We start from the raw sequence: 50,368 nt of genomic DNA, 5'->3' as shown, positions 1-50,368 counted from the left end.
ATTTCCCCCCCCCCCCCGCCTTTTTTAAAACACTTCGATGACCGAAACAGGGCAGTTTTCCTGTGCGTCCATAGCGCCGGATTCACAGTCTTTGGGCACTTCGCCGACATGCACCTCAGCCAGACCGTCGTCCGCCATGCGAAAAACCTCCGGGCAGGTTTCGGCACAGAGCCCGCAGGAGATGCAGCCTTCGCGGTTGATTTTTGCTTTCATCATGAAAACCTCTTTTCTGAAAAATGGGATAGTGATAGTATGGGGAAGATGTGCTATGATATATACCGTGACGGATAAAATTTTTCGCGGGAGGGAGCCGGATGAACCGGAACGGATGTTATGCGTATCTGCTTGCCTGCGCGGACGGGACCCTTTACGCGGGCTGGACCAACGACCTTCCGGCGCGTCTGAAAGCGCATAACGCCGGAAAAGGCGCAAAATACACAAAGCCGCGGCTGCCGGTACGGCTTGTTTACAGCGAGCGTTTCCCGGACAAATCCGCCGCGATGAAACGGGAATGCGAACTCAAAAAATTGACCCGTGCCGAAAAGCTCGCACTGGTCGCGGCTTATCAAACGAAGGAGGATGAATAGATGGATGGAAGAATCCGAGCGGAAATAAAAATCGGGGCGCTGGTGGACATTGTGCTCAAGAAAGACCAGCCGACCGGCAAACTGACCCGTGGACATGTCAAACGCATCCTGACCAATTCACCGACCCACCCGCACGGCATCAAGGTGATGCTCGCGGAGAAGGATCAGGTAGGACGGGTGCAGGTGATTTTGGAGGAAGAACCATGAACATTCAGATTTTTGGCAAACAGAAATGTTTCGATACCAGAAAGGCCGAACGGTATTTCAAGGAACGCAAGATCAAGTACCAGCTGATCGACCTGCCGCGCTACGGGATGAGCAAGGGCGAGTTTCAAAGTGTGAAGGCGGCGGTTGGCGGGGTAAAGGCGATGATCGATGAAAAATCGAAGGACTACGAAAGCTCGTACATCGCTTACGTTTCGACCGAGCAGAACATCACCGATAAGCTTATGGAAAATCCGTCGCTGCTCAAAACGCCGATCGTGCGCAATGGCAAACAGGCCACCATCGGCTTTTGCCCGGAGATTTGGAAAACCTGGGAATAGCGGGATTCTACCTTTTTCACAAATATACGCGGCATAGATCCGGATAAACTTGTGCGGAATTTTTGCAGAAGCTCCACCCGGGCGAAGCGGTGGCGTGGGTACAGTGATTTTTTTGCAATTTTTTTGTTTTGATAGAGGGGAATTTGAGCATTCCGCACAGAACCGGTGGGTGGCGGGCTTTTGCGCGGCGTTTTGCGGGGACCGGCCCTGCGGGGGTATACTATCTTCAGAAACTTCTGAGAGAGGGTATCGCTATGCAAACCAGGAAATTCTCAACCTATGACCTTGTGGTGGTCGGCGTGATGGCAGCGGTGATCTTTGCGGCGACCATGTTTTTAAAGATCGGCCCGATCCCAACTCCCGCAGGCCCCACCCAGTTTAAAGTCGCAAACGCGCTCTGCCTATTGGGCGGGATGCTGTTCGGCGGCGTGCGCGGCGGGCTTGCCGCGGGCATCGGCTCGATGTTCTTTGACCTGTGTGACCCGGCGTTTGCCGCGAGCGCGCCGTTTACGCTGGTGTTTTTCTTTGCGATGGCATTTGTCTGCGGCGCGATTGCCAATGCGGGCGGCCGGGAAGGCAAAAATTTCAGATGGAACCTGATGGGCGCGGTCGCGGGTTCTGCCACCTATCTTGTCCTGCATCTTGGAAAAAGCCTCATTGTTTTGATGTTGGAAGGCAGTGATTTTTCCGCCGCGCTGGTCACCTGCGCGCTGAAATTCATCACCTCCGGAGCGAATGCGCTCTTTGCTGTCGTGGTGTCGGTGCTGATCGCGGCTCCCTGCCGCTCGGCGCTGGTGCGCGCGGGCCTGGAACGCAAGCTGTTTCCCAAAAACGCGTAAAGAGAAGATACGGCCGGGCAAAGCAAAGGGCTTTTCCCGGCTTTTCTTTTGTGGTAAACTGGGTGCGGAAACTTTTCTGCGGGAGGAATTTTGATATGGGACCTGTCTATTACACGGTGCGGCAGATTAACGGCGACTATGCGATGCTGATTTCGGATGACGGTGTGGAAAATATGGTGGCGATGGCGCTGCTGCCGCCCGAAACCGACGAAGGTCTGCGGCTCTGTTGGGAGAACTTCACCTATACGGTGATCGCCTGAGGGGCATTTTTACGAAAGAAGGAACAGAAAATGGTAACCATCACAATCGACCCGGAACTTAAAAAGGCGCATCCGGCCGCGGTTTTGGGCTGCGTGCAGTGCAAGGTGCGGGTGGCGCCGTCCGGCCCAGAACTGCTCGAAGAGACCGATGAAGTTTGTGGCCGTCTGCGGAAGACGCTTGCAGTTCCGGACATCCAGAATCGTCCGCACATTGCTTCGACGCGGGCCTGCTACAAGGCGCTCGGCAAGGACCCGCACCGCTACCGCAACTCGGCGGAAGCGATGTGCCGCCGGGTCCTGCAGGGCAAGGGCCTTTACCGGATCAACAATGTTGTGGAAGTCAATAACCTGCTTTCGATCGATTCCGGCTACTCGATGGGCGCCTATGATGTGGATAAGATCCGGGGCGCAATCCGCTGGGCGCCTTCCGGGGAGGACGCGCATTATCAGGGAATCGGAAAGGAACAGGTCAATATTGCATTTTTGCCGGTGCTCATGGATATGGACGGGCCGTTCGGAAACCCGACGAGCGACTGCGTGTGCGCGATGATCACCGAAGAGGCAAAAGAGGTCTTGATGGTCTTTTACTGCTTCGATGGGGAGGATGAGCTGCCGGGGATGCTTTCGCGCGCCGAGGAGCTGCTGCGGACGCACTGCGGCGGCCGGGATTTTGAAAAGACGATCATCCGATGATCAAGGGCCTGCGGAATTGTCCGCAGGCCCTTTGCATTTTTGGGATTGTATTTCCCGGCGGAGCGAATTTTGGCGCATCCTAAAGCGGGAACAGGCTTAAAAAATATGGATAAGCCTCCGGATCGGCAAAATACCAAGTGTTTTGCACATCAGCATGCTGCAAGTTTTTGGCCAGGCGGTATCCATCCACCTCCTGCTCCAGGAAGGTGTAATCCGCCGTTGCGCAATCCCGGGTTATGGACACGGTTATAACCGTTCCCCCTGTTGTGGGAGGAGCGGAATAGCCGCTTTCAAACATGGAGTCAATGAACGCGATTATCTGTTCGATCTGCGCCTCGTCCTTTACAATAAGCTCCTGCGTCTCTGTCATATTGAGCTTTTGAACCGTTACCACCGTGTCCGGTTCACTATCCAGTTTGCTGTCCGATCCGGCGGAAGTTATCACGCTCTCCGAAAGAGAATCTGCAATGGAGCTACCCATCCCCGCCGCGCTTATATCGGGCGCGGATGAACTGGCGTCTTCAGGCGCGGATGCAGGCGGGTTTTCTTCTTCAAAAGATTCGGCGCTGCCGGAGGGTATTTCCTGTGCGGCTGATGAATGCTCCACGGCGGATTGACTCGCCCGAGGAAGGCTGGCGGCTTTATTTTGGCAAGCGGTCAAAAACAGAACACTGCAAAGAATAAAACAAAATAGGAATGCGGTCGGTCTTTTCATAGCGGCATCCTCCCGGTCGCATCAAATTGCCCGCGCGGCGCTTTGAAATCCATGCGCGCGCTTTACATGAATTTTATTCATATTATCATATCAAAGCTTTTTGCACAAGGCATAGAAGGCTGCCCGGTCCGCTTGGGGATTACGTCTGCCCGCATCAGTCGTCCCCAATGAAGCGGACGGTTTTGACGATGGCGCCTATTATTTGCTGCGGGAATGAAAAAGGCAAGGGGTGTCATATCCTGCAAAAATGTGTTATACTGACTTTATCCGACAAAATGCTGTGAGGCCGGAAGAATAACAAAACGGGGGAAGACGGATGAGTTTGACGCAGGGAGTCTTTGAAGCGGTCTTCGCCGCCGCTTATCTGATTGCGGTGCTGTCCATGGGGATGGTGATGCTGCTGCGCAGTTACGGCGATCGTCAGACGCGCCTGTTCGGTGTCATGGCGCTGGTGCTCGGCTGCGGGGATGCGTTTCATCTGCTTCCCCGCGCTTATGCGCTGCTGACCGATGGGCTCGCCATGCATACCGCCGCGCTCGGATACGGCAAGCTGGTCACTTCGATCACCATGACGGTATTCTACCTGATCCTCTATAAAGTCTGGCGGCAGCGGTATCGGGTGCGCGGGCATAAAAAGCTTACAAGATTGATGTGGATGCTTGCTTTGGCGCGTATTGCCCTCTGCCTTTTTCCACAGAATGGCTGGACAAGCGATTCGCCTTCTCTTTGGTGGGCGGCCGCCCGCAATCTTCCGTTTGTCCTGATGGGAATTTTGGTCGTCGTGCTTTTTTATCAGTCCGCGAGCTGGCGCGGGGACCGCAGCTTCGGAATGCTCTGGATCGCGGTTTCGTTTTCATTCCTTTGTTATCTGCCGGTTGTATTTTTTGCGCAGGCGGTTCCGTCCGTCGGGATGCTGATGATTCCCAAGACGCTTGCCTATGTCTGGATCATCCACATCGGGTACCGGGAACTGCGCTGGCTGTGAGGAGAAAGTGCAATGCGGATCTTTGAAGTCAAGGCCGACCGGTGGGTTTACCGGGATTTACTGTTGCTTGCCGACCCGTCCGAAGAGATGGTGGGCCGTTACCTTTCGCGCGGATTTATGCTTGCCGCCCAAGTGGACGGTCGCGCTGTGGGGGAAATTGTCGTCACGCCGCAAGCACAGGGCTGGGAGATCAAAAACCTTGCCGTGGACGAGAACTTCTGGCGGCGCGGGATCGGCCGCGCGCTGATCGAAGCCGCTACCGGGCGACTGCCGGCGGGGACGGAACTCTTTGTCGGCACGGCGGACGGCGTTCCGGGCGGCGTGGATTTTTATGAGCGCTGCGGTTTTTGCCGTTCGCATTTGGTGAAAAATTTCTTTGTGGACAACTATCCCGAGCCGGTCTATGACAGCGGCGTCCAATGCGTCGACATGGTCTATCTGAAGCGGAGGTGCGGCGGTTGAACTTTTATGAACGGGTGTATGAAGCGGTGCAGCGGATTCCGAAGGGCCGGGTCGCCTCCTACGGGCAGATCGCGCTGCTCTGCGGCAACCCGAAAGCCTCCCGTGCGGTGGGCTATGCCCTGCACCGCAACCCCATGCCGGGGATCGTCCCCTGCCATCGGGTGGTCAACCGCGAAGGGCGGCTCGCGCCCGCGTTTGCGTTTGGCGGCCCGGACAGGCAGCGCGAATTGCTGGAAGCCGAAGGGGTTGCCGTTGACGGCGGCGGATACGTTGATATGGGCCGTTACGCCTGGTATGGGGAGTGACATTGGGCACGGTGTGCCGCGCGCTTTTTCGCTCTTCGCGCGCCCGGGATTCCTTTCTTGCTTGTCCAGGAACGGAACGAAAGAAGACACGCGGGGAGTTCCCCGCGACCCCCGCCGCCGCTGGTTGCTGCGCAAAAGCGGCGGCCTTCGAGACCTGCGCCGCGGCCGCGCTCCCCGTGAAGCGGTCAGCTCAGGGCTGATGGCGGCGTTTCGCGCTCCCCATGGGGGCGGTTTGCAAAAGCTTGCGTAAAAAGGCGCGGCCCGTGGGCCGCGCCTTTTTGATGATTTTTTCCGGCCGTGCGGGGAGAGTGAAAATCAGGCGTCCTTCCAGATGAAAACGGGGATGGGCGGATTGTTGGGACGGTTACAGAACTGCGAGACGATGACCGTATAAATTTTACTGTCGATGGTGGGCAGATATTCGAGCAGGGCGTCGCGTTCGGTGAAACCGCAGTCCCGGCCATAATAGATGCAAAGGCTCATAATACCGCCGGGCTTTAAAAGCCGCAGTCCTGCCTCGATAGCGGGGATGCTGGTCGCGGGGGTGGTGAAGATGCTGTGATTGCCCGCGGGAAGCCAGCCGAAATTGAAGGTGATACAGTCGACAGTTTCCGGTTCGGCATAGTTTTCCATGTTGCTGTGGCTGTCTAGGAGGAGCCGGGCGCGGTCGGAGAGGCCGCGTTCGGCAAGCAGTTTCGCGGTGCTGTCGAGCGCTTCCTGCTGGATATCAAATGAAAGGATCTTCCCGGACGGTCCGGCGAGTGAGCAAAGATAGGCGGTGTCATAGCCGCGCCCGGCGGTCGCGTCGATACAGAAAGCGCCTTCGGACACATGCTCTGCAATGAATCGGTGCGCCAGGGTGAGCGCGTTAAAGGAACCGGTCATCAGAGCAGCACCTGCCCGTTCACGGTGAGTTTGAACTGCATGCCAAGCTTTTCCGCCGCTTTGCGGCAGAGCAGCATCCGGCCAAGAAAAATTTCGAAATAATCCATGACCGAGGAAATCTGCGTATCCAGCTTGATGAGCAGGGTAAATACTTTGCGGTCGTCCGAGATTTCGGTGTGCGCCTCTTCGACCGCATAGTTGACCCGGTCGTGGATGTCAAAGGTGGCGAAGTCGCGGTTGCGCACCCGGTTGCGGCGCACGTCGGTCTTGTCCGCGAGGATGAGCGCCGCTGCGATCGGTGTAACCGGGACAGCGGTGCCTTCATCGTGGTTGCCGATCGCGCTGATGATGGTGGCGATATCCTCCGCGTCCGCGCCCATGTGGTCGAGCAGGCGAAACGCCATGACCGCCCCAGACTGGGCGTGATCGGTGCGGTTGACCACATTGCCGATGTCGTGCAGGTAGCCCGCGATCTGCGCAAGCTCCGCGTCGCGCGCGGGATAGCCCAGCGTCAGGAGGATTTCCTTTGCGGTGATGGAAACCTTGGTCACATGTGCGAAGCTGTGCTCGGTATAGCCAAGCTCGATGAGCGCTTCATCCGCTTTCTGGATATAGATGCGGATCTGATCGTTATTTTTGACTTGTTCATAGGTCAGCATAGGTTGTCTTCCTTCATCTTCTTTTTTCCTTATTGTACCGTCCATTTGTAAATTTTACAACCGCTTTTCCACGCGGGAGGAAAAGTATGACTATCTTTTTTTAGAGGAAGGGTATATAATGTGGGTCGTTGGAAGGCATTGTGGGATGCCAGAATAAAGGAGCAGATACAAAATGTTTGACCTGTTGATTAAAAACGGGACGCTTGTGGACGGAAGCGGCGCGTCCGCGTATCGATCCGACCTTGCGGTGGCGGACGGCAAAATCGCCAAAATTGCGCCTGCGATTGCCTCTCCCGCCAGGCGGACGATCGATGCGGCGGGAAAATATGTCACGCCCGGCTTCATCGATATCCACCGCCATGCGGACATAAAACTTTTCAAGGCGGATTTTGGCGCGGCCGAACTACATCAGGGGCTTACCACCATTGTGAACGGCAACTGCGGGCTGTCGGCCGTGCCATGCCCGCAAAAGCACCGGGAGGAGATCTTCCGATTTCTCTCACCGGTCATCGGGGAGGTGCCGGAGGATAAAACCTTCGAGACCTTCGCGGAGTATATGGATCTCGTGGAAAAAACGCCGCTGCCGCTCAATGTCGGCATGGACATCGGAAACGGTACCGTGCGCGCCGCTGTCAAGGGCTATGAGCCGGGAAAGCTGACACAGGGCGAGCTTTCCGCCGCACGGAAGAATTTGTGCGCGGCGCTCGAGGCGGGCGCGCTCGGCGTGTCGCTCGGGATTGTCTACGCGCCGGAAAACTGCTACGACGCGGACGGCTTCGTCGAGGTCTTGCAGCCGATGCGGGAGTACGGCGTACCGCTTGTCACCCACATCCGTGGGGAGGGGGACCTTTTCCATGAATCGCTGCACGAGGTGATCGGGATAGCCAAACGGCTGGAGGTGCCGCTGCATGTGAGCCACTTTAAATGTATCGGCAGGCGCAACTGGGGTCATGGTGTGAAAACAGCGCTGGAAATTCTCGACGCGGCGCGCCGGGAAGGGCTGCCAATCGACTGCGACGTATATCCGTACACAGCCGGGTCGACCCAGCTTATCCAGATCCTGCCGCCGCGGTTTCTCGAAGGCGGGGTGCCCGAGATGGTGCGGCGGCTGCGCGACCCGGACTGCCGCCGGGAGCTGACCGCGATCCTTCGGGAGCCGCAGCCGTATTTTGAAAACCTGGTTTCTTCCATCGGCTGGGAGAACATCCGGATGAGCACCCTGACAAAACCGGAAAATCAGCAATTCTCCGGGAAATCGGTGACCGAGATTGCGAAGATGCGGGGCAAGGACCCGTTCGACTGCGCTTATGACCTGCTGGCCGATGAGGAATGCAAAATTTCGATGGTCGACTTCATTACGTCGGAGGAGGACATCCGTACGGTTCTAAAGTACCCTTACAGTTCGGTCATCTCCGATTCGGTCTATCCGGATGGAGGGCTCCCGCATCCGCGGCTTTATGCCGCGTTTCCGAAGGTGCTGGCCGCGTATGTCCGGGACGAGAAGGTGCTTTCGCTTGAGGAAGCGGTGCACAAGATGACCGGAAAGCCCGCCCTCGTCTACCGCGTCGGAAAAAAAGGATTTTTGAAGGAAGGGTACGACGCGGATATCAATGTTTTTGCGCTCGAAAATATCGAAGCGAAGGCCACCTATGAAAAGCCGGAGCAGTTTTCCAGAGGTTTCGATTTTGTGATTGTGGGCGGGGAAATTGCCGTCCGCCGCGACCGGCTCACCGGAAAACAGGCGGGCAGGCTTCTGCGCCGCAGATAATGGCAGGGAGGACGGCCGCGCTTTCGCGCGGCCGTTTTATTGCGCCGAATTTTGCCGAGGAAAGTTTCCGGGGAAAAATAAAATTTGTGCAATCATCTGAAAACGGCGGAAAACATTTTGCTTCCTGCAAAATTGTGGTAGAATAAGCGCAGTACAAACGCCGCAGGCACTTCTCGCCGCATTGGCGGTGCGCTGCGCTTATCACACGTCAACCGGCCGGCAGAACCGATCTTCTCCGCGAAACGAAAAAGGAAGCCGCCGGTTTGAACAAAATAAAACGGCGGAAATGAAAAGGGGCTGTGCAAATGGAAAATACAATCCTTTCGCTGCAAAATGTCCATAAGACCTTCGGCGCGACAGAAGCGCTTGCCGGGATCAGCCTGGACGTATGCGCGGGGGAATTTCTCACGCTGCTTGGTCCTTCCGGCTGCGGGAAAACAACCACTCTGCGCATCATCGCGGGGCTGGAGGCGCCGGACGGCGGCCGGGTGATCCTGCAGGGCAGCGATGTGACCGGCTGGGAGCCGAACCGCCGCAATGTGAATACGGTCTTTCAAAGCTACGCGCTTTTTCCGCACATGAATGTGGCGCAGAACATCGGTTACGGGCTCAGAATCCGCAAGGCAGCGAAGGCTGAAATTGCCCGCCGGGTTGCGGAGATGCTCGAACTGGTGCAGCTTCCCGGTTTTGGAGACCGCATGCCGAACCAGCTTTCGGGCGGCCAGCGTCAGCGGGTGGCGATCGCGCGCGCCGTGGTGAACGACCCGGCTGTACTGCTTCTGGACGAACCGCTCGGCGCGCTCGACCTGCAATTGCGCCGCCAGATGCAGACCGAACTCAAAAGTCTGCAAAAACGGCTGGGAATGACTTTCATCTACATCACCCACGACCAGGAGGAAGCGCTCAATATGAGCGACCGCATCGGCATTATGAACGCGGGCAGGATCCTCCAGCTCGGCACGCCGGACGATATTTACGAGCGCCCCGAGACCCGCTTCGCGGCGGAATTCATCGGGCAGAGCAATCTCATAAATGCGGTGGCGCTCGGAAAGGATTCAGACGGGAATCTGTCTCTGTCCTTCGCGGGCGCGGTCGTCAAAGCCGCCGGTCAGGCGAAGCCCGGCGAGCAGGTCACGCTTTCAGTGCGCACCGAACGGGTGCGCTTTGGGAAGAAACCGGAATATGGCTTCACCCTCTCTGGAACGGTCAAGTCCCACGCCTACACCGGGGGCATGCTGCGCACGATCCTGCTTTTGCCGGATGGGCAGGAACTCACCGTGAGCGGCATGGGCGGCGGCGCGAGCTGCGCCGAGGTGGGCGAACAGGTCGAAATCCATTGGGAACCGTCCTGCGCTGTGATCGTCGAAAGGGGTGCGGCGGGATGAAAACAAAAAACCGGCTGGCCGCCGTCCCGTTCGCGGTCTGGACGGCGCTGTTCGTCGCGATTCCACTCGTCTATATTGTCTGCATGAGCTTTATGAGACGTGCCGAGACCTGGGGGGTGGTGGCGGAGTTTTCACTTGAGAGCTACCGCAAGATGTTTTCCCCGACCTATCTCAAGGTCTATGCCCAAAGCATGTGGCTCGCGCTGCTCACCACCCTGTTCACCCTTGGGATCGGCTACCCGTTCGCCTACTGTGTGGCGAAACTTCCGGAAAAACGGCGGGCCTTTGTGCTGCTGCTGGTGATCGTGCCGTTCTGGACCAATTCGCTCGTGCGCATCTACGGCTGGATGATCCTTCTGCGCGGCGAGGGAATCGTCAATTCTCTGCTCATCTTTCTGGGGATGACCGATTCGCCCCTGAAGCTCCTTTACAATTTCGGCGCGGTACTGGTCGGTATGGTCTACGCGCTCATCCCGTTCATGATCCTGTCGGTGTATCATGCGGTCGCCAAGCTCGACCCGGCGCTCACCGAGGCGTCGCGCGACCTCGGCGCGGGAAAATGGAAGGCCTTCTGGACGGTCACCGTCCCGCTGACCCGCGCGGGGATCATGGCTGGGTGCGTGCTGGTGTTTGTGCCGTCGGTGGGGTTGTTCTTCGTTTCCGATCTTTTGGGCGGGGCCAAAACGATGCTGCTCGGCAACCTCATCAAAAACGAGCTGCTTACCGCCCGCAACTGGCCGATGGGCGCGGCACTTTCGGTTGTGATGATGCTGATGGCGATGGCTGTCATCGCCGGTTACCGCAAGGCGTCGGGGGAGAGCAGCCTGGAGGGGATCGTATGAAGAAGCGTTCGGTCTTCTCGGAAATTTACATTGCGCTGGTGCTGCTGCTCATGTACCTGCCCATCCTTGTGGTGGTGATCTACTCCTTCAACGACACCAAGCTGTTCCACTGGGCGGGGTTCACTTTTGCGTGGTACGAAAAGCTCTTCCACAATGCGCAGATCATTTCGGCCTTCTGGACGAGCCTCGAGCTTGCGCTGACGAGCAGCCTGCTGGCAGCGCTGCTGGGGACGCTCGGCGCGGTGGGGCTCGCGGGGAAATACTTTCGCGGGCGCGGACCGCTTGAAAACCTGTCGATGATCCCGATCATGATTCCGGAAATTATCCTCGGCATGGCGTATCTGGCCTTTTTTTCGCTCATGGGGCTTTCGTTCGGGATGCTGACGCTGGTCATCGCGCATACGACCTTCTGCGTTCCGTATATCTTCATCAATGTAAAGGCGCGCCTTCTCTCGCTCGACCCGGCGCTCGCCGAGGCGGCGCGTGACCTTGGCGCCAACGGGCGGCGCACCTTTTTCGACATCACGCTGCCGCTCATTCTGCCGTCGGTGCTTTCCGGCACTCTGCTGGCCTTCGCAATGAGCATGGATGATGTGGTTATCAGCTTTTTTGCAACCGGCGCTGAGACGAGTACTCTGCCGTTACAGGTGTATTCAATGCTCAAGATGGGCGTCACGCCCGAAATCAACGCCCTTTGCACGGTGATGCTCGGGGCGGTGTTCCTGATTGTGGCGGCGTTCCGGCTGATTACGGCGCGTCGTGCGCGGCATTTATCACGCAGTTTTAGAAATACCTGATGAAAGAAGTGGAAAAAATGAAAATGATGAAACGGACCCTTGTACTGATCATGGCCGCGGCGCTTCTGCTGCTCAGCGGCTGCGGCGGTTCGGCCAAGAAGGACGACACGCTCAATATCTACACCTGGGCGGACTACTTCCCGGCGGATATCTGTGAGGAATTCACTGAGCAGACCGGCATCGCAATCAATTACAACACCTTTGAATCGAACGAAGAGATGCTCATGAAGCTGCAGGCGGGTGGCGAATACGATATCGTGCTCGCAAGCGACTACATCATCGACATCGCGCGGCAGGAGGGCCTTATCAAAAAGCTTGACAAGGAGAAGATCCCGAACTTTGGGAACATCGACCCGCAGTTCCAGAGTAAGTTCTACGATCCCGAAAACGAATACACCGTCCCGTACGCGGCGGGTATCCCGCTCATCATCTATAACCCCGATATGGTTGGGGATGTGCAGATCAAGGGCTATGAGGATCTGTGGAATCCAGCATTCGCGGATTCGGTCGTCGTGATGGACGACGCGCGCAACGTCATTGGTATCACGCTTAAAACCATGGGCAAATCCTTTAACGAAACCGACCCGGCTGTGCTCGAAGAAGCCAAGGCGAAGCTGCTGACCCTCAAGCCGAATATCCGCGCACTCGATTACTCGACGCCGTATAACCTGATGATCGGCGGCGAAACGGCCGTGGGTTATATGTTCACCTCGCAGGTCATCACCGTGCTCAATGAGAAGCCCGACTTCAAGGTGGTTTATCCGGAGGAAGGACTCGGATTTGGCATCGACAACATCTTTGTGCCCGAGAAAGCCCCGCATGCGGACAATGCTTTCCAGTTTCTCGACTTCATCCTGGACGGCAAGCGTTCGGCGCATATCACCGATCAGATCTTCTATATCTCCTGCAACAAAGCGGCCGCCGAACATCTGCAAAATCAGGCGCTGACCATCCCGGACGGCGCGGCGGACAGCGCGGAGTTCATCCAGGATGTGGGCGATGCGGCGCAGATCTATAACGACATCTGGACAGAATTTAAACAGAGCTGAGCGCGGCGGATTCCGACTGCAAAAAGCGCGCCCCACCCCCATAGCGGGGTGGGGCGCGTCGTGTTTTTGGGGAAAATGGCGGTCAGCTAATCGAGCAGGAGCCCGACCGGGCAGTGGTCGCTGCCCATCACCTCCGGCTGGATCACGCTGTCCCGCACCCTGTCCCGCAGGCGTTCGGAAACGAGAAAATAGTCGATCCGCCATCCTGCGTTATTCTTGCGGGCGTTAAACATATAGGACCACCAGGTATACGCCCCCGTTTTGTCCGGATAGAGCATCCGGAAGCTGTCCAGGAAACCCGCGCCGAGCAGCTCGGTCATTTTCTGCCGCTCCTGGTCGGAAAAGCCCGCGCTGCCGCGGTTGGATTTGGGATTTTTGAGATCGATTTCGTTGTGGGCGACATTCATGTCCCCGCAGGCGATGACCGGTTTTTTCACATCGAGTCCCATCAGGTAGGCGCGAAAATCGTCCTCCCACCGCATCCGGTAATCGATCCGGGCGAGCTCCTTCTGTGCGTTCGGCGTGTAGACGTTCACGAGGTAGAAATCTTCGTATTCGCAGGTGATGACCCGGCCTTCCTGGTCGTGTTCATCAATCCCCAGCCCATAGGCGACCGAAAGCGGTTCGGTTTTTGAAAAGACAGCCGTTCCGGAATACCCTTTTTTTATGGCACTGTTCCAGTATTCACAGTAGCCTTCGAGCGGAATTTCCGCCTGCCCCTGCTGCATTTTGGTTTCTTGCAGACAGAAAATGTCCGCGTCCGCCTCTCTGAAAAAATCCAGAAAGCCTTTATTGAGACAGGCCCGCAGGCCGTTTACATTCCACGAAATCAGTTTCATTTTGACACTCCTTTCAGCACTGCTTTCAGCATATCATACCCGCGCGCCAAAGGCAATTTGCAATTGCAGAAAAATGGATTATAATGATCTAGTCAATCATGTGCAGAAAGGGAGGCCAGTATGTACGAATATTATGAAACAGCGGCCGAAGGCGTGCGGATCCGCTTTGCCGGTCCCGCGGACGTGCCGGTGATTTTGCAGTTCATCCGGGAACTTGCGGCATACGAAAAGATGCTTGATGAAGTGGAGGCCACCGAGGAACTCCTGCGGTTTTGGCTTTTTGAAAAGAAAAAGGCAGAAGTGATTTTTGCGGAAAAAGCCGGGGAAACGATTGGGATGGCGCTCTTTTTTCACAATTTTTCCACCTTCCTGGGCCGGGCGGGAATCTATCTTGAAGATCTCTATGTCAAGCCCGAGGCGCGCGGCTGCGGCGCGGGCAAGGCGCTGCTTGCATTTCTTGCGCGGCTGTGCGGGGAGCGCGGCTGCGGACGGCTCGAGTGGTGGTGCCTTAACTGGAACACCCCGTCGATCGGCTTTTACAAAAGCCTCGGTGCTGTCCCAATGGACGACTGGACCGTTTACCGCGTGACGGGCGACGCGCTTGGCAAACTTGCCGCGCAGGCGAAAACGGAGGGATCGAATTGAGAAACCGCATTTCTCCCATTGGAGACAAGAATCTCATCGGCGTGCGGGTGCGTGCGATCCGCCTGGAGAAGGGAATCCTGCAAAAAGAGCTGCTTGCACGGTTGCAGGTGCAGGGTGTGGATATCGGCGCTTCCAGCCTTTCGAAATTGGAGGGACAGCTGCGGCCGGTGAGCGACGTGGAACTTGCAGCGCTGGCCAAAGTGCTGGGCGTGTCCTCCGATGAGCTGCTCGGCCTCTCTGAAAGATAAAAAAGATCCCCGCTCGCGCATCTGCGCGGGCGGGGATCTTTTATTTACCGCACGGGAATTTCCATGTTCCCGATCCGGATGGCGGTGAGGTCCGAAAGATCGGTCGGTACGTCAAATGGGCACTGAATGCGGAAATTCCCCTCATCGTCCAGGTGACTGGAGCGCCGGCTGGTCCCGGCGGGGCTTTTTCCCGCGCGCAGGAAACGCACCTCCGGGAAAGCGGCCGTATCAGCGGTCAGATCGGTATGTCCATGCAATTCGATCATCAGCGGGGTGACAGTGGCGCTTTCCACCGTCCAGCCATCCACAGTGAACGGGGTTTGAGCGGTTTTTGCCGGCGTGCTTTCTGAAAAGCGGAAGGTCACCGCCCATTCGCCTTCAACGAGCTCCTCGTATTCGGTGCAATTTGCAAAGAGGCGCGCGTCCGGCGGCGGCGCTTCTGCAAGTCCCAGCGAATGTTCCTCGTAGTCCCGCGCCCCATTTGGAAACAGGCTGCTTTCGTCCTCTTGGGGGTAGTAAGCGCGGGTCAGGGCCGGATAGGAGCCGGTGGTGGTGCTGCCGTCGTTGAGCGGAGTTCCTTTCTCATCGCGCAGGTCGAAGGAGACGCGGTTATAATATCCCAACTGCCTTGTGGGTTCGGTCAGAATGCGCAGGTCGTTTTCGATAAAACCGATGTTTGTGATGCGCAGCCAGTCGATGCTGGAGAGGGATTTGGGGCAGGCGTCGAAAGCGAGGGCCGGTTCACTGCCGGTCTCATTTCGAACGGGTGATTGGGGGATATCCGATGCGGAAAGACCGGTGTCAACCGAGTCCCGCCGCGTTTCGCCGCGCAGAAAACCGCCGAGTGAGAAGGTGGTTTTGCCGTTGATACGCGCACGGTTTTCCCTGCTGATATTCCGTTTGGATTGGACACAGAAGGTGGCGGTCTGGGTTGTTTCGTCGTAGAAAATCAGTTCGTTATCGCCGCGGAAGGCTGTTGAGAGCGGGCTGTCAAGCGACCAGACGCTGCCTTTCGCATCCTTTTTCGGGAAGAGCCGCGCGATGTCCTTGGTACGCCCCCTGCCGGTCAGATCCTGCAAGGTGATATAGACGCAAGCGTCCTGGCCGTCGTTGATGGCGGCGACCAGCTCAAGGCGGATACCGTTGCTTTCGCAGGCGCGTTCAACCGGTGTGAGCAGGCGGGCGACATCCTGGCCAACCACATCGAACAGGTCGCGGAAGCCCGGCACCACGGCGGCGAGCGTCCCGACCGAAAGCAGTACCGCCAGGCAGGCGGCGAGCAGAACCGCCGCCGGACGCAGCCGCGCGGGAGGGCGCGCACCGCGCAGGATCGCGTTTTGCAGGCGTGGGGAAAGCTTTATTTCTGAAAGGCGGGAATCGATCACATCCCGGATGCGTTTCTCATTCATCGTAATACCATCCTTTCAGCGCGTCGCGCAGTTTCTGCCGCGCGCGGGAAAGCCGGGTGGAGACGGTCGCCTCCGGCAGATGCAGGATTTCGGCGATCTCGGCCGTTTTGAACTGCTGATAGTAGTAGAGCAATACGGCTTCCCGGTATTTGGGCGGCAGCTTCATGATTTCGCGGATGAGCGTGTCGTCGGTTTCGGTTTCGACATTTTCCGGGGAAGGGATCTCTGCAAGCGCTTCCTTCACATCCACCCGGCGCATCCAGGCGCCGCGCAGATAGTTTTTGCAGGTGTTGATCGCGATGCGCATGATCCAGGTGCGTTCGCTGCTCCGGCCCGAAAATCCGCTCCAGCTTTTGTGGACTTTCAGGAAAGTGTCCTGCACCGCGTCCTCCGCAAGATGCAGGTCATGCAGATAGAGAAACGAGAGACGCAGCAGCTGGTCGCCATATTCGGTCATCAGCCGTTCCATATCCGGCTTTTGCGGCGTTTCAATTGTGAGCAGGAACATGCGGACCCCTCCCTTGTTATCTATTGGACACCGCGGCGTGGGAAAACCTTTCACAGATTTTCAAAAAAGTTTGACGCATTTACACGGACGAAGGAAAGCGGTATAATACAACACGTGGAATCTAACTTTAACAGGGGGACATTGCAGATGAAAACGGGACTGGTCCTCGAAGGCGGCGGTATGCGCGGGCTCTACACCATCGGCGTGCTCGACTGCTTTATGGACCGTGATTTCAAGACGGATTATGTCATCGGCGTTTCGGCGGGCGCATGCAACGGCGTTTCTTACGTTTCGGGTCAGCGTGGACGCAGCCTGCGCATCGACCAGAATTATCTGATGGACGAACGGTATGTCAGTGTGAAGAGCTTTCTCAAAACAGGATCGATGTTCGGAATGGATTTTATTTTTGATGAAATCCCGCACCGGCTCGACCTGTTCGATTATGAAGCGTTTCACAAAAATCCCTGCGAATTCGTGGCGGGCGTGACCGATGCGGTCACCGGAAAGCCGTTTTATTTTTCCAAGGAAGCGATCCAACCGGGTGACAGCACCGTGCTGCGCGCTTCTTCCGCTATCCCGGTGTTTTCCCCAATCGTGGAGTTTCGCGGTGGAAAATATCTCGATGGCGGTACATCTGACCCGATCCCGGTGCGCAGGGCGCTCGCGGACGGCTGCGACCGGCTGATCGTGGTGCTCACACGTGACCGCGGCTATCAAAAGCCGCCGGAAAAGTACCGCGCGCTCTACCAGCATATCTTCCGCAAATACCCCGGCATGGTAGAGGCGCTCGACCGCCGGCACGAAATCTATAACGAAACGCTCAACCTCATCCGGCAGCTTGAGCGGGACGGCGTCGCGACGGTGATCGCGCCCGCCGCGCCGATGAAGATCGGGCGGTTTGAGAAAGATATGAACCGGCTGATGGCAGTCTATAAGGACGGCATGGCCGACGCGGCCGCGTTCCTCGCCAAATGGAATGGGGAATCGGCGGTGTGCGCGGGAAAAGAAAGCTGAAAAGACCGCTGCCGGTTTTCCGGCGGCGGTCTTTTGCCTTTCAGTATAGAAGCACGCTTCCAACGGCGGTCTCCCCGAGCGGTGCAGCCGCGGCAAGCGCGATTTTGGCGGCAAGCCCGGTGCAGTGGCAGGGATGGATGGCGGCGGGGCGCTTTTCCCGCAGGAAAGCGCAGACCCCATCGAGCTGATCACGCGGCGGATGCGGCAGGTGAAATCCGCCCACGATATCCAGAATCCGGTTTTCACCGGTGTATTCAGCCGCATAGTCGATGATGTTGCAGATGCCGCTGTGCGAGCAGCCGGTGATGATGACGATCCCATCGTCGCGGCGGTAGACGAGCGCGGTGTCATCCGGCAAAAAGTCCGGCGCGCCGTTTTGCATCCCGCAGCTTCGCGCTTCAAAGGCATGGCGGCGCGGGATCTCTCCAAGCCAGGTGAGCCGTTCGGTCAATGCGACTGGCCCGCGGGAAAATTGCGGCGCAAACGCTGCCTGGAAAGCTTCCCGGTTCATTGCAAAGCCGCATTCGTCGCCGTCAATGACACGTGGTTCAAGCGCCTCCGGATGCATCAGCACCGGAACCCTGCGGCCCTGCGTGCGAAAGAGTTCCGCCAGCGGGATCAGTCCGGCGGTGTGGTCGTTGTGACCATGGGAGAGGGCAATGAGGTCGGCTTTGGTGGGATCGAGACCCATCTTCCGGGCATTTTCCAGCAGCAGGCCGGAAAATCCTGTGTCGAAAAGGATGGTTTTGCCTTCCGACTCCAACAGGATGGAAAGTCCGGCTTCGCCGCGATAGGGATCTCCGCAGAGGATGGTGTTTTCACTCAGAATTGTCAGCTTCATTCTGTTTGCCTCCACAAAATCATAAGATGGTATCATTGCGCACTGCGGATAGGGCGCCCGGACCATAGTTTGGCATAATGGCGCATTGGGACGGGAGCGCCAAAGGCGCGGATCGTCCCGCGCATGGGAAGGTATGATAACCGCTTCGCGGGAATTGTGCCGCCATTGCGAAGCGCGGCGGCATAATGGCGCATTGGGACGGGAGCGCCAAAGGCGCGGATCGTCCCGCGCATAAAAAGGTATAATAACCGCTTCGCGGTTATTATACCTTGCTTTTCGATGATTGTCTATCGTATAATGAAAGAAAAAACCATAAGGAGGGCTACGGCATGAACTATCTGATCATCGGTTCCGGTGCGACCGGCGGCTGCATCGGCGGCTATCTGGTAGCGGCGGGCAAGGACGTGACCTTTATTGCGCGCGGCGCGCATCTGGCAGCTATGAAGGAACATGGGTTTCTGCTGCACGGAACCCGGATGGGCGAAGTGAAGATCGATCCGGTGCAGGCCTGTACGGCTGAGGACTATACCGGGAAAGCCGATGTGATCTTTCTGTGCGTCAAAGGATACGCGCTCGAAGGGGTCCTTCCGCTGATGAGCAAGGCAGCCAAACCGGATAGTATCATCGTGCCGATGCTCAACATTGTGGGCACGGGCGGCGCGCTGCAGGAGCGTTTCCCGGAATACACCATTCTTGACGGCTGCATTTATATCGGTTCCTATATCAACGCGCCGGGCGAGGTGACCCAGACCGGCGACACCTTCCGAGTGGTTTACGGCGAACGGGAGGGCAGTGCCCATGCGGCGCAGCTGGCTGCGATCGCAGACGATCTGCGCGAAGCGCGTATAGATCCGGTCGTATCGGAGGATATTCGCAGCGCGGCCTTTGCAAAATACTGTATGGTATCGCCCTACGCGGCGGTGGAAGCGTATTATGATATCCTTACTGAGCCGCTGCAGAAGCCGGGCAGGGAGCGCGATCTCTATGTCGCGCTGACCAAGGAAGCCATTGCGGTCGGCCGCGCAATGGGACTCACATTGGCGGATCAGATTGTCGATGACAACCTGATGCAGGTGGACGAATCCACGCCTGACAGCTCCGCCTCAATGTATAAGGATTTGAAACGCGGCGGGGAAAGCGAAATAGACGGGCTGCTTTTTCAGGTGGTGCGCCTGGCGCGGCAGTACGGCGTCAGTGTCCCCAATTATCTTATGATTGCTGAAAAGTACGGTTACCAAGGCTAAGCGCCGTGGGCGCGGACTGGGGTGGGGCTATGGTCGTTGAGATTTTCAAGAACATCATCCTCAATATCAGCCTGCTGGTGCTGATCGCCTACCTGTTGACAAAAATTCCACTTGTCAAGGAGTTTATTACGAATGACCGGGAAAGACTGCTGGCGCAATGCGCCATGGCGGTCTTTTTTGGCCTGATCGGAATCCTTTCCACCTATACCGGCATCCGGGTCAACGACGCCATCGCAAACACCCGGGTCATCGGCGTGATCGCGGGCGGGCTGCTTGGAGGGCCGGTTGTGGGCATCGGCGCCGGCGTGATCGCCGGACTGCACCGCTATCTCATCGATATCGGCGGTTTCACAGCGGTAGCTTGTGCTGTCTCGACCATTGTGGAAGGATTGATCGGCGGGGTTTGCTACCAGTACATGAAACGCGCCAATAACAGCGCCGCCTTCGCGGGGGCGGTCACGCTGGCGGCGGAGATCATCCAAATGCTTATCATTCTGCTGATCGCGCGGCCGTTGGAGGAGGCCTGGCGGCTGGTGGCGATCATCTCAATGCCGATGATCCTCTTCAATTCCATCGGCGTGATGATCTTTGTGGGGATCTTCGATTCAGTCTTTATCGAGCAGGATCGGGAGGCCGCCAACCGTATCCGCCTGGTGCTGAACATTGCGGACCGGTGCCTGCCGTACCTGCGCCACGGCCTTTACGACAAGGCGAGCCTGCACTCCGCCGCCGAGATCATCCGCAGGGAATCCGGCGCGGCGGGCGTACTCATCACCGACCGAAGCGCTATTCTGGCCCGTTCGGGGGTGAAGCTGCGGGAACCGGACGGCGGCTGCCCGCTGCCGCAGGTGGTGCGCAAAACGATTGAAAGCGGACAGGTGCGGATTGCGGAGGAAGCGGAGGAAAGCGACCTGCTTTATGAACGGCTGAAGCTCCAGACGGCGGTCTGCGCGCCGCTCACGCGCGGTGGGTTGGTTATCGGGGTGCTGGTGCTTTTCATCCGTAAATTTAAGCTCACGCGGGAAGTCGAGCAGGAATTTGCAAGCGGGCTGGCACGGATCTTTTCCACCCAGCTGGAACTTTCCGAGGTCGAAAACCAGAAAAAACTTTTGCAGAAGGCGGAGTTTGCCGCGCTGCAAAGCCAGATCAATCCGCATTTTCTGTTCAACGCGCTCAACACGATCACCGCTTTCTGCCGGGAAAAGCCGGAACGCGCGCGGGAGCTGCTGATCGTACTGAGCAATTATTTCCGCAATACCCTGCAGACCGGCCATTATATGATCCCGCTCAAAAAGGAACTGGAACATGTAAACGCCTACCTCGAACTGGAAAAAGCGCGGTTTGAGGAGAAGCTGCAGGTGGAGGAGGAGATCCCGGAGGGGCTCAGTTGCACGGTGCCAAGCTTCATCCTCCAGCCGATTGTGGAGAACGCTGTCAAGCACGGCGCGATGCGCGGCGCGGGGGTCGGAGTTGTCCGGATCAGGGCGGCGCAGAAAAAGAATGAAATACTCATCACCGTGCAGGACAACGGCAAAGGCATCCCGCAGGAGGTGGTGGACCGGCTGTATCGGGGAGATATGGGTTCGGGTTCAGTGGGGCTTTCCAATGTGCATAAACGGCTCAAAAGCATCTACGGGGAGGATTACGGGCTGATGATTTCCACCGCGCAGGAAGGCACTGAGATTGGAATTCGCATTCCGCGCGTGAAAAAGAGAGGGGAAGATGCATGAGAATTGCGATCATTGATGATGAACGCCCAAGCCGCAGCGAGCTGAAGCATTTGATCCTGCAGACGCTGCCGGACGCCGAAATTGATGAGGCGGACAGCGGAGCCGGGGCAGTGGAGCTCGTTTCCGGAAAAAAGAGATACGATGCGCTGTTTGTCGACGTGCACCTGGGAGATATGGAAGGCACCACCCTTTCGCTCATGCTCAAAAAACTGCAGCCGCACGCGCAGATCGTCTTTGCGACCGCTTATGATGCATATGCCGTCAAAGCATTCGAGATCGACGCGGCGGATTATATCGTAAAGCCATTCGATCCCAAAAGAGTCGCACAGGCGCTTGCCAAAATTCAGGGGCGGCTCGCGCCGTCCTGCGCGCCGGAGCCGCCCAAAGGCGAGGCGGCGCTCGGCAAGCTTTCAATCCTCTGCGAAAAACGGATGGTACTGGTGGACATTCCTTCGATCGCCTACATCGAGACCGACACCCGCTCGTGCGTGCTGCATACGAAAGACGGCGACTACACCAGCGCCCAGCCGCTCGGCTACTTTGAAAAAAAGCTCGTCCCGGCGGGCTTTTTCCGCAGCCATAAGAGCTATCTTATCAATTTGGAATACGTCACCGAGATCTATCCGTGGTTCAATGGCATGCTTTGCGTCAAGCTGCGCGGCTATGAAAATGAGAACCTTCCGGTCAGCCGCAAGAACGTAAAATCCCTCAAGGAGATTTTTGAGGGGTGAATGGTGCATTTGAACCATCATTTTCAACCGTTCGCCGGAAAATATAAACAGTTTAACCGAAAAGCGATGCGAAACGCCTTTGTTTTTTATAGAATGAGAGTGTAAAAAAGGGCCGGGAGGCGGCCCTTTTGAGAAAGAAGAGGAGGCGTTAGAATGATTACCTTTGTCCTTTGTATCGTATTGCTGATCGTGGGATTTATGACCTATGGCAAGGTCGTGGAAAAAGTGTTCGGTCCGGATGACCGCGAGACGCCTGCAGTTTCTCTGGCGGATGGCGTCGACTACGTCCCGATGGGCAACAAGCGTATTTTCCTCATCCAGCTGCTCAATATCGCGGGGCTCGGCCCGATCACCGGCGCTTTGATGGGCGCCCTGTGGGGCCCGGTCGTTTACCTCTGGATCGTGTTCGGAACCATCTTCGCGGGCGCCGTGCATGACTACATGACCGGCATGCTTTCGATGCGCAACCGCGGCGGGAGCATTTCGGAGATCGTCGGCACCTACCTTGGCGGCGGTATGAAACAGGTCATGCGCGTGTTCTCTACCTTCCTGCTGCTCATGGTCGGAACGGTTTTTGCGGTCGGTCCGTCGGCTCTGCTCGCAATGCTCACGCCGGAATCGCTCGACAAAAATTTCTGGCTTGTCGTCGTGCTGATCTATTACTTCCTGGCGACCCTCTTGCCGATCGACAAGCTCATCGGCAAGATTTACCCGTTTTTTGGCGCCTGCCTCATCATTATGGCAGTCGGCGTCGGAATGGGGCTTGTGATCTATAATATCACCGGCTTCGGCGGATTTGGCGAAACCGCGCTCACCATCCATATGCCGGAACTGTGGGACAATTTTGCAAATCTGCATCCGTCCGATATGCCGATCTGGCCGTTCATGTTCATCACGGTGGCCTGCGGCGCAATTTCCGGCTTCCATGCGACCCAGTCCCCGCTGATGGCGCGCTGCCTCAAATCCGAGAAGGGCGGTCGCAAGATTTTCTACGGCGCGATGGTTGCGGAAGGCGTCATCGCCATGGTGTGGGCAGCGGCCGGCGTCTGCGTCTACAATTCCACCGGCGGGCTGTCCGCAATGCTCAATGACCCGAATATTGGCCCGAACGGCGTGGTCTACAACACCTGTATGTCGATCCTTGGCCCGGTCGGCGGCGTGCTTGCCATGATCGGCGTCATCGCCTGCCCGATCTCTTCGGGTGATACGGCATTCCGTTCCGCGCGGCTCACCGTCGCGGACTGGTTTAAGATCGACCAGCATCCGATCAAGCAGCGTCTCGCACTTACTATCCCGGTGCTCGCGTTCGGCGCGATCGTAGGCGGCTTCGTCGATTACGCAATTGTCTGGAGGTACTTCTCCTGGTCGAACCAGACCCTGGCCATGATCGCCCTGTGGGCGGCGGCGGTCTATCTGTGGCAGCAGAAGAAGGCCTACTGGATGGCGGCCATCCCGGCGACCTTTATGTCGGCGGTCAGCGCCACCTATTTTCTCGCAGCCCCCGAATGCCTCGGGCTGATGCGGGCCGGACAGCTTGGGCTGGCCTATGGCATCGGTGCGGTGATCGCGGCAATTTTCCTCGCCATATTCCTCAAAACCACCGTACTGAGCAAAAAAGACGCCGCTGCAGCGGCATAGGATTCCCTTTCCCAATCCCATTTGATAAAAAGGAAACAGCACCGTCCATATGGACGGTGCTGTTTCCTTTTTCCGCGGCGGGCCTTTTCTTCGGGCGGGGTTTGTGCTATGATACTTTCCAGAATAAATTTCAAGAAGGGAAGGGACTCCAAAATGTCTTATCTGCCAAGCATTGCACAGGCCCAGGAACTGCTGGAACAGTATAATCAGGAACCGTTCCACCTGCGCCACGCGGCGATCGTTTCGGGCGTGATGGCCTATTTTGCAAAGGAATATGATCCGGACAACCTGATTTTCTGGACGGTCGCGGGGCTTCTGCACGACCTCGACTTCGAGCAGTTTCCCCAGGAGCACTGTATCAAGGGCCAGGAGCTGATGCGGGAGGCGGGCCTTGACGAGAAGCTCATCCGTGCCTGCGCAAGCCACGGCTGGGGAATTACGGTGGACCTGAAGCCGGAGCATATCATGGAGAAGGTCCTTTACGCGACCGACGAGCTCACCGGGCTGATCGGCGCGGTTGCGATCATGCGTCCGTCGAAAAGCGTGAGCGACCTCGAACTCAAATCGGTCAAGAAGAAATTCAAGGACAAAAAGTTTGCGGCGGGCTGTTCCCGCGACGTGATTGAAAAAGGCGCCGAGTTGCTTGGATGGGAGCTCGACGATCTTATCCAGCGCACGATCGACGCGATGCGCAGCCTCATCGGCGTGATTGATGGAATCTGAACCGAAAGCGGCAAACACCCCGGATGCTTTTGCATCCGGGGTGTTTTTGCATCTTGGAGGCGGTTTTGGGCAGGATGGTGGTGGAAAGGTTGACCGGGCGGGAAAGAACCCGTATCCTAAAGACAGAACAGATCTGTTTGATGATGATAACACCTGCTGGGAGGAGGGGATTTATGAAGATCACCATAGAGCAGGATGTGGCCTGCGCGGAACCTGAGGTGAAAATCACCTGCAGGGAAATGGACGAAGGGCTTTTGCGGATTGTCGCGGCGCTGCGGGCGCTGGATCACAAGCTTTCGGGTATTTCGGAAGGGCGTACCTTCGTCTTTGAACCGGACGAGATCTATTACTTTGAAAGCGTTGACAAACGCACCTTTCTTTACACCGCCGACCGGGTGTGCGAGACGCCGCTGCGCCTCTACGAGCTGGAGGGTAAGCTGTGCCATGGGGATTTCTTCCGCGCATCCAAGTCGGTCATTGTAAATCTGTCCCGCATCCGGATGCTCAACCCGATGCTGGGCGGCAAGATCGAGGTCGTTTTGGAAAACGGGGAACGCCTGATGGTTTCACGCCAATACGTGCCCATGCTCAAGGAGAAGCTGGGACTTTAAGGGAGGTTTTTTTGTGAGTAAACTGATAAACTGGGCGATCGCTTTTAAACCGCTGATGCTTATGTATTTTGCGGCGGGGGTGTTTATCATGATGTTCTGGGATCTCATCTGGGGGCGTGCCGGCAGCCTGCCGACCGTGCTGCTCTGGCAGATCTTTCTCGCGGCGGTGCTGCTGACCATCACGCATCTGGGCTTTTTTCCGGAGAATAAGCCGTTTTCCAGACGGGATTTTGTGCTGCATATCCTCTGTAACTATGTGATCATGGCAGCTATGGCTTTTGGCTTTGGCTGGGTTTCGGCGGCCACATTCCAAAGCGCCGTCGTTTTCACTGGGATCTTTGCGGTGTTTTATGCGGCGGCGTTCACCGGGTTTTATCTCTATTACCGGGAACTGCGCGGCCAGCTCAATGAGAAGCTCATGCAGTATAAGCAGGGTTGAATTTAAAACGGGCCGGGATATTTGTATCCCGGCCCGTTTTCCGCTATAATGAACGAAAAGCAAACAGAATCTGAAAAAAGAGGAGATTTTCGCATGCGCATCCTGCATACCTCCGACTGGCATCTGGGCATCGCATTACATGGCGTGCCGCTGCTTGAAGACCAGCGGGAGATGGTTGCCCGGCTCATCGAAACGGTGCGGGCGGAAAAAATAGACGCGGTCGTTGCCGCTGGCGACCTGTTTGACCATGCGGTTGCACGGCCGGAGACGATCGGACTTTACAACGACGCGATGGTCGCGCTCTGCCGGGACTGCCGCGTGCCGGTTCTGGTGATCGCCGGCAACCATGACGGCGCGGCGCGGCTCGCATCCTGTTCGGTACTTCTGCGGGAGGCCGGACTCTATGTCTCGGGCAGATTGACCGATCCGGTGGAGCCGGTTGTCATCGGCAGCGCGGCGTTTTTTCTGCTGCCGTACTTTAATACCGAAGAGGCGCGGTATCTCTATCCACAGGAACAGATCCGCGGCTATTCGGACGCGATGGCCGCCGTGACGAAGCGGATGCGGGACCGTTTTTTGCCGGACCGGTGCAACATTCTGGCCGCGCACTGCTTTGCTTGCGGGGCTGAGGTGTCGGAGAGCGACCGCGCCGCCGCGGTCGGCGGTGCGAGCCAGGTCGACCCGTCGGTTTTTGAAGGGTTTGATTATGTCGCGCTGGGACACCTGCACCGCGCGCAGCAGTTCGGCGCGGCCCGTTACAGCGGTTCTCCGCTTGCCTATTCCTTTTCGGAGGCGGGGCAGGAAAAGTCCTTCACCATCTTCGACACGGACGACGGTTCGGTGCGGGAAATCCCGGTCGCGCCCCGGCGGATGCTGCGGGTGCTGTCGGGAGAGTTCGACCGGGTATACGAGGCGGCGCAGCTGGACGAAAGGCGGGAAGACTATCTTAAAATCGAGTTGACCGACTGTTACGCGGGACTCGAAAAACTGGAACTGTTTCGGGAAATTTATCCAAATCTGCTGCTCTTGACCGGCAGGGCGGCACAGATGGAGGAGAATGCCGGAAGCCTTACGGTGGAGGAACTTTCGCATATGGGTCCGCGCGAGCTGGTGACCCGGTTCTGCACCGAGGTGGCTGGCGAGGCCCCGGACGAGGAACAACTCGCGTGGTTCGATGAGGCGGCGCGGGAAACCGAAGGGGAGGTGGCGCAGTGATCCCGGTTTCGATCACCTTTGAGGCGTTTGGACCGTATGTGGAAAAGCAGCAGGTCGATTTTGGGCGGTTTATGCCCGGGGGGCTGGTGCTCATCCACGGGGAGACCGGCGCTGGAAAGACGGTTATCCTGGATGCGATGACCTACGCGCTCTACGGCCGCAGCAGCGGAGGCGCGCGCGGCGACCTCGCGGCGATGCGGTGCCTGACCGCGCCGGACAGCGCGGTCACAAGGGTGGAATATATTTTCGATCTGCGCGGCCGGCGATACCGGTTTGCGCGGTCGCTGAAGGTGCGCAAAAAACGTTCCGGCGCGCTCGAATACCTGCCGGAACAGCAGGCCTGGTTCCTCGACGGAGAGGGGAACTTCGCGCCGTTTTTTGAAAATCCGCGCCTGCGGGATGTGGAGGGCAAAGCGCAGGAATTGATCGGCCTTTCCTATGAGCAGTTCTGCCAGGTTATGATCCTGCCGCAGGGCCAGTTTGAAAAACTGTTGGTCGCACGGTCGGATGAAAAGGAAGCGGTGCTCGTGAGCCTGTTCCATGCCGAACGCTGGCAGCAGATTGCGGAACGGCTCTGCGCAAAGGCGAATCTGATGCGTCAGAAGATCGACGCGGAACAGCTCTCGATGAAGGCCGCTCTGGAGGGATTTGGCTGCGCGGACACGGAGGAGCTCGCCGTCCGGCTTGCCGGTGTGGAGCGCGCGCTTGGAGAGATGCGATCGGCGCGTGAAGCGCTTGCGAAGGAGCTCTCTCTGCGGCGGGAGGCGCTTGAAAGAGCGGTACAGGCTGACCGGCTGTTTTCCGAGCAAAAAGAAAAACGGGCGGTGGTGGATACTTTTGAAAAGAACCGCCCTCTTTACGAGGAGGAAGCGCGCAAGCTTGCGCTTGCTTTGGCGGCGGCGCGGCTGATCCCGGCATGCGAGCGGCAAAATGCCTGCCGCGAGAAGGCTTGCCGGTGTGAAGCGGCGGCCGAAGAGGCGGCGCAGGAACTTGCACGGGCCCAGGCGGCGCGGGACGCCGCACAGGAAAGGCTGTCAAAGCTGGAAATTTCGCGGCCGCAAAACGAACAGGCAAAAGCGGAGCTTGCGAAACTCTCGGCGCTTCGGGAAAGTTATGAAAAGCTCGAAGGCGCAAAGACGGCGGCAAAGCAGGCGCAGGAATTTTGGGAAGCGGCGGATGGCGCCGCGCGCGAACAGCAGGCGGCGCTGGAGGAAGCCACACGCCGGCGGGACGGTCTTGCGCAGGAACGCGCGCGGCTCTTTGAAGCGTTTACAGCAAAGCTTCCGGCCCTGCGGGAGACGCTCGCCGCGCGGGAACGCGCGCGGGAATTTTTGGAGCGGCGCGCCGCGCAGATGGAACAGCTTGCGCGGGATGAGGCGGAAAGCGCGGCCCTTCAGGCACAGAGGGACGCTTGCCAATGTGCGCTTGAGCAGGCAGAGGCGGAATATGCCGCCTGCAGCCGCCGCTATTTGGACGACGCGGCTGGCCGGCTTGCACAGTCGCTTGGGGAGGGCGCGCCCTGCCCGGTCTGCGGCAGCCCGCACCATCCGGCGCCGCACCGGTCAGCGGAAAACGGGCCTTCCCGGGCCGCGCTCGAAAAATTCGGGGAGCGGGTGCAGGCGGCGCGCCGGGCACTTGCGGATTGTGAGGCACGCTTTGCTGGGACGGCCGCGCGCCTTTCCCAGCAAAGGGAAGCCCTCTTTGTGCTCGGCAGGGAGATGGAAAAGCTGCCGCCGTATGATCCAAAAGAACACGCCGCCGCGCGGCAGGAACTGGAAAATGCGTTGGAACAGGACGCGGAACGCGCGGCGCTTTCCCAAAAGCTGCAAATGGCGGAGGAAGCGCTCGCGAAACTGGCAGAGCGGTCGGAGCCGCTGCGGCAGGCATTGACGCAGGCCGTCCAGCAGAAAGAACGGACGGCGGCACAGTACCAGGCGCTTTTGTCCCAGCGGGACGCGGCGGCCGGGGATCTTCCCGGGCTGTGCGGCCGGATTGAGACGCTTTCGAAAAACATTGCGGAATTCGACCAATTTTATGAGCGGGCTGGACATGCGCATTCGCAGGCCGCACAGGAGCTGGCGCGCGCAGAGGAAGCCGCCCGGCATCTGCGCGCGCAGGCCGGCGAGACGCTGAAGGAACAGAAAGCGGAACAGGAACGCCTGCGGGAGATGCTCGAAAACGAGGGATTTTCCGACGTGCGGGAGGTCTATGAGGCGGCGATCCCGGAACCGCAGCGGCAGGCGCGCGAAACACATCTGCGGCGGGAGCGGATGCAGTGGGAAGCGGCGCAGGGCCGCCTGCGGGAGCTCGCGGGACAACTCGATGGACAGGAGCCCCCCGATCTCGCGGCAATGCGGCGAGATCTGAAATCGCGGGAAACGGAAAAGGAAACGCTTGATTTTAAATGGGGCGAACAGCAGCAGGAATGCGAACGGATCGCTGGGACGCTCGCCACGCTTGAAAAACGCGGCAAGGCGCTTGTCGAAAAACGCGCGGTCTATGACCGGCTTTCCGGGTTTGGCAAGCTTCTGCGCGGGGACAGCGGGGTAAGCCTGCGGCGGTATGTGTTGGGCGTGATGCTTTCGTCGATCACCGCCGAGGCCAACCGGCTGCTCAAAAACGTGCACGGCGGCCGCTATCAGCTTTACCGAACGCTCGAAGGGAGCGGCCGCTCCCGCAAGGCGGGGCTCGACCTGGAGGTGCTTGATGCGCATGCGGGCAAGCGCCGTCCAGTGGCGGGGCTTTCCGGCGGGGAGAAATTTTTGGTTTCGCTGTCCCTTGCGCTGGGGCTGTCCGCTGTGGTACAATCCCAGTCGGGCGGTATCCGTATGGACGCGATGTTCATCGACGAGGGGTTCGGTTCGCTCGATCCGGGTTCGATCGCGGACGCGCTCGATGTGCTTGCCTCGGTGCGCGGATCGCGCAGGTTGGTGGGAATCATCTCCCACGTGGCGGCGCTGCGGGAGAATATCGACGCCTCGATCGAGGTGGTCAAGGAACGGGCGGGGAGCCGGCTGGTGCTGCACGCCTGACCGGGATGCAATTTGAAAAGGACTGGGGAAAAAAGATGAAGATACTGACACAACTGGGAATCATTTTTGCGGTCTGCCTTGCGGGCAATGTGGTTTCGGCGCTGCTGCCGTTTCCGTTTCCCGCGAGCGTGGCCGCGATGGTGATTCTGTTTTTGCTGCTGCTCACCGGTGCGGTGAAACCCGCGCGGCTGGGGGAAAGCTCGGATTTTTTATTAAAAAATATGGCGATTCTGTTTATTCCATCTGGGGTGGGAATCCTCGAGCAATATGCGTTCGTGCGGGAACATATCCTGAAGCTTGCGGCAATCTGCCTTATCACGACGCTGCTCACCTTTGTGGTGACGGCATTCACCGTGCTGGGTGTGATCCGGCTGCAAAAACGGGGAAAGGCGGTGGAGACGGATGGCTGAAATCCTTTCGAGCCCGCTTTGCGGCATCGCATTGTGCATCTTCACTTTTAAAATCGGGCTTTGGGTCAACCGCAGGCTGAAAACCCCGCTCGCCAATCCGCTGCTCATCGCAATCTCGCTGGTAATCCTGCTCATTGGCCTGACGCCGCTCTCCTACGAGCAGTTCAGCGCGGGCGGTTCGGTCATTTCGATGCTGCTGCCGCCCGCGACGGCGGTGCTCGCATCTTCGATCTACCGGGAGATCGAGGTGCTCAAACGCAACTTTTTGCCGATCATGGCCGGATGCCTGGCGGGGTCGCTCACCTCGATGGCCAGCGCTTATTTTCTCTGCAAATGGTTTGGGCTGGATGAAACGCTGACTGCTTCGATGCTTCCGAAATCGGTCACCACGCCGATTGCGATGGAACTTTCGGTTGCAGGCGGCGGGATCGCCGCCGTGACAGTGGCGGCGGTCATCTTCACCGGGATTATCGGGGCCTGCCTGTCCCCCATTTTGATCAAGCTGTTCAAAATAGAAAATCCGGTGGCGGCGGGCGTGGCGATCGGCACGGCCAGCCACGCGATCGGCACCTCCAAGGCGATCGAACTCGGGGAGGTTCAGGGCGCGATGAGCGGGATCGCCATCGGCGTGGCAGGGCTTCTCACGGTGGCATGGTCGCTGGTGCTGCCCTTTTGACAGAATATGGATTATACGGAAGGGAAGGCCCGCGGGCTTTCCTTTTCTTGCGTTTTGGGAAAGAGCGACAGAGATGATTCAGGATAAATCCCACATAATTTTGTATAAAACCCAGAAAGTCAGGACAACCGGGAACAGTCGACAGAAAACAGCTTTACATTGGCGAAGCGTTACATTAAAATGAAACGGACGTATGAATACGGCCCGGAGACCATTTCCCGAGGGCCCGGAAAATTTGACAGGCCAATGGCGGCCGGAAAGAGGGTACTATGGCGTTTCAGACTCGCAAGGTTGCAATCATCGGTGCCGGTCATGTGGGTTCGCATTGCGCGCTTTCGCTTATCACAATGGGCGAATGCGATGAGCTTGTCATGATCGATACGGACAAACCCAAAGCGCTCGCGCAAGCCACCGATCTGGCCGATGCCGCCGCCTATCTGCCGCACCACATCCGTGTGACGAGCGGGGATTATACAGCCTGCCGTGACGCGGATATTGTGGTGGTCTGCACGGGCCCACGCCCCAGGTCCGGACAGCCCCGCGCGGATATGCTGGCGCAGGCGGTCGGCGTGATGAAACAGATTGTCGGCCCGGTCGTCGACTCCGGTTTTGATGGGATTTTCCTTGTGCTTTCCAATCCCTGTGACGTGCTGGCGCATTATCTGCAGAAGATGAGCGGCTTTCCTGCCGGTCGGGTGCTTGCAACGGGCACGGCGCTCGATTCGGCGCGGCTGCGCAGGATTCTCTCCCGTTCGCTGATGGTCGACTCAAAATCGATCCACGCTTATGTCATGGGCGAGCACGGCGAAAGCCAGATGGTTCCCTGGTCGAACATCTCGGTGGGTGGAAAGCCGCTGCTCGAACTGATGGCGGAAAACCCGGACAGCTTTGGCCGCATCGACCTGACGGCGGTGGCGGCTCTGCCCCGCCGCTGCGGGATGACTGTTCTGGACGGCAAGGGCTGTACCGAATTCGGGGTGGGGATCACAGCAGCTGAGATTATCAAGACCATTTACCATGACGAACGCAAGATCCTGCCGGTTTCGGTGCTGCTCGAAGGGCAATATGGCCAGAAGGACGTCTATGCGGGCGTTCCCGCGATCATTGGACGAGATGGGGTCAGCGGGATCGTTGAAATCAGGATGAGCGACGCCGAACGGGCCGATTTTGCGGCTTCCTGCCAGGCCCTGCGCAATGCTTATGAGGCGGCAATGGCGTTTTAAAAACGGAGGATCAGCAATGAAGCTTTCCGGGATCGACTGGAAGATGGAGATCAAGCGGTATCTTTTCATGGTGGTGGGGTGCTTTTCCTATGCGCTGGCGCTCGACCTGTTCCTTGTGCCAAATGGGATTGTGGCGGGCGGCGTGACCGGCGCGGCGACGCTGGTGAATATCCTGACCGGTTTGGGCGTTGGTCTGGTGAGTATCCTGCTCAATCTGCCGATTTTGCTTTTGGGGCTGCGTTCGCAGGGGCTCGCGTTTATCCTGCGGTGCTTTCTGACCACGGCGGTGCTCGGCTTTTTTATTGATTTCCTGGCCTTCCTGCCGCCGCCCACCGATAACCCACTGATGGCGGCGCTTTACGGCGGCGTGGCGCAGGGAATCGGGATCGGGCTTTTCTGCCGCTACTATGTCTCCAGCGGCGGCACCGAGCTGCTCGCACGGGTGATGATGCCGCTCTTCCCAGGCGTTTCACTTGCCAATATCCTGGCGGTGCTCGACGGGCTGGTGGTGGTCTGCGGCAGTTTTGTGCTCGGGGACGCGGAAAACGTCCTGCGCGCGCTGATTGTCATCTTCGCTTCGGCCAAGGTCAGCGACCTGATTATCGCGGGCCTCGACTATGCGAAACTTTGTTACATCATCACCGACCACCCGGATGAGATTGCAAAGACGCTGCTCGAGAATTCGCCGCGCGGCGTGACCAAAATCGGCGGCGAGGGGATGTACACCAAGACCGAAAAAAATATCCTGATGACCGTGATCAAAAAACAGCAGATCACCCAACTGCGCAAAATCGTGCTTCAGATCGACCCTTCGGCCTTTATCATCGTGAGCGAGGCGACCGAGGTACTCGGCGAGGGATTTCAGAAGATTGCGCCGTGAGCAGATAAAAACAGGCAACCGCGCACCGGACAGCCAGCCGGCGCGCGTGTATTGCGGAAGGAAGGGGAATCCCGATGGACTGGACAGCGCCGGAGGTTTTCAATACCGGCTTCAACCGGCTGCTCGGCATCGAGCTCGTGGAATGCAGAAAGGGTGCGGCCACAGTGCGTATGCGGGTGACGGACGCCTGTAAGAACCCGGCGGGGATTGTGCATGGCGGGGCGCTGTTCTCGCTGGCGGATACAGCGGGAGCAAATGCCGCGGTCTGCTGCGGCACCCAGGTGGTCACCGTGGAAAGTGCGATTAAATATCTGCGCCCGGCCGGGGATACCCAATATCTCACGGCAAAAGCCAGGGAAGTGAAGCGCGGCAGGCAGATCAGCTTCTATGAGGTGTGCATTGACGCTGACGATGGCCGTGAAATCGCGCGGGTCAGCCTGACCTATTGCCTGTCGGGCCCCCATGCCCAATAAGTTCCAATCCCAACGCCCCGGTTGTGGGGCGTTTTTACTTGTCGGGAAGCGCTGCTTGTGGTATCATATTTTTATGATTCTTCGTGCGCGGTCGCGCATGAACTGATATAGAGGGCCGGATGACCGGCTCACGGGGAGGTGCTCGGATTGGAGCATTTTATGACTGAAATCGTCACGCCGTTTCACGCGCCCTCCGGCGACGCGAAGCTGGTTCTGTTTGCCGATGAGGAAATTCATGACGGCGGCGGAGCGGAACAGGAGGTCGGCAAATATCTCAGCCGCTGCGCCGCCTATGCCGCCGCCTGCAAGGTGCATCTGGTGAGCGGCCTGTTTGTGCACCGGGACAATCTTTGTCTCTGTCTCATCGACCCGAAAGGAAGGCCTCTCTGCCGTCAGCCCGCACTGCATCTTTCGCTGCCGCAGGAAGGCCGTTATGCCACCGGCAGCGAGGTGGCGGTAACCCATACCGAACTTGGGAATTTCTATCTCTGTGTTGACGCGGACATCTATCATCCGCAGACGGTGCGCGCCGCCGCGCTCAAAGGCGCGGATGTGGTCCTGTCGATCCAGCACCTCGACCCGGCGGAGGATACTCCCGAACGCCAGATGCGTTCGATCTGGAACGCCGCGCAGAGCAACAATCTCTATGTGGTGAACCTTTCCGCAAAGGGCGGCTCGGTGGCCTGTCCGGCGCCGATTACCCGCGCGCGGGACGGTTACCTCGTACGCCGCACCGGGGCGTTCCCGATGCGCTTCGGGCTGAATCTCACGCGGCTGGACGATGTGCGCAGCGGTTTTCAGATCATGGAGAACATCAACACCCGGTTGGTTCAGAACTATGCCGCGGAGTTGGGGAGGTGAGCGGGATGAATAAGACCTGGCTTGATATCCTGTCGTTTCTCATGTCCTTTCAGGTCACGCCGAAAAAGATCGACCGGATTCTGGAGGCGAAGGGCCGCCGGGAACAGCAGAATACCGCGTTTGTCGCACCGGAAGCGGTTCGGGTTTCGGCGGTGCAGCTTTCGGTGCGCAAATACCAGAACCTCAAAGACTATGCCGGGCAGATGTATGATCTTGCAAAAGAAGCCGCTGAAAACGGGGCACAGCTGGTTGTCTTTCCGGAATATGTGGGGCTGCTGGTGGGCACGATGCTGCCCAATTATGAAAAGATCATCGAATGGGTGCTGGATGGGGAAAACAAGGTGGGCCTTTCGGGCGTGAAGCTCGCACCGGAAAAGGTGCGGCTGCTCGCCGAAACCTTTCACCACTTCCTTTATGAAACCTATATGTATACCTTCAGCGCGATCGCGCGGCTGCTGCGGATCTATCTTGTAGCGGGCACATGCCTGTTTTATGAGGACGGCCAGCTGCGCAACCGCTGCGTGGTGTTCGGTCCGGACGGAGAACCGGCCGGCGCGCAGGAGAAGGTGAGCGCGGTGGGATTTGATAAGGCGCTTGGCGTCACACCGTGCGACGTGATCGAGACGATCCCCACACCGATGGGTGATATCAGCGTTGTAATCGGCTCGGACAACTATTATTTTGAATGTGTGAAAATTGCCCGGGCGCGCGGGGCGAAGATCATTGCGGCGCCTGACTCCCGCGAAGGGGTCACGCGGGATCTGCTGCGCTGCCGCGCGGACGAACAGAACCTTTATACGGTTTATTCCTGCCTGACCGGCACGCGGGAACATACCACCGCGCTGGCCGGAATCTTTGCGCCGGTGGGGATTACACCCGGCCGGGATGGATTTGTCGCCTGTGCCGCGGATACCGAGCCGCAGACGGTGACGGCGCGAGTAAATCTCGAGAAGCTCGAGCACGTTTTTACCGAAAGCGGGCCGAATCCGGAATTTTTGCGGGGGGATTATCTGCACAGCTACCGCTACTGTGGGACGCCGCCGCTGGGAGAAACAGAATAAGAAAAAGGCGGACGGACGCAAATGCATCCGTCCGCTTTTTTACGCAAAAAAAAACGAACCAAACGGTCCGCTTAAAAGTGAAATGACTGGAGATAAAATAAGGAGGGGGATTAACTTAGAAACGCAAAGTTTCTGAAAACAATTATAACATGGGTGGCTTTTTAAATGGTGAACAATCTATGAACAGGCACAATATATTGTATCCGAAAGACAAGATAAGTCAGTTTTTGCGCAATTTTTGGAAAAATGCGGTAAGCGCCGCCGCGCATTCCTCACGCCGTACGCCGCCTGTCACCTCCGGCTTGTGGTTGAATGGCAGAGCGGCAAAATCGCTCACCGAACCGAAGCAACCGGCTTTGGGATCGGAAGCGCCGAATATGAGCCGCCGGATGCGCGCGTTTATGATCGCGCCCGCGCACATCGGGCAGGGCTCGAGCGTCACATAGAGATCGCATTTATGCAGCCGCCAGCCGCCAAGCGCCCGGCAGGCCATGTCGATTGCTTCCAGTTCGGCGTGTGCAAGAGCATTTTTTCCAGTTTCCCGGCGGTTCATGCCTGTGCCGACCACTTCGCCGTCCCAGACGGCGACCGCGCCTACAGGCACCTCCCCGATATTGGCCGCCTCCTGCGCCAATTCAAGCGCAAGGCCCATATAATACGTGTCGTCGTGCATAATCCACCTCAAAGCCTCGAAAAGTTTAAAAAAATCACCCATGCGAAGAGCAGCAGCATCATGACAACCGGGAAGTGGGTGAAGAATTTCCCGAGCAACTGCAGATCGCGCAGCGGACAGCGGCTTTTTGGCACAGAAAGGTCTGCCCGCCGGATGCCGACCAGATACACCAGCCCAAACGCGGCAAACACCACATAAAAGAAAAACAGGGCGATCTGCAAAATGCCGGCAATGGGCGCATACAGATTCTGCGTGGCAAGGGTTATCAGGATTGCCAGCAAGTTGTTGACAAAATGGATCGCGATGCCCGTCCAGATCGAATTGGTTTTGACCACGAAATAGCCGAGCGCCAGCCCAAGCAGAAAAGCATTCGGAATCTGCACCATGTTGCGGTGCAAAAGTGAGAAGAGCAATGCTGAAACAACGATTGCAAAACGGTCTCCGTACCGCCGTAAAGAACCCAGCACAATGCCGCGCTGGGTGAATTCCTCGATCAGCGCGGGTACAGCAGTGGTGTTGACAATCATCAGCAGACCGGCAAGCGGGTCCTGCGGGAAAGAAAAAGCGATATCCATTGGGAAAAGACCGAAGATCGAGAAAAAAAGCGAGAGGACCATCGAGGAAATCACGCCGATTACAGAAAGCCCGAGCGATATCCCGGTGACGGCGGCGAGCACGGGTGGATATGGCGGGTCGCGGGGGATTTCCCAAGTGTGGTAACGCACCAGTTTTGCATAGAGCAAAAATGGAAACAAAAATGCCACAAGATAAAGCAGGGTGGTGAACAGCTCATTGATGAGATCAAGCGACACCGGCAGATTCCGGCCCCACAGCACATCGAGGATAAGCCAGGAGGCGAAAGTTTGCAGGATATAAAGCAGCAGGACGCTGAGAATCACAGTCAGCGCGAGCAGACCGCATTGCATTTTGAAAGCGGAAATGCACGCGGCTTTTTGGGCGGCGGCGCGCTGCTGCGCTTCGTCCGGGCAGCTGTTGGGATTCCCATAATTTTGCGGAACGTTTTGGTACATGGCAGTTTCCTTCTCCCAATTTATCGTAAGCCGCGGAAACGGCGGAAAATGTGTTCTTATATTTGCAGCATATCACGACCGCAGCCGAATCGCTTTGCGCTTATTATGCGTTTATTATATCACAAATTCGGTTTTCCTGCTTGCGTAGGCGCACAATTTACAAATTGGAAACAACATCGCAATGAATTAATCTTGACTTTATTGGTATAGTTTGCTAACTTTTAACTAGAACAGCATATAAATTTGAAGGAGGCAAAGAAATGGCCAACCTTGTATCCACCCAGAACATCAGCTTTCTGCTCGTATTCGCGGAAGGCCTCCTGTCTTTTTTCTCCCCGTGCGTGATTCCGCTGATACCAGTTTATGTAAGCTATCTGGCGGGCAGCGCGGAAAAAGGCCCGGATGGGCAGCCAGTCTATGCCCGCGGCCGCACACTTTGGCATACTGTCTGTTTTGTGCTCGGAATTTCGTTTGCCTTCTTTCTGCTGGGAATGTCGTTTTCGGCGCTTGGGCAGTTTTTGGGCGGGCATAAAACCCTCCTCACCCGCATCGGAGGCGTCATTATCCTGCTGCTGGGCCTGGTGCAGATCGGCTTCTTTGAACTGAAATTTTTGCAGCGGGAACGGCGGTTCCATCTGAATCTTGCAGGCAAAAAGGTCAGTCCGGTTATGGCCTTTGTCATGGGATTCACCTTCAGTTTCGCCTGGACGCCCTGTGTGGGTCCGGCGCTTTCATCCGTGCTAATCCTCGCGTCAGGTGCAAAATCCGCGCTGGTGGGCAATCTGCTCGTGCTGGTCTACGCGGCCGGGTTTGTCATCCCATTTTTACTTTTGGGACTGTTCACCGCGCAGGCGCTCACCTTCCTGGAACGCAACCGCAAACTGATGAAATATACCATCAAGGCGGGAGGCGTGATCCTGATCCTCATTGGGATCATGACCTTTACCGGTTGGATGAATGGTATCAGCAGCTACCTCAATTCCTTTGGCGGCGCCAATGTCCCGCAGGCGTCCTCCTCGCAGGCGGTGGAACCGCCGCAGCCTGCGCCGTCCGAATCCGCTGCGTCCAGTGAATCCGCCGAACCGGTGCCGGCGTCCTCCGGCGCCTCGGGCGTGGCTCCGGCTTCCGAACCGGAGCCGGAAGCCTTCCCGGCGTTCGATTTCACGCTGACCGACCAGTATGGCAATACCCACACCCTTTCGGATTACAAGGGGAAAGTGGTGTTTTTGAACTTCTGGGCAACCTGGTGCCCTCCTTGCCGGCAGGAGATGCCTCATATTGAGGAGCTTTACAATGAATTGGGCATGAACCAGGAGGATGTGGTATTTTTGGGCGTTGCCAACCCCAAGACCGACAGCTTCCCGCACAATCAGGATGTGACGGTCGAAGAAGTCAAACAGTTCCTCACCGACAACGGCTATACATTTCCGACCGTGATGGATGAAACCGGAAAGGTATTCGGGGATTATATGATCAATGCGTTCCCAACCACCTTCATGATCGACCGGGACGGCAACATCTATGGATATGTCCCCGGCGCGCTCAGCAAGGAGATCATGCAGAATATCATTGACCAGACGTTGGAGGCTGTGCCCGCGCAGGGATAAAACGGCAGCGTGGAACGGTTTTTGCCGTTCCACGCTGATTTTCCGGATAAAAAGGAACCACCGTTTCGCTATCCGGACGAAACGGTGGTTTGGAACTTTGACAGCACCCATGTGACAATCGAAAGGGAAACGATCTATGGGTTGATGAACAAAGCGATTGCCTATTTCAGTAAAGAAACCCTTGGTTGATTTCCTTGACTGTAGTATACCCAATCTGAGTGGCTTTATGTCAAAAATTGTTCCGAATTGCATAAATTTTGTTCCCAATTGCATCAGCCTGTCCGAAGCAGGAAAAATTAACCGGTGGCCGCGCAGAAATGCAGCTTCACGGTAAAAATCCCGGCCGGATCGATTTCGATTTGCATAAAGCCGCCGGTGCTTTCAATGAGCTGCCGGGTGGAGGAAAGCCCCACCCCGTGCTGGGAAGGGTCCTGCTTATCGGTGAGCGGCAGCCCGTCCTGCAGTTCGATTTTGCCGGAAAAGGTGTTGCGGATCTGCACGGTGATCCAATCGGGACTCACCACGCTGTCCAACTTGATGAAACGGTTCTGTGCTTCACATTTTTCACAGGCCTCATAAGCGTTGTCCACCAGGTTGCCGAAGATCCGGCAGAGTTCGAGATCTCCAAGCCCGATGCGTTCCGGCAGGTTTACCAGCGCCGAGAAATCGATCCCTTTCTCCCGGCATCGCCCAGCGCATTCCTGCAGGATCGCGTCGACCACCACGTGGTTTGCATAGCGGGTGTATCGCAGCGAGCTTTCCATCTCGTCATCCATCTGTCCGAGCAGATCGAGCGCCTTCTGGTCCGCGCCTGCGCGCAAAAGTGCACGGGCGGTCTGCACCATATGGCGGTAGTCGTGCTTGAAGGCGCGCAGATCATTCACATATTTGGTGTATTGCTGGTAATGGACCACCTGGCGCTGGAGCTGTTTCTCCGTCTGGCGGGTTTTGAGCTCGTACTCGATATAGGAGCTGACATCCACCGCATACCAGAACACCATCAGGAAAGCCGCCATGGAGATCACACTGGTGATGAGATGGAACCACGGGATCCAGATGCCGGAAAATCGATCCGCATAGACATAGCTTTCGAGCAGCAGATAACCGAACAACAGGTACAGGCAGGTACAGACCAGCCGGCGCTGGTCTGTGCAGCGAAAGAGCAGGTGGATGCGTTCATACGGCATCCATTTCCCGATCAGGCAAAGCAGGAGGATGCAGACCAGCAGCGCCAGCAGCAGCGAGACATCATAAGAAAGATTGTCATTCACCACGTCATACATGGTCGTCCCGCGAACCAGTGCGAACAGTGGGATCAGAACCCCATGCGCGCACAGCAGAAGGAATGGCCCGTAGCCGCACGCAAGCAACAACAGGGACGGAAAGCCGGTGCGCAGCAGAAAGAAATAATCGGCGGCAAGCAGGACGGTAAAGATCACATAGATGAAAAAGATGGCGAGATCCAGCCAGAGGAAGACCCCAAGCGTGACAATGTTGACAAACGCGAGGCCCAAAAGCAGCGCCGGCCGTTTTTTCTGGGTGGGCAGGCAATTCTGAACATAGCCGTTGATCAATAGGTTGAGGGTCAAAAAACCGCAAAGCAGCAGTCCATAAAGCAGAAAGAGGCCCGGTTTCATAATCCGCCTCCTGTGGACAGGAAGCGGGAGAGCACTTCCTTAACATTTTTGATGTGGGTGCGTCCCAGCGGGACCGTTTCTCCGGAGGTCAGCAGGATGTCCTCCTGTCCAAGCCGCCGGATGCGCGCCAGGTTTACCAGAAACGCGCGGTGGGTGCGCACAAAGCCGCGCGGCAGAAGCCGTCCCTCCAGTTCGCTCATACTCGAATAGAAATCGAAGGTGCCTCCGTCGTAATGAACGGTGACGATTCGTTTGGTGACTTCAAAATAGGTGATTTCCCGAATGGGGATGGCCATGCGTTCGGCGCCGCGTTCACAGTCGAACAGCTCGGCGGATTCCTGCCTGGAAAGGCTGGCCGCCCGCAGGAAAACCTCCTCAAACTTTTCGATGGAGGTGTCGCCTTTGAGCAGGTACTGCAGCGGTGAAACGTCGAAGCTTTCAAAGACGTATTCGCGTGCGTTGGTCAGGAAGATGATCTGCGCGCGGCAGCCGGACGACCGCAGCTTTTTGGCGGCTTCGATGCCGTTGAGCCTATCCATCTGCACATCGAGATACAGGATGTCCACCCCAAACTGGATATCGTCCAACGCAAAAAGCAGCTGTTCCGCATTCCCAAAACAGCTGAGCTTATATTCCATGCGGTGTTTTTCCGCAAGCTGTGCAAGCAGTTCCTTATACCGGGAGATGATCGCGGGATCGTCATCGCAGAGCACGATATGAAGCATCTGGAAGAACCTCCAAAAACAGGATACCATATTTGAAAATATTTTAGCACAAAATCTATCGGATGAACAGCCCTGCCCGCCGGATTGCTTCAATTCGCGCGGACAAATGGGCATGATAATGGCAAAAGGAACTTTTGAAAGGAGCATTTTACATGAATCTGCAAAAATGCGGGATTATCGGCTGCGGGGCAGTCGGCGCGACAACAGCCTATACCTTGGTGAAAAGCGGGCTTTTTTCCGAACTGGTACTGCTCGACGTGAACCGGAAAAAGGCCGAGGGAGAAGCGATGGACATCGCGCACAGCGTGCCGTTTGTGCGTCCCGTAGAGGTGTATGCCGGGGACTATCCGGATCTTGCGGACTGCGGGATGATCATTTTGGCGGCAGGCGCGAACCAGGCGCCGGGCGAGACCCGCATCGACCTGGTGCGGAAAAATGCGAAAATTTTCGGCCAGATCATTCCGGAACTTGTCCGTCATAATACCGACGCGATCCTCCTGGTGGTGACCAACCCGGTCGATATCCTCACCCAAATCACCCTGCGGCTTTCCGGTTTCCCGGCAAACCGGGTGATCGGATCGGGCACCGTGCTCGACACTGCCCGGCTCAAATACCTGCTCGGCGGAAAGCTTGGGGTCGATCCGCGCAACATCCACGCCTTCATCATTGGGGAACACGGCGACACCGAGCTGCCGGTTTGGTCTTCCGCGAATGTATCGGGCATCGATCTTACCGATTTCTGCAAAAGCTTCGGCGTCTGCGAGGACCTCTCCTGCATGAACGATATCTACGAGGATGTCAAAAACAGCGCCTACCAGATCATCGAGCGCAAGGGCGCGACCTTCTATGCGGTCGCGGCCGCCATCCAGCGCATCTGTGAGGCAATCGTCCGGGATGAAAATTCGGTTCTGCCGGTTTCAAGCCTGGTGGACGGGCATTACGGACTGCACGGACTCTGCCTGGGCCTGCCCGCAATCGTTGGGCGCAGCGGTGTGAAGCGGATTCTCGACTTTCCGCTGAGCGCGACCGAGCAGGCCGCGCTGCGGCATTCGGCCGATACGCTCAAGTCGGTGCTCGAGACGCTCGACTGACCTGCAACAAAAAAGGTTCGCCTTCGACCGGGGAATATGTTATACTGTGCCTATGAGATGCGTGCTCACAGCAGCAACCAAACAGACAGGAAGTGACCATTTATGGCCAGCGACAAGAAATTTGCGGTTTTGATTGACGCGGACAATATTTCGGACAAGTATATCAAGATCATCCTCGACGAGATTTCAAACGACGGGATCGCCACCTACAAGCGTATCTACGGCGATTGGACCAAGCCCGCGCTCAACTCGTGGAAGAACGTGCTGCTTGACAATTCGATCACTCCGATCCAGCAGTATGGCTATACGGTCGGCAAAAATTCCACCGACTCCTCACTCATTATCGACGCAATGGATATTCTCTATACAGACAAGGTGGATGGCTTCTGCATTGTTTCGTCGGACAGTGATTTCACCCGGCTTGCAGCGCGGCTGCGTGAATCCGCCATGGAAGTGGTGGGTATGGGTGAGCGCAAAACCCCCAAGCCTTTCATTGCCGCCTGCAACCGGTTTAAGTATCTTGACATCCTCTACGAAACGGCTACCGCCCAGAAACAGCCAAAACAGAAACCTGCGGCAGAAAAGCCTCCCATGAAGGTACAGCCCGAAAAGCCGGAAAAAGTGGAAAAGGCCGCCCGCTTCAAATCTGCGGAACCGGCGGAACCGGTTCGGGTCGCGCCGCCTGCCAAGCAGGAAGAAAAGGAGATGACCAACCTCGATACGATCAAAGCGGCGATCCGCACCATCGTTACCGAGAATTCGGACGAGGATGACTGGATGTTCATCGGCACCATCGGAAACCTGCTCGTTAAACGCTATCCGGACTTCGATGTGCGCAACTTCGGTTTTAACAAGCTCACCCCGTTTGTCGAATCGCTCGACATGTTTGATATTAAAAGCGTACGTACCCATGACAGCAGCGTGAAACTCATCTATGTCAAGATGAAGTGACTTTGCGTTGCGCCGCAAATGCACGCTTTTGCGCCCTGCGCGTGCCCGGGTCCCATGGTTAAATTTTAAAAAATGTCGGCAAGGCATCCGTCCCTGCTGTCCAGTGCCTCAAACGCCAGCCGTGTGCCCAGACGAAACCCATTCACGAACGCTTCGAGCGACCCTTCCGCGTCGATTTCATTGTAAAGCGCGCTGAAGTCGGCAAAGAGCGACAGCTCTTTGCCGTCGAGCAGCTCCATCAGCTTGGTCTCGCAGTCGGACATCCGCTCAACCTTGCGCGCGTATGCCGTTTGCGGTCTGATCAGTTTTACACTCGGATTGAGATTGCCGTAGTACAGCTCTTCAATGGTGGAACGCATAAAATCATCTTCCAATATTTTTACTTATTCTACTGCAATTTGCAGTAGAAGTCAATACCGCAATTTGCGGTATTGTATAGTGTATTGGGTGATGATTATGTATCAAAGGATTAAAGATTTAAGAGAAGATGCAGACTTAACGCAAAAACAAATCGCACAGATGTTAAATTGCTCTCAGCAGGTTTACAGCAATTATGAACTTGGTCAACGGGATATTCCGACGGACATTTTAATTAAGCTTTCGGAAATCTATCATGTTTCCGTGGGATATATCCTGGGTGTAGAAGATTAAGAAGGCCGCTTGTTTTTAAATTTTATTATTGCACTAGAAATAGTGCGATAATATCATGAAAAGCTGTTAATACCAATATGTAAATTGCACTAAAATAGGTGCAAAGGGGTGTTGATATGCAGTCTGAATATGATAAATTGTTTGGGGCAAACCTTCGAAAACTTCGGGAAAGCAAGAAAATGACGCAGGAACAACTGGCATCTAAACTTCAAACGAATGATTGCGATATTACGCGAAGCGCGCTGGCAAAGATTGAAGTTGGTCAGCGTCATATCTACGCATGGGAGATTAAAGCTTTGAAAAATGCGCTAAAAGTTCCATATGAGGAACTGTTTATTTAAAAGGCCGCCGGCGAAGCCGGCGGCCTTTCTATTTCGATATCGCGCGCACGGGGCCGCGGGGTGTCCCCGCGTGTCTTTCTTTGGTTCCTTTCTTGGACAAGCAAGAAAGGAACCCTGCGGAGCAATCCCGAGTGCTCGGAGGGCGTATCGTGTGCACGGCGAAACGCGCGTCATTTCTCTTTTGGCTTTGACAGCAACGCACAAATCAAAGAAAAGAACAGCGCGGCGGCAATCCCGGCGGCGGAAGCGGTGAGTCCACCGGTGAGTACGCCGAGCAGGCCATCTTTTTGGATCGCTTCCCGCACGCCTTTGGCAAGCAGATTTCCAAAACCGAGCAGCGGGACCGAAGCGCCCGCGCCTGCGAATTCAACAAGCTTGGGATAGAGCCCGATTCCGCCGAGGATCACGCCCGTGACCACATAGCCGGTCAGGATGCGGGCTGGAGTGAGCTTGGTGTAATCGATGAAGATCTGGCCGATGGCGCAGAGTACGCCGCCCACGAGGAACGCTTTTAGCAGAGGAATAAAAATATCCATTAAAGCACACCTCCCGTCTTTTGGGTTGAGAGATAGACAAGATGCGCGATGGAGGCGATGCTTTCCCCCTGTTGGATGACAGTCGGGCTGAGCAGCGCGCCGGTTGCGATAAACAGGACGTTATTGAGCCTGCCCTGGCGCATGAGCGGGAGAATGTGCCCGCACATGACCGAAGCCGAGCAGCCGCAGCCGCTGCCGCCGGCATGGACATCCTGTTTTTCCAGGTCGTAAAGCATCAGGCCGCAGTCGGTATGCGCGTGCTCCAGATTGTAACCATCTTTGAGGGTGAGTTCCCGCAGGATTTTGGTTCCCACCTTGCCGAGGTCACCGGTGATAATGAGGTCAAAATTTTCTGCATTCGTGCCGGTATCCTGGAAGAATCGGGTTATGGTCTGCGCAGCGGCAGGGGCCGCTGTCATAATAGGACAATCATGGTTCAGGCGGTTTTGTCGTGACCGCCCGGCAGCAGTCCGGGATGGTTTTCCCGGATGTAATCGGATGCTTTTTGATATTCGTCGGTGAATTTGAAACGGATGGTGATTTGTTTGCCCTCATGGACGAGGATACAATCGACCAGTTCCACAAGGATTTCGCGGGTGAGCGTTTGGATATTGCGGTGCCGCAGGAAACTTTTCAGAAAGGCGTTTTGCGAATCCAGTCCGTTTGAAGCCTGCCGCTGCTCCTGTTCGAGCCGGGAGACGGCTTCGGAAAGCTGGCCTGCCCGCGCCTGATAATCTGGCTTCATGGCGTGGTATTCCTCCCGGGTGATGTCCCCGGCTTTCCAGTCCTCATAAAGCGACTGCTTGATTGCTTCCATGCGGGCAAGCTCCCGGCGGGCATCCGCGAGCGCTGCCTCCAAGCGGCCGGACTGCCGTTTGCCGCCAGGCGAACGGTTGATTGCGTCAATGAGCTGATCCATCTCAACCGCGAGTTCAACCTGTTTCTGGATTGACTGGAGCACTGCCGTTTCAAGCTCGTCGGCGCGGATGGTGTGCCGGGTGCAGGCGGACCCGGCGGTCTTTTTGTAGGCGGCGCAATGGTAATAGATGTAGTCGCGGCAGGGCTGGGAAATCCGCTTTTTGACCATCGCCCTGTTGCAGTCGGCACAGCGCAGGAAACCGGAAAAAAGCGAGAGCTGATCGCTTCCGGGCGCGGTGCGGGTGTCGCGGCCAAGCAGGTTCTGCGCCTTATCGAAATCAGCCCGTTCCACAATCGGCTCATGGGTGTTTTCCACCACGATCCAATCCTCCTGTGGAACGCCGGCCGCCTTCTGCACTTTGTAGCTGCGCACCCGGTTGACTCCCTGCACAAGATTGCCGATGTACATCTGGTTTTGCAGGATGCGCCGGACGGTGCGGTCATGCCAGAGCGCGCCGCCGCGGGCGTTTGAGGGGCTGTGGTAGTTAAGCCCGGCCAGCTGTTTATAGGCTGCGGGGCTCGGCACACCGAGGGAGTTGAGCTTACGGGTGATGCCGAGGATACTCATCCCGCCGAGGAACCACCGGTAGATATCGCGGACGGTTTGCGCGGCGGGTTCGTCGGCCAACAGGCGGTTTTTGTTGTCCGGGTCCTTGCGGTAGCCGTAACAGGCGAAGGAACCAATAAAATCCCCGCGCTTGCGCTTCATGTCGAGCGAAGATCGCACCTTGTTGGAGATGTCGCGGCAGTATTCGTCATTGATGATGTTTTTGAACGGGACAATCAGATTGTTCATCGCCTGTGGGTTTTTATAGCTGTCAAGCATGTCGCCCACCGAGATGAACCGCACGTCGAGGAAGGGGAAAATCTGTTCAATGTATTTGCCAACCTCAATGTAATTTCGGCCAAAACGGGAGAGATCTTTGACAATGACGCAGTTGATTTGCTTCTGGCGGATCTTCTCCATCATGCGCGAAAAGCCCGGACGGTCGAAATTGGTGCCGGTGTAACCGTCATCCACATAGACATCCGCGAGCGTGAGTTCCGGTTCGTTTTCCAGATAGGCGCGCAGAAGGCTGCGCTGATTTTGAACGCTGTCGCTTTCCTCTTTGTCGCCGTCTTCCCGCGAAAGCCGGATGTAGAGCGCGGCCTGCCAGCGCTTTGCCGCACAGGCGGCTGTCGTTTGTTCGGTAAATCTGCTTTTACGGGCCATTTCCGGTCTCCTTTCCTGATTGGAAACAGCCTGCGTGCAGAGAAAGGTCCTACTCGGACATTATACCACGCACGGCCGCCGCGCCGCCAGCCGCAGGTTATTCCAATCATTCCAGATTTTGCTTTTTGGCAATCAGAAAGCCCTCCATCCGCTCCTGCAGCGAGGGGCCGTCCGGCAGAAATTCCAGGCCGACGGACACCGGGCCGCACCGATAACGGTAAGGGTCTCCGGCCTGTCCGACAAACCGGGCGATCCGTTCGGGACAGGGGAGGCTTTGGTCAACCGCGAGGTCGGAAAGTTCTGGCAGCTCGCGGGCGGGCGGGCCGCCGAAAGGTTCATTTTTCATGGGACATCCTCCTGTTCTCAGGATAGTTTGAACGGTTTTGCAGGCGTTTAGTCAGCCTTGGACAAAACGGTTCCAGGGGATCTTCACAGGAGGAAAATCTCCTAAATGGGCGGCAAAATGTTCTGCAATTTTTCATAATGGGGCGCGTAAACATAAAATTTTTCGGGGTATCTCGTAAAAATACTTCATTTCCTTTTCAAAACGATTCCCCTATACTGAAAACACAAGATCGTCGCTGGCGTCCGGCGGATTTGCCGGGTGCCCCCGATGAAATGTTGTAAACCAGCCAATTAGGAGGGAAATGAAAAATGAAAAAAGCAGTAAGATCGGTTCTCGCGGCACTTCTCGTCTGCGCCATGATCGCCGGCTGCGGACAGAGCAGCACAGCTCCCGCTTCTTCCACGGCTCCAGCCGCGCCAGCCGCATCGGCAGGCGCTGACAGCGCCGCTCCCGCGCAGTCGGAGGAAGGCCCCATCAAGATTGGTATGCTGGAAGACCTTTCCGGAGACTTTTCCCTTTGCGGAACCTATAAGACCCATGCGATGGAGCTCGCCATCAAAGAACTCAATGAGGCGGGCGGCCTTTTGGGACGTCAGCTCGAGCTGATCGCTCCGGACTGCCAGAGCGACAACCAGCGCTATCAGGAGATGGCCCGCAAACTGATCCTCGACGACCAGGTCGACGTGATTATGGGCGGATTCTCGAGCGCATCCCGCGAAGCGGTCCGCCCGATTATGGAAGAGAACAAGATGCTCTACTTCTATAACAACCAGTATGAAGGCGGCGTCGCAAGCCATTACACCTTCTGTACCGGCGCGATTCCGGAGCACCAGGTCATGCCGCTGATGGAGTACATGATCGAGAACTTTGGCCCGCGTGTCTACACGATCGCCGCGGACTACAACTTCGGCCAGCTCACCGCACAGTGGGTAAAGAAGGCAACCGAGCAGTACGGCGGAGAGATCGTCGGCGAGGAATTCCTGCCGCTGTCGGTTTCGCAGTTCTCCTCCTCGATTGACAAGATCCAGAAGGCTGACCCGGACGTCCTGGTCGTCCTTTTGACCGGCGTCACCCAGTCTTCCTTCTATGGCCAGTGGGCCACCGCCGGCATGGATGTGCCGATCGCTACCACCATCAACATCGCCCAGGGCTATGAGCACAAACGCTTCGATCCGCCGGCATGCGCCAACATGTATGTCACCGCGCAGTTCGTCGAAGAGCTTGACACCCCGGCTGCGGTCGATTTCGTCAAGCGGTTCCATGAGCTCTATCCGGATGAGCCGTACGTTGGCATGGAAGCCGCGGCGCAGTACACCGGTATGATGCTCTACGCGGAAGCGGTCAAAAAGGCCGGCACCACCGAAACCGAAGCGGTTATCGCGGCGCTCGAATCCGGCGTTTCCTATGACGGCCCGGCGGGACTGGTCACCATTTATGGCCCTACCCACCATGCGATCATGGATATCTGGATCGTCTATTCGGATGAAAACCACAATATCAGCTTCAAACAGAAATATGACCAGATCGTGCCGGATTGGCTCGAGAAGGAAAAAGGCGTCGATCTGACCAAGGAATCCCCCAACACGCAGTTCACCCCGTGATGACCCTGCGTAACTGGACCGATATCGTTTTATAACCGGGAAGGCCGGCCTTTGTCCAAATATGCGATGAGGGCCGGTTTTCCGGTTATCAGGGGAGGCAAAAACCGTGCTTAACAGCATTTTCAACTATTTTTATCAGTTTCTGGACAGCTTTTCATTTCTGATCCTCGCGGTTGCGGGGCTCGCGATTATCTTCGGGATGATGGGGATTATCAATCTGGCCCACGGAGAATTCATCATGCTGGGCGCTTACATGTTCACCATATTGGCCAAGGCGTCGGTGCCGCTCTTCCTGGCGGTTATCCTGGGCGCGCTGTTTGTTGGCATGTTCGGCTATGTGGTGGATAAGCTGGTCGTGTCGCAGCTCTATGGCAGGCCGCTCGATTCGGTCGTCGCCACCTGGGGCATCAGCCTGCTTTTGCGGCAGGGAATCCTTATCCTGATGGGGCCGTCACTGCCTGGGCTCACCACCCCGTTGGGAACTTTCGCGGTTGGCGAAAGCACCTATTCGGTCTACCGTATCCTGCTCGGCGTGGTTGCGGTGCTGGTCCTGGTTGGGCTTTACTTTTTGTTTATGCACACCAAATTTGGCCTGCATTCGCGCGCGACCATGCAGGACAATTCGGTCGCGCAGTCGCTTGGGATCAATGCCCGGCGGATGTATTCGACCACCTTCATGCTCGGTTCCGCGCTGGCGGGGCTGTGCGGCGCGCTTTACGCGCCGACCATGACGATCACGCCAACCATGGGGCAGGCGTTCCAGAACGACAGCTTTGTCACAGTCATCGTCGGCGGCGCGGACCCGCTGGTCGGCATGGCGCTTTCGGGCGGTGTGCTCGGCGTGATCCAGAGCGCGCTCTCGCTGTTGTTCGGCACCTTCTTCGGCAAAATGGGCCTTCTTGTCGTGGCAATCATCGTGATCCGCGTATTGCCCAAAGGCTTTTCCGGTCTGGTCGAAAAGCATATGGTGAAAGGCAAGAGGTGATGGTGAATGAAAACGAAATTTAAAGATGCAATCACAACGGAGAATATCTGCGCCGTACTCGTGCTTGTATTTTTTATCGCTTACCCGATTATCAGCAGCGCCTATCAGACGCTCAACATGGCAAACTTCCTGATCACAGTAATTTTGGCGCTGAGCCTTGCGCTGATTTGGGGCTATACGGGGATTTTCTCCTACGCGCAGGCCGCGTTTTACGGCATCGGCGGCTATACATACGCGATTCTCTGCAAAAACTTCACCGATCCGGCGCTGACCCCGCTTTTCCTGATCGGCGGCGTGGTCATGGGATTTCTGGTGGCGCTCTTCCTCGGCTACTTCATGTTCTATGGCGGCGTCAACGACGTATTTGTGGCGCTGGTCACCATGTGCTTTACCCTGGTGCTTGAAACTTTCCTGGCGCAGACCGCAGGTTCAGAATGGCACATCGGAGCGGCGCAGCTTGGTGGATTTAACGGCATCAATGCCGTCACCCCGCTCACAATCGGCACCTTCCCAGTCAAGAACCTGGCGCTCTACATCCTGGCATTGCTGCTGGTCATTGGGATTTATCTGGCGATGCGGATCATGGAGAAACGCAATCTCGGCTACTGCCTGCTTTCGATCCGTGAAAACCGCACCCGCAGCGAGATGTTCGGCTACAACACCGCCTTCGTGCAGATGATGATTTTCGCGGTGAGCGGCGCGATCGCGGGGCTTTCAGGCGTGCTCTACACCTCCTGGGGCGGCTACATCGTGCCGTCGGCGGTCGGCATGACCCAGGCGACCATGCCGGTCGTGCTGGTGGCCGCGGGCGGGCGCAAGAACCCGACCGCAGTGG

The 50,368-nt window shown here is 57.0% G+C and carries 59 protein-coding genes (1 of these 59 running past the window's edge); 42 read left to right on the top strand and 17 right to left on the bottom strand.

The window, feature by feature from the left end:
* Positions 1-24: 24 nt before the first annotated feature.
* Entirely contained in the window at positions 25-216 is a 192-nt protein-coding gene (locus DWV16_RS01415; protein ID WP_341472908.1) for a ferredoxin, read from the bottom strand.
* Positions 217-314: 98 nt separating this feature from the next.
* On the opposite strand from DWV16_RS01415, the gene DWV16_RS01410 reads away from it, so the two are divergent.
* From DWV16_RS01410 to DWV16_RS01390, 6 genes are all read left to right on the top strand, one after another.
* Positions 315-587 (top strand): GIY-YIG nuclease family protein, encoded by a 273-nt coding sequence (locus DWV16_RS01410; protein WP_066457051.1) that lies wholly within the window; start codon positions 315-317, stop codon positions 585-587.
* A complete protein-coding gene (locus tag DWV16_RS01405; protein ID WP_066457052.1) occupies positions 588-794 on the top strand; it encodes a YwbE family protein in 207 nt (68 codons plus the stop codon).
* Positions 791-1,132: an arsenate reductase family protein gene (locus DWV16_RS01400; protein WP_066457054.1), complete on the top strand. Its 342-nt coding sequence runs from the start codon at positions 791-793 to the stop codon at positions 1,130-1,132. The genes DWV16_RS01405 and DWV16_RS01400 overlap by 4 nt, the downstream gene beginning before the upstream one ends.
* Before the next feature lie 254 nt (positions 1,133-1,386).
* Positions 1,387-1,971 (top strand): ECF transporter S component, encoded by a 585-nt coding sequence (locus DWV16_RS01395; RefSeq protein ID WP_066457057.1) that lies wholly within the window; start codon positions 1,387-1,389, stop codon positions 1,969-1,971.
* A 95-nt stretch (positions 1,972-2,066) separates the two neighbouring features.
* A complete protein-coding gene (locus DWV16_RS19260) occupies positions 2,067-2,231 on the top strand; it encodes a hypothetical protein (protein ID WP_187116775.1) in 165 nt (54 codons plus the stop codon).
* Positions 2,232-2,261: 30 nt separating this feature from the next.
* On the top strand, positions 2,262-2,924 hold the full coding sequence (locus DWV16_RS01390; protein WP_118477615.1) for a B3/4 domain-containing protein: 663 nt from the start codon (positions 2,262-2,264) through the stop codon (positions 2,922-2,924).
* Between the two features lie 79 nt (positions 2,925-3,003).
* Here DWV16_RS01390 and DWV16_RS01385 read toward each other — a convergent pair whose 3' ends face one another.
* Positions 3,004-3,639 (bottom strand): hypothetical protein, encoded by a 636-nt coding sequence (locus DWV16_RS01385; protein WP_118477614.1) that lies wholly within the window; start codon positions 3,637-3,639, stop codon positions 3,004-3,006.
* A 316-nt stretch (positions 3,640-3,955) separates the two neighbouring features.
* Between DWV16_RS01385 and DWV16_RS01380 the strand changes: the two genes are divergently transcribed.
* From DWV16_RS01380 to DWV16_RS01370, 3 genes are read left to right on the top strand one after another with little or no spacing between them, the layout of a single operon-like run.
* Positions 3,956-4,624, top strand: a complete 669-nt coding sequence (locus tag DWV16_RS01380; RefSeq protein WP_066457067.1) for a hypothetical protein — start codon at positions 3,956-3,958, stop codon at positions 4,622-4,624.
* Between the two features lie 12 nt (positions 4,625-4,636).
* Positions 4,637-5,086 carry an N-acetyltransferase gene (locus DWV16_RS01375; RefSeq protein ID WP_066457070.1) on the top strand — a complete coding sequence of 150 codons (450 nt, stop codon included), beginning with the start codon at positions 4,637-4,639 and terminating at the stop codon, positions 5,084-5,086.
* Positions 5,083-5,391 (top strand): MGMT family protein, encoded by a 309-nt coding sequence (locus tag DWV16_RS01370; RefSeq protein ID WP_242863624.1) that lies wholly within the window; start codon positions 5,083-5,085, stop codon positions 5,389-5,391. The genes DWV16_RS01375 and DWV16_RS01370 overlap by 4 nt, the downstream gene beginning before the upstream one ends.
* Before the next feature lie 315 nt (positions 5,392-5,706).
* On the opposite strand, the gene DWV16_RS01360 is transcribed toward DWV16_RS01370, so the two are convergent.
* Positions 5,707-6,276: a class I SAM-dependent methyltransferase gene (locus tag DWV16_RS01360; protein ID WP_066457076.1), complete on the bottom strand. Its 570-nt coding sequence runs from the start codon at positions 6,274-6,276 to the stop codon at positions 5,707-5,709.
* Positions 6,276-6,935, bottom strand: a complete 660-nt coding sequence (locus DWV16_RS01355) for an HD domain-containing protein (protein ID WP_066457079.1) — start codon at positions 6,933-6,935, stop codon at positions 6,276-6,278. Before DWV16_RS01355 ends, DWV16_RS01360 begins: the two co-directional genes overlap by 1 nt.
* A 172-nt stretch (positions 6,936-7,107) precedes the next feature.
* On the opposite strand from DWV16_RS01355, the gene DWV16_RS01350 reads away from it, so the two are divergent.
* The 5 genes from DWV16_RS01350 to DWV16_RS01330 all read left to right on the top strand — a co-directional run bounded on the left by DWV16_RS01350 (position 7,108) and on the right by DWV16_RS01330 (position 12,776).
* On the top strand, positions 7,108-8,703 hold the full coding sequence (locus DWV16_RS01350; protein ID WP_118477612.1) for an amidohydrolase family protein: 1,596 nt from the start codon (positions 7,108-7,110) through the stop codon (positions 8,701-8,703).
* Between the two features lie 305 nt (positions 8,704-9,008).
* Positions 9,009-10,088 carry an ABC transporter ATP-binding protein gene (locus tag DWV16_RS01345; RefSeq protein ID WP_118477611.1) on the top strand — a complete coding sequence of 360 codons (1,080 nt, stop codon included), beginning with the start codon at positions 9,009-9,011 and terminating at the stop codon, positions 10,086-10,088.
* Positions 10,085-10,930, top strand: coding sequence for an ABC transporter permease (locus tag DWV16_RS01340; RefSeq protein WP_066457086.1), 846 nt, complete (start codon positions 10,085-10,087; stop codon positions 10,928-10,930). Before DWV16_RS01345 ends, DWV16_RS01340 begins: the two co-directional genes overlap by 4 nt.
* Positions 10,927-11,727, top strand: coding sequence for an ABC transporter permease (locus tag DWV16_RS01335; protein WP_066457088.1), 801 nt, complete (start codon positions 10,927-10,929; stop codon positions 11,725-11,727). The genes DWV16_RS01340 and DWV16_RS01335 overlap by 4 nt, the downstream gene beginning before the upstream one ends.
* A gap of 17 nt (positions 11,728-11,744) precedes the next feature.
* On the top strand, positions 11,745-12,776 hold the full coding sequence (locus tag DWV16_RS01330; protein ID WP_118477678.1) for a spermidine/putrescine ABC transporter substrate-binding protein: 1,032 nt from the start codon (positions 11,745-11,747) through the stop codon (positions 12,774-12,776).
* An 86-nt stretch (positions 12,777-12,862) separates the two neighbouring features.
* On the opposite strand, the gene DWV16_RS01325 is transcribed toward DWV16_RS01330, so the two are convergent.
* Positions 12,863-13,615: an exodeoxyribonuclease III gene (locus DWV16_RS01325; protein WP_118477610.1), complete on the bottom strand. Its 753-nt coding sequence runs from the start codon at positions 13,613-13,615 to the stop codon at positions 12,863-12,865.
* A gap of 120 nt (positions 13,616-13,735) precedes the next feature.
* On the opposite strand from DWV16_RS01325, the gene DWV16_RS01320 reads away from it, so the two are divergent.
* Together DWV16_RS01320 and DWV16_RS01315 are read left to right on the top strand one after the other, a co-directional pair.
* Positions 13,736-14,260, top strand: a complete 525-nt coding sequence (locus tag DWV16_RS01320; protein WP_066457092.1) for a GNAT family N-acetyltransferase — start codon at positions 13,736-13,738, stop codon at positions 14,258-14,260.
* Positions 14,257-14,508 carry a helix-turn-helix domain-containing protein gene (locus DWV16_RS01315; protein ID WP_066457095.1) on the top strand — a complete coding sequence of 84 codons (252 nt, stop codon included), beginning with the start codon at positions 14,257-14,259 and terminating at the stop codon, positions 14,506-14,508. Before DWV16_RS01320 ends, DWV16_RS01315 begins: the two co-directional genes overlap by 4 nt.
* 44 nt (positions 14,509-14,552) lie before the next feature.
* On the opposite strand, the gene DWV16_RS01310 is transcribed toward DWV16_RS01315, so the two are convergent.
* Both DWV16_RS01310 and DWV16_RS01305 read right to left on the bottom strand, forming a co-directional pair.
* Positions 14,553-15,917, bottom strand: a complete 1,365-nt coding sequence (locus tag DWV16_RS01310; RefSeq protein ID WP_118477609.1) for a DUF4179 domain-containing protein — start codon at positions 15,915-15,917, stop codon at positions 14,553-14,555.
* A complete protein-coding gene (locus DWV16_RS01305) occupies positions 15,910-16,425 on the bottom strand; it encodes a sigma-70 family RNA polymerase sigma factor (RefSeq protein ID WP_066457105.1) in 516 nt (171 codons plus the stop codon). The genes DWV16_RS01310 and DWV16_RS01305 overlap by 8 nt, the downstream gene beginning before the upstream one ends.
* A 147-nt stretch (positions 16,426-16,572) precedes the next feature.
* Here DWV16_RS01305 and DWV16_RS01300 point away from each other — a divergent pair, with 147 nt between their 5' ends.
* On the top strand, positions 16,573-17,439 hold the full coding sequence (locus DWV16_RS01300) for a patatin family protein (RefSeq protein WP_066457107.1): 867 nt from the start codon (positions 16,573-16,575) through the stop codon (positions 17,437-17,439).
* 40 nt (positions 17,440-17,479) lie between these two features.
* Here DWV16_RS01300 and DWV16_RS01295 read toward each other — a convergent pair whose 3' ends face one another.
* Positions 17,480-18,280 (bottom strand): MBL fold metallo-hydrolase, encoded by an 801-nt coding sequence (locus DWV16_RS01295; RefSeq protein ID WP_118477608.1) that lies wholly within the window; start codon positions 18,278-18,280, stop codon positions 17,480-17,482.
* Positions 18,281-18,609: 329 nt separating this feature from the next.
* On the opposite strand from DWV16_RS01295, the gene DWV16_RS01290 reads away from it, so the two are divergent.
* The 16 genes from DWV16_RS01290 to DWV16_RS01215 all read left to right on the top strand — a co-directional run bounded on the left by DWV16_RS01290 (position 18,610) and on the right by DWV16_RS01215 (position 35,227).
* Complete coding sequence (locus DWV16_RS01290; RefSeq protein WP_118477607.1) at positions 18,610-19,524, top strand: ketopantoate reductase family protein; 915 nt, start codon at positions 18,610-18,612, stop codon at positions 19,522-19,524.
* Between the two features lie 29 nt (positions 19,525-19,553).
* Positions 19,554-21,254 (top strand): LytS/YhcK type 5TM receptor domain-containing protein, encoded by a 1,701-nt coding sequence (locus DWV16_RS01285; protein WP_118477606.1) that lies wholly within the window; start codon positions 19,554-19,556, stop codon positions 21,252-21,254.
* Complete coding sequence (locus tag DWV16_RS01280) at positions 21,251-21,985, top strand: LytTR family DNA-binding domain-containing protein (protein WP_118477605.1); 735 nt, start codon at positions 21,251-21,253, stop codon at positions 21,983-21,985. The genes DWV16_RS01285 and DWV16_RS01280 overlap by 4 nt, the downstream gene beginning before the upstream one ends.
* Before the next feature lie 153 nt (positions 21,986-22,138).
* Complete coding sequence (locus tag DWV16_RS01275; RefSeq protein ID WP_118477604.1) at positions 22,139-23,623, top strand: carbon starvation protein A; 1,485 nt, start codon at positions 22,139-22,141, stop codon at positions 23,621-23,623.
* A gap of 153 nt (positions 23,624-23,776) precedes the next feature.
* Positions 23,777-24,346, top strand: coding sequence for a hydrolase (locus DWV16_RS01270; protein WP_066457124.1), 570 nt, complete (start codon positions 23,777-23,779; stop codon positions 24,344-24,346).
* Between the two features lie 173 nt (positions 24,347-24,519).
* The gene (locus DWV16_RS01265; RefSeq protein WP_118477603.1) at positions 24,520-24,957 is read left to right on the top strand and encodes a LytTR family DNA-binding domain-containing protein; all 438 of its coding nucleotides are present in this window, start codon (positions 24,520-24,522) and stop codon (positions 24,955-24,957) included.
* A gap of 13 nt (positions 24,958-24,970) precedes the next feature.
* Positions 24,971-25,396: a DUF3021 family protein gene (locus DWV16_RS01260; protein ID WP_066457128.1), complete on the top strand. Its 426-nt coding sequence runs from the start codon at positions 24,971-24,973 to the stop codon at positions 25,394-25,396.
* A gap of 93 nt (positions 25,397-25,489) precedes the next feature.
* Positions 25,490-26,611 carry an exonuclease SbcCD subunit D gene (locus DWV16_RS01255; protein WP_158572750.1) on the top strand — a complete coding sequence of 374 codons (1,122 nt, stop codon included), beginning with the start codon at positions 25,490-25,492 and terminating at the stop codon, positions 26,609-26,611.
* The gene (locus DWV16_RS01250; RefSeq protein WP_118477601.1) at positions 26,608-29,643 is read left to right on the top strand and encodes an AAA family ATPase; all 3,036 of its coding nucleotides are present in this window, start codon (positions 26,608-26,610) and stop codon (positions 29,641-29,643) included. The genes DWV16_RS01255 and DWV16_RS01250 overlap by 4 nt, the downstream gene beginning before the upstream one ends.
* 35 nt (positions 29,644-29,678) lie before the next feature.
* A complete protein-coding gene (locus tag DWV16_RS01245; protein ID WP_118477677.1) occupies positions 29,679-30,053 on the top strand; it encodes a CidA/LrgA family protein in 375 nt (124 codons plus the stop codon).
* Positions 30,046-30,729, top strand: coding sequence for an LrgB family protein (locus DWV16_RS01240; RefSeq protein ID WP_118477600.1), 684 nt, complete (start codon positions 30,046-30,048; stop codon positions 30,727-30,729). Before DWV16_RS01245 ends, DWV16_RS01240 begins: the two co-directional genes overlap by 8 nt.
* A 269-nt stretch (positions 30,730-30,998) precedes the next feature.
* A complete protein-coding gene (locus DWV16_RS01235) occupies positions 30,999-31,952 on the top strand; it encodes an L-lactate dehydrogenase (RefSeq protein ID WP_118477599.1) in 954 nt (317 codons plus the stop codon).
* A 16-nt stretch (positions 31,953-31,968) separates the two neighbouring features.
* Positions 31,969-32,832, top strand: a complete 864-nt coding sequence (locus tag DWV16_RS01230; RefSeq protein ID WP_158572749.1) for a YitT family protein — start codon at positions 31,969-31,971, stop codon at positions 32,830-32,832.
* A gap of 74 nt (positions 32,833-32,906) precedes the next feature.
* Positions 32,907-33,305 (top strand): PaaI family thioesterase, encoded by a 399-nt coding sequence (locus DWV16_RS01225; protein ID WP_066457147.1) that lies wholly within the window; start codon positions 32,907-32,909, stop codon positions 33,303-33,305.
* Between the two features lie 159 nt (positions 33,306-33,464).
* A complete protein-coding gene (locus DWV16_RS01220) occupies positions 33,465-34,166 on the top strand; it encodes a carbon-nitrogen hydrolase family protein (protein ID WP_147349409.1) in 702 nt (233 codons plus the stop codon).
* A gap of 5 nt (positions 34,167-34,171) precedes the next feature.
* Complete coding sequence (locus tag DWV16_RS01215; RefSeq protein ID WP_118477597.1) at positions 34,172-35,227, top strand: nitrilase-related carbon-nitrogen hydrolase; 1,056 nt, start codon at positions 34,172-34,174, stop codon at positions 35,225-35,227.
* Between the two features lie 220 nt (positions 35,228-35,447).
* Here DWV16_RS01215 and DWV16_RS01210 read toward each other — a convergent pair whose 3' ends face one another.
* Entirely contained in the window at positions 35,448-35,900 is a 453-nt protein-coding gene (locus DWV16_RS01210) for a nucleoside deaminase (protein ID WP_118477596.1), read from the bottom strand.
* Positions 35,901-35,908: 8 nt separating this feature from the next.
* Entirely contained in the window at positions 35,909-36,931 is a 1,023-nt protein-coding gene (locus DWV16_RS01205) for a CPBP family intramembrane glutamic endopeptidase (protein ID WP_118477595.1), read from the bottom strand.
* 260 nt (positions 36,932-37,191) lie between these two features.
* On the opposite strand from DWV16_RS01205, the gene DWV16_RS19785 reads away from it, so the two are divergent.
* A complete protein-coding gene (locus DWV16_RS19785; protein WP_118477594.1) occupies positions 37,192-38,538 on the top strand; it encodes a cytochrome c biogenesis protein CcdA in 1,347 nt (448 codons plus the stop codon).
* Between the two features lie 9 nt (positions 38,539-38,547).
* A complete protein-coding gene (locus DWV16_RS01195) occupies positions 38,548-38,727 on the top strand; it encodes a hypothetical protein (RefSeq protein ID WP_066457165.1) in 180 nt (59 codons plus the stop codon).
* A 107-nt stretch (positions 38,728-38,834) separates the two neighbouring features.
* Here DWV16_RS01195 and DWV16_RS01190 read toward each other — a convergent pair whose 3' ends face one another.
* Both DWV16_RS01190 and DWV16_RS01185 read right to left on the bottom strand, forming a co-directional pair.
* Positions 38,835-40,175: a sensor histidine kinase gene (locus DWV16_RS01190; protein WP_066457168.1), complete on the bottom strand. Its 1,341-nt coding sequence runs from the start codon at positions 40,173-40,175 to the stop codon at positions 38,835-38,837.
* Entirely contained in the window at positions 40,172-40,900 is a 729-nt protein-coding gene (locus DWV16_RS01185) for a LytTR family DNA-binding domain-containing protein (RefSeq protein ID WP_066457171.1), read from the bottom strand. The genes DWV16_RS01190 and DWV16_RS01185 overlap by 4 nt, the downstream gene beginning before the upstream one ends.
* 152 nt (positions 40,901-41,052) lie before the next feature.
* Between DWV16_RS01185 and DWV16_RS01180 the strand changes: the two genes are divergently transcribed.
* Entirely contained in the window at positions 41,053-41,991 is a 939-nt protein-coding gene (locus DWV16_RS01180) for an L-lactate dehydrogenase (RefSeq protein ID WP_118477592.1), read from the top strand.
* Between the two features lie 102 nt (positions 41,992-42,093).
* Entirely contained in the window at positions 42,094-42,942 is an 849-nt protein-coding gene (locus tag DWV16_RS01175) for an NYN domain-containing protein (RefSeq protein WP_118477591.1), read from the top strand.
* A gap of 65 nt (positions 42,943-43,007) precedes the next feature.
* Here the strand turns inward: DWV16_RS01175 and DWV16_RS01170 are convergent, their stop codons facing one another.
* On the bottom strand, positions 43,008-43,301 hold the full coding sequence (locus DWV16_RS01170) for a DUF6809 family protein (RefSeq protein ID WP_118477590.1): 294 nt from the start codon (positions 43,299-43,301) through the stop codon (positions 43,008-43,010).
* A gap of 97 nt (positions 43,302-43,398) precedes the next feature.
* On the opposite strand from DWV16_RS01170, the gene DWV16_RS01165 reads away from it, so the two are divergent.
* Both DWV16_RS01165 and DWV16_RS01160 read left to right on the top strand, forming a co-directional pair.
* The gene (locus DWV16_RS01165; protein WP_066457183.1) at positions 43,399-43,593 is read left to right on the top strand and encodes a helix-turn-helix domain-containing protein; all 195 of its coding nucleotides are present in this window, start codon (positions 43,399-43,401) and stop codon (positions 43,591-43,593) included.
* 116 nt (positions 43,594-43,709) lie between these two features.
* Complete coding sequence (locus DWV16_RS01160; protein ID WP_066457185.1) at positions 43,710-43,934, top strand: helix-turn-helix domain-containing protein; 225 nt, start codon at positions 43,710-43,712, stop codon at positions 43,932-43,934.
* Between the two features lie 170 nt (positions 43,935-44,104).
* On the opposite strand, the gene spoVAE is transcribed toward DWV16_RS01160, so the two are convergent.
* From spoVAE to DWV16_RS01140, 4 genes are all read right to left on the bottom strand, one after another.
* Positions 44,105-44,470: a stage V sporulation protein AE gene (gene spoVAE / locus DWV16_RS01155; RefSeq protein ID WP_066457187.1), complete on the bottom strand. Its 366-nt coding sequence runs from the start codon at positions 44,468-44,470 to the stop codon at positions 44,105-44,107.
* On the bottom strand, positions 44,470-44,889 hold the full coding sequence (locus DWV16_RS01150; RefSeq protein ID WP_079988189.1) for a hypothetical protein: 420 nt from the start codon (positions 44,887-44,889) through the stop codon (positions 44,470-44,472). The genes spoVAE and DWV16_RS01150 overlap by 1 nt, the downstream gene beginning before the upstream one ends.
* A gap of 17 nt (positions 44,890-44,906) precedes the next feature.
* Positions 44,907-46,601 (bottom strand): recombinase family protein, encoded by a 1,695-nt coding sequence (locus DWV16_RS01145; RefSeq protein WP_118477589.1) that lies wholly within the window; start codon positions 46,599-46,601, stop codon positions 44,907-44,909.
* 106 nt (positions 46,602-46,707) lie between these two features.
* Positions 46,708-46,947 (bottom strand): DUF6870 family protein, encoded by a 240-nt coding sequence (locus DWV16_RS01140; RefSeq protein WP_066457193.1) that lies wholly within the window; start codon positions 46,945-46,947, stop codon positions 46,708-46,710.
* Positions 46,948-47,255: 308 nt separating this feature from the next.
* Here DWV16_RS01140 and DWV16_RS01135 point away from each other — a divergent pair, with 308 nt between their 5' ends.
* The 3 genes from DWV16_RS01135 to DWV16_RS01125 all read left to right on the top strand — a co-directional run.
* Entirely contained in the window at positions 47,256-48,548 is a 1,293-nt protein-coding gene (locus tag DWV16_RS01135; RefSeq protein WP_199719749.1) for an urea ABC transporter substrate-binding protein, read from the top strand.
* A 106-nt stretch (positions 48,549-48,654) separates the two neighbouring features.
* Positions 48,655-49,533, top strand: a complete 879-nt coding sequence (locus tag DWV16_RS01130; RefSeq protein ID WP_118477588.1) for a branched-chain amino acid ABC transporter permease — start codon at positions 48,655-48,657, stop codon at positions 49,531-49,533.
* Between the two features lie 6 nt (positions 49,534-49,539).
* A protein-coding gene (locus tag DWV16_RS01125) for an urea ABC transporter permease (RefSeq protein ID WP_066457198.1) crosses the window boundary here: on the top strand, positions 49,540-50,368 show its 5' portion. Its footprint extends 209 nt past the window's final position; only the first 829 of its 1,038 coding nucleotides appear in the window; it begins with the start codon at positions 49,540-49,542; its stop codon lies beyond the right edge, outside the window.

It is taken from the genome of Anaerotruncus sp. AF02-27 (genome assembly GCF_003465835.1).
GTDB lineage: Bacteria > Bacillota > Clostridia > Oscillospirales > Ruminococcaceae > Anaerotruncus > Anaerotruncus rubiinfantis.
This window is presented reverse-complemented; position numbering and strand designations above follow the sequence as displayed.

Excerpts from the sequence above, each read along its gene's own strand:
- DWV16_RS01415 (WP_341472908.1), bottom strand. The coding sequence starts at position 216 with ATGATGAAAGCAAAAATCAACCGCGAAGGCTGCATCTCCTGCGGGCTC.
- DWV16_RS01410 (WP_066457051.1), top strand. The coding sequence starts at position 315 with ATGAACCGGAACGGATGTTATGCGTATCTGCTTGCCTGCGCGGACGGG.
- DWV16_RS01405 (WP_066457052.1), top strand. The coding sequence starts at position 588 with ATGGATGGAAGAATCCGAGCGGAAATAAAAATCGGGGCGCTGGTGGAC.
- DWV16_RS01400 (WP_066457054.1), top strand. The coding sequence starts at position 791 with ATGAACATTCAGATTTTTGGCAAACAGAAATGTTTCGATACCAGAAAG.
- DWV16_RS01395 (WP_066457057.1), top strand. The coding sequence starts at position 1,387 with ATGCAAACCAGGAAATTCTCAACCTATGACCTTGTGGTGGTCGGCGTG.
- DWV16_RS19260 (WP_187116775.1), top strand. The coding sequence starts at position 2,067 with ATGGGACCTGTCTATTACACGGTGCGGCAGATTAACGGCGACTATGCG.
- DWV16_RS01390 (WP_118477615.1), top strand. The coding sequence starts at position 2,262 with ATGGTAACCATCACAATCGACCCGGAACTTAAAAAGGCGCATCCGGCC.
- DWV16_RS01385 (WP_118477614.1), bottom strand. The coding sequence starts at position 3,639 with ATGAAAAGACCGACCGCATTCCTATTTTGTTTTATTCTTTGCAGTGTT.
- DWV16_RS01380 (WP_066457067.1), top strand. The coding sequence starts at position 3,956 with ATGAGTTTGACGCAGGGAGTCTTTGAAGCGGTCTTCGCCGCCGCTTAT.
- DWV16_RS01375 (WP_066457070.1), top strand. The coding sequence starts at position 4,637 with ATGCGGATCTTTGAAGTCAAGGCCGACCGGTGGGTTTACCGGGATTTA.
- DWV16_RS01360 (WP_066457076.1), bottom strand. The coding sequence starts at position 6,276 with ATGACCGGTTCCTTTAACGCGCTCACCCTGGCGCACCGATTCATTGCA.
- DWV16_RS01355 (WP_066457079.1), bottom strand. The coding sequence starts at position 6,935 with ATGCTGACCTATGAACAAGTCAAAAATAACGATCAGATCCGCATCTAT.
- DWV16_RS01350 (WP_118477612.1), top strand. The coding sequence starts at position 7,108 with ATGTTTGACCTGTTGATTAAAAACGGGACGCTTGTGGACGGAAGCGGC.
- DWV16_RS01345 (WP_118477611.1), top strand. The coding sequence starts at position 9,009 with ATGGAAAATACAATCCTTTCGCTGCAAAATGTCCATAAGACCTTCGGC.
- DWV16_RS01340 (WP_066457086.1), top strand. The coding sequence starts at position 10,085 with ATGAAAACAAAAAACCGGCTGGCCGCCGTCCCGTTCGCGGTCTGGACG.
- DWV16_RS01335 (WP_066457088.1), top strand. The coding sequence starts at position 10,927 with ATGAAGAAGCGTTCGGTCTTCTCGGAAATTTACATTGCGCTGGTGCTG.
- DWV16_RS01330 (WP_118477678.1), top strand. The coding sequence starts at position 11,745 with ATGAAAATGATGAAACGGACCCTTGTACTGATCATGGCCGCGGCGCTT.
- DWV16_RS01325 (WP_118477610.1), bottom strand. The coding sequence starts at position 13,615 with ATGAAACTGATTTCGTGGAATGTAAACGGCCTGCGGGCCTGTCTCAAT.
- DWV16_RS01320 (WP_066457092.1), top strand. The coding sequence starts at position 13,736 with ATGTACGAATATTATGAAACAGCGGCCGAAGGCGTGCGGATCCGCTTT.
- DWV16_RS01310 (WP_118477609.1), bottom strand. The coding sequence starts at position 15,917 with ATGAATGAGAAACGCATCCGGGATGTGATCGATTCCCGCCTTTCAGAA.
- DWV16_RS01305 (WP_066457105.1), bottom strand. The coding sequence starts at position 16,425 with ATGTTCCTGCTCACAATTGAAACGCCGCAAAAGCCGGATATGGAACGG.
- DWV16_RS01300 (WP_066457107.1), top strand. The coding sequence starts at position 16,573 with ATGAAAACGGGACTGGTCCTCGAAGGCGGCGGTATGCGCGGGCTCTAC.
- DWV16_RS01295 (WP_118477608.1), bottom strand. The coding sequence starts at position 18,280 with ATGAAGCTGACAATTCTGAGTGAAAACACCATCCTCTGCGGAGATCCC.
- DWV16_RS01290 (WP_118477607.1), top strand. The coding sequence starts at position 18,610 with ATGAACTATCTGATCATCGGTTCCGGTGCGACCGGCGGCTGCATCGGC.
- DWV16_RS01285 (WP_118477606.1), top strand. The coding sequence starts at position 19,554 with ATGGTCGTTGAGATTTTCAAGAACATCATCCTCAATATCAGCCTGCTG.
- DWV16_RS01280 (WP_118477605.1), top strand. The coding sequence starts at position 21,251 with ATGAGAATTGCGATCATTGATGATGAACGCCCAAGCCGCAGCGAGCTG.
- DWV16_RS01275 (WP_118477604.1), top strand. The coding sequence starts at position 22,139 with ATGATTACCTTTGTCCTTTGTATCGTATTGCTGATCGTGGGATTTATG.
- DWV16_RS01270 (WP_066457124.1), top strand. The coding sequence starts at position 23,777 with ATGTCTTATCTGCCAAGCATTGCACAGGCCCAGGAACTGCTGGAACAG.
- DWV16_RS01265 (WP_118477603.1), top strand. The coding sequence starts at position 24,520 with ATGAAGATCACCATAGAGCAGGATGTGGCCTGCGCGGAACCTGAGGTG.
- DWV16_RS01255 (WP_158572750.1), top strand. The coding sequence starts at position 25,490 with ATGCGCATCCTGCATACCTCCGACTGGCATCTGGGCATCGCATTACAT.
- DWV16_RS01245 (WP_118477677.1), top strand. The coding sequence starts at position 29,679 with ATGAAGATACTGACACAACTGGGAATCATTTTTGCGGTCTGCCTTGCG.
- DWV16_RS01240 (WP_118477600.1), top strand. The coding sequence starts at position 30,046 with ATGGCTGAAATCCTTTCGAGCCCGCTTTGCGGCATCGCATTGTGCATC.
- DWV16_RS01235 (WP_118477599.1), top strand. The coding sequence starts at position 30,999 with ATGGCGTTTCAGACTCGCAAGGTTGCAATCATCGGTGCCGGTCATGTG.
- DWV16_RS01230 (WP_158572749.1), top strand. The coding sequence starts at position 31,969 with ATGAAGCTTTCCGGGATCGACTGGAAGATGGAGATCAAGCGGTATCTT.
- DWV16_RS01225 (WP_066457147.1), top strand. The coding sequence starts at position 32,907 with ATGGACTGGACAGCGCCGGAGGTTTTCAATACCGGCTTCAACCGGCTG.
- DWV16_RS01220 (WP_147349409.1), top strand. The coding sequence starts at position 33,465 with ATGACTGAAATCGTCACGCCGTTTCACGCGCCCTCCGGCGACGCGAAG.
- DWV16_RS01215 (WP_118477597.1), top strand. The coding sequence starts at position 34,172 with ATGAATAAGACCTGGCTTGATATCCTGTCGTTTCTCATGTCCTTTCAG.
- DWV16_RS01210 (WP_118477596.1), bottom strand. The coding sequence starts at position 35,900 with ATGCACGACGACACGTATTATATGGGCCTTGCGCTTGAATTGGCGCAG.
- DWV16_RS01205 (WP_118477595.1), bottom strand. The coding sequence starts at position 36,931 with ATGTACCAAAACGTTCCGCAAAATTATGGGAATCCCAACAGCTGCCCG.
- DWV16_RS19785 (WP_118477594.1), top strand. The coding sequence starts at position 37,192 with ATGGCCAACCTTGTATCCACCCAGAACATCAGCTTTCTGCTCGTATTC.
- DWV16_RS01190 (WP_066457168.1), bottom strand. The coding sequence starts at position 40,175 with ATGAAACCGGGCCTCTTTCTGCTTTATGGACTGCTGCTTTGCGGTTTT.
- DWV16_RS01185 (WP_066457171.1), bottom strand. The coding sequence starts at position 40,900 with ATGCTTCATATCGTGCTCTGCGATGACGATCCCGCGATCATCTCCCGG.
- DWV16_RS01180 (WP_118477592.1), top strand. The coding sequence starts at position 41,053 with ATGAATCTGCAAAAATGCGGGATTATCGGCTGCGGGGCAGTCGGCGCG.
- DWV16_RS01175 (WP_118477591.1), top strand. The coding sequence starts at position 42,094 with ATGGCCAGCGACAAGAAATTTGCGGTTTTGATTGACGCGGACAATATT.
- DWV16_RS01170 (WP_118477590.1), bottom strand. The coding sequence starts at position 43,301 with ATGCGTTCCACCATTGAAGAGCTGTACTACGGCAATCTCAATCCGAGT.
- DWV16_RS01165 (WP_066457183.1), top strand. The coding sequence starts at position 43,399 with ATGTATCAAAGGATTAAAGATTTAAGAGAAGATGCAGACTTAACGCAA.
- DWV16_RS01160 (WP_066457185.1), top strand. The coding sequence starts at position 43,710 with ATGCAGTCTGAATATGATAAATTGTTTGGGGCAAACCTTCGAAAACTT.
- spoVAE (WP_066457187.1), bottom strand. The coding sequence starts at position 44,470 with ATGGATATTTTTATTCCTCTGCTAAAAGCGTTCCTCGTGGGCGGCGTA.
- DWV16_RS01150 (WP_079988189.1), bottom strand. The coding sequence starts at position 44,889 with ATGACAGCGGCCCCTGCCGCTGCGCAGACCATAACCCGATTCTTCCAG.
- DWV16_RS01145 (WP_118477589.1), bottom strand. The coding sequence starts at position 46,601 with ATGGCCCGTAAAAGCAGATTTACCGAACAAACGACAGCCGCCTGTGCG.
- DWV16_RS01140 (WP_066457193.1), bottom strand. The coding sequence starts at position 46,947 with ATGAAAAATGAACCTTTCGGCGGCCCGCCCGCCCGCGAGCTGCCAGAA.
- DWV16_RS01135 (WP_199719749.1), top strand. The coding sequence starts at position 47,256 with ATGAAAAAAGCAGTAAGATCGGTTCTCGCGGCACTTCTCGTCTGCGCC.